52 protein-coding genes and 1 pseudogene (2 of these 53 cut by a window edge) are annotated in these 56,621 nt (G+C 59.4%); 19 read left to right on the top strand and 34 right to left on the bottom strand.

What is annotated here, in order from left to right; genetic code table 11:
• The 3 genes from F1529_RS15220 to F1529_RS15210 form a co-directional block, all read left to right on the top strand.
• Positions 1–341: the 3' portion of a thiol-disulfide oxidoreductase DCC family protein gene (locus tag F1529_RS15220; RefSeq protein ID WP_230457811.1), read on the top strand. Its footprint begins 97 nt before the window's first position; the window shows 341 of its 438 coding nt (coding positions 98–438); the start codon falls outside the window, past its left edge; it ends in the stop codon at positions 339–341.
• Positions 342–344: 3 nt separating this feature from the next.
• Positions 345–722 carry a DoxX-like family protein gene (locus F1529_RS15215; RefSeq protein WP_155137591.1) on the top strand — a complete coding sequence of 126 codons (378 nt, stop codon included), beginning with the start codon at positions 345–347 and terminating at the stop codon, positions 720–722.
• A 94-nt stretch (positions 723–816) separates the two neighbouring features.
• Positions 817–1,119: an antibiotic biosynthesis monooxygenase gene (locus tag F1529_RS15210; RefSeq protein ID WP_155136001.1), complete on the top strand. Its 303-nt coding sequence runs from the start codon at positions 817–819 to the stop codon at positions 1,117–1,119.
• 232 nt (positions 1,120–1,351) lie between these two features.
• Here the strand turns inward: F1529_RS15210 and mscK are convergent, their stop codons facing one another.
• Together mscK and F1529_RS15200 are read right to left on the bottom strand one after the other, a co-directional pair.
• The gene (mscK, locus tag F1529_RS15205; protein ID WP_155135998.1) at positions 1,352–4,711 is read right to left on the bottom strand and encodes a mechanosensitive channel MscK; all 3,360 of its coding nucleotides are present in this window, start codon (positions 4,709–4,711) and stop codon (positions 1,352–1,354) included.
• Positions 4,712–4,823: 112 nt separating this feature from the next.
• Positions 4,824–5,486: a tRNA/rRNA methyltransferase gene (locus F1529_RS15200; RefSeq protein ID WP_155135995.1), complete on the bottom strand. Its 663-nt coding sequence runs from the start codon at positions 5,484–5,486 to the stop codon at positions 4,824–4,826.
• A 217-nt stretch (positions 5,487–5,703) separates the two neighbouring features.
• Here F1529_RS15200 and F1529_RS15195 point away from each other — a divergent pair, with 217 nt between their 5' ends.
• From F1529_RS15195 to F1529_RS15185, 3 genes are all read left to right on the top strand, one after another.
• Positions 5,704–6,735, top strand: a complete 1,032-nt coding sequence (locus F1529_RS15195; RefSeq protein ID WP_155135990.1) for a phospholipase — start codon at positions 5,704–5,706, stop codon at positions 6,733–6,735.
• A 102-nt stretch (positions 6,736–6,837) separates the two neighbouring features.
• Positions 6,838–8,223, top strand: a complete 1,386-nt coding sequence (locus tag F1529_RS15190; protein WP_155135987.1) for a peptidyl-prolyl cis-trans isomerase — start codon at positions 6,838–6,840, stop codon at positions 8,221–8,223.
• Entirely contained in the window at positions 8,223–8,948 is a 726-nt protein-coding gene (locus F1529_RS15185; protein WP_155135984.1) for a hypothetical protein, read from the top strand. Before F1529_RS15190 ends, F1529_RS15185 begins: the two co-directional genes overlap by 1 nt.
• On the opposite strand, the gene F1529_RS15180 is transcribed toward F1529_RS15185, so the two are convergent.
• The 10 genes from F1529_RS15180 to F1529_RS15135 form a co-directional block, all read right to left on the bottom strand.
• On the bottom strand, positions 8,837–9,859 hold the full coding sequence (locus tag F1529_RS15180; protein WP_155135981.1) for a PA2778 family cysteine peptidase: 1,023 nt from the start codon (positions 9,857–9,859) through the stop codon (positions 8,837–8,839). The genes F1529_RS15185 and F1529_RS15180 overlap by 112 nt on opposite strands.
• Positions 9,859–10,254 (bottom strand): PA2779 family protein, encoded by a 396-nt coding sequence (locus F1529_RS15175; protein WP_155135978.1) that lies wholly within the window; start codon positions 10,252–10,254, stop codon positions 9,859–9,861. Before F1529_RS15175 ends, F1529_RS15180 begins: the two co-directional genes overlap by 1 nt.
• 27 nt (positions 10,255–10,281) lie before the next feature.
• Positions 10,282–12,498: a selenide, water dikinase SelD gene (gene selD / locus F1529_RS15170; RefSeq protein ID WP_370457047.1), complete on the bottom strand. Its 2,217-nt coding sequence runs from the start codon at positions 12,496–12,498 to the stop codon at positions 10,282–10,284.
• The gene (locus F1529_RS15165; RefSeq protein WP_155135972.1) at positions 12,495–13,268 is read right to left on the bottom strand and encodes a PhzF family phenazine biosynthesis protein; all 774 of its coding nucleotides are present in this window, start codon (positions 13,266–13,268) and stop codon (positions 12,495–12,497) included. The genes selD and F1529_RS15165 overlap by 4 nt, the downstream gene beginning before the upstream one ends.
• 37 nt (positions 13,269–13,305) lie before the next feature.
• The gene (locus F1529_RS15160) at positions 13,306–14,850 is read right to left on the bottom strand and encodes an ABC transporter permease (protein ID WP_230457810.1); all 1,545 of its coding nucleotides are present in this window, start codon (positions 14,848–14,850) and stop codon (positions 13,306–13,308) included.
• Complete coding sequence (locus F1529_RS15155; protein WP_370457046.1) at positions 14,843–15,499, bottom strand: ATP-binding cassette domain-containing protein; 657 nt, start codon at positions 15,497–15,499, stop codon at positions 14,843–14,845. Before F1529_RS15155 ends, F1529_RS15160 begins: the two co-directional genes overlap by 8 nt.
• Before the next feature lie 21 nt (positions 15,500–15,520).
• Positions 15,521–16,387, bottom strand: a complete 867-nt coding sequence (locus F1529_RS15150) for a putative selenate ABC transporter substrate-binding protein (protein ID WP_155135969.1) — start codon at positions 16,385–16,387, stop codon at positions 15,521–15,523.
• 121 nt (positions 16,388–16,508) lie between these two features.
• Positions 16,509–17,597: a tRNA 2-selenouridine(34) synthase MnmH gene (gene mnmH, locus F1529_RS15145; RefSeq protein WP_155135966.1), complete on the bottom strand. Its 1,089-nt coding sequence runs from the start codon at positions 17,595–17,597 to the stop codon at positions 16,509–16,511.
• 185 nt (positions 17,598–17,782) lie between these two features.
• Complete coding sequence (locus F1529_RS15140; protein WP_007148368.1) at positions 17,783–18,652, bottom strand: MaoC family dehydratase; 870 nt, start codon at positions 18,650–18,652, stop codon at positions 17,783–17,785.
• A gap of 160 nt (positions 18,653–18,812) precedes the next feature.
• Positions 18,813–19,463 (bottom strand): TetR family transcriptional regulator, encoded by a 651-nt coding sequence (locus F1529_RS15135; RefSeq protein WP_007150637.1) that lies wholly within the window; start codon positions 19,461–19,463, stop codon positions 18,813–18,815.
• 185 nt (positions 19,464–19,648) lie between these two features.
• Between F1529_RS15135 and F1529_RS15130 the strand changes: the two genes are divergently transcribed.
• The 3 genes from F1529_RS15130 to F1529_RS15120 all read left to right on the top strand — a co-directional run bounded on the left by F1529_RS15130 (position 19,649) and on the right by F1529_RS15120 (position 23,138).
• Positions 19,649–20,767 (top strand): ferredoxin reductase, encoded by a 1,119-nt coding sequence (locus F1529_RS15130; protein ID WP_230457809.1) that lies wholly within the window; start codon positions 19,649–19,651, stop codon positions 20,765–20,767.
• A 64-nt stretch (positions 20,768–20,831) separates the two neighbouring features.
• Entirely contained in the window at positions 20,832–21,989 is a 1,158-nt protein-coding gene (locus F1529_RS15125) for an acyl-CoA desaturase (protein WP_155135960.1), read from the top strand.
• A 135-nt stretch (positions 21,990–22,124) separates the two neighbouring features.
• The gene (locus F1529_RS15120) at positions 22,125–23,138 is read left to right on the top strand and encodes an AraC family transcriptional regulator (RefSeq protein ID WP_007148364.1); all 1,014 of its coding nucleotides are present in this window, start codon (positions 22,125–22,127) and stop codon (positions 23,136–23,138) included.
• Between the two features lie 79 nt (positions 23,139–23,217).
• Here F1529_RS15120 and F1529_RS15115 read toward each other — a convergent pair whose 3' ends face one another.
• The 3 genes from F1529_RS15115 to F1529_RS15105 form a co-directional block, all read right to left on the bottom strand.
• A complete protein-coding gene (locus F1529_RS15115; RefSeq protein ID WP_155135957.1) occupies positions 23,218–24,543 on the bottom strand; it encodes a Na+/H+ antiporter family protein in 1,326 nt (441 codons plus the stop codon).
• Between the two features lie 217 nt (positions 24,544–24,760).
• Positions 24,761–25,276, bottom strand: a complete 516-nt coding sequence (locus F1529_RS15110) for an FxsA family protein (RefSeq protein WP_155135954.1) — start codon at positions 25,274–25,276, stop codon at positions 24,761–24,763.
• A 55-nt stretch (positions 25,277–25,331) separates the two neighbouring features.
• Positions 25,332–26,246: a LysR family transcriptional regulator gene (locus tag F1529_RS15105; protein ID WP_155135951.1), complete on the bottom strand. Its 915-nt coding sequence runs from the start codon at positions 26,244–26,246 to the stop codon at positions 25,332–25,334.
• An 89-nt stretch (positions 26,247–26,335) separates the two neighbouring features.
• Here F1529_RS15105 and F1529_RS15100 point away from each other — a divergent pair, with 89 nt between their 5' ends.
• Positions 26,336–27,277, top strand: a complete 942-nt coding sequence (locus F1529_RS15100) for a sterol desaturase family protein (RefSeq protein WP_155135948.1) — start codon at positions 26,336–26,338, stop codon at positions 27,275–27,277.
• Positions 27,278–27,524: 247 nt separating this feature from the next.
• Here F1529_RS15100 and F1529_RS15095 read toward each other — a convergent pair whose 3' ends face one another.
• Complete coding sequence (locus F1529_RS15095) at positions 27,525–28,943, bottom strand: 3-oxoacyl-ACP reductase (protein WP_155135945.1); 1,419 nt, start codon at positions 28,941–28,943, stop codon at positions 27,525–27,527.
• A gap of 323 nt (positions 28,944–29,266) precedes the next feature.
• On the opposite strand from F1529_RS15095, the gene F1529_RS15090 reads away from it, so the two are divergent.
• Positions 29,267–30,553, top strand: coding sequence for an acetyl-CoA C-acetyltransferase (locus F1529_RS15090; protein ID WP_155135942.1), 1,287 nt, complete (start codon positions 29,267–29,269; stop codon positions 30,551–30,553).
• 192 nt (positions 30,554–30,745) lie between these two features.
• Here the strand turns inward: F1529_RS15090 and F1529_RS15085 are convergent, their stop codons facing one another.
• On the bottom strand, positions 30,746–31,873 hold the full coding sequence (locus F1529_RS15085; protein ID WP_155135939.1) for a LuxR C-terminal-related transcriptional regulator: 1,128 nt from the start codon (positions 31,871–31,873) through the stop codon (positions 30,746–30,748).
• Between the two features lie 363 nt (positions 31,874–32,236).
• Here F1529_RS15085 and F1529_RS15080 point away from each other — a divergent pair, with 363 nt between their 5' ends.
• Complete coding sequence (locus F1529_RS15080; protein ID WP_155135936.1) at positions 32,237–33,262, top strand: alpha/beta fold hydrolase; 1,026 nt, start codon at positions 32,237–32,239, stop codon at positions 33,260–33,262.
• Between the two features lie 85 nt (positions 33,263–33,347).
• Here the strand turns inward: F1529_RS15080 and F1529_RS17800 are convergent, their stop codons facing one another.
• The 4 genes and pseudogenes from F1529_RS17800 to F1529_RS15065 form a co-directional block, all read right to left on the bottom strand.
• Positions 33,348–33,818, bottom strand: coding sequence for a molybdopterin dinucleotide binding domain-containing protein (locus tag F1529_RS17800; RefSeq protein ID WP_370457073.1), 471 nt, complete (start codon positions 33,816–33,818; stop codon positions 33,348–33,350).
• Between the two features lie 237 nt (positions 33,819–34,055).
• Positions 34,056–34,547: pseudogene (locus tag F1529_RS17795) on the bottom strand (molybdopterin-dependent oxidoreductase); the annotation flags it as partial.
• 15 nt (positions 34,548–34,562) lie between these two features.
• A complete protein-coding gene (locus F1529_RS15070) occupies positions 34,563–35,492 on the bottom strand; it encodes a molybdopterin-dependent oxidoreductase (protein ID WP_155135930.1) in 930 nt (309 codons plus the stop codon).
• Positions 35,493–35,596: 104 nt separating this feature from the next.
• Positions 35,597–36,202: a TetR/AcrR family transcriptional regulator gene (locus tag F1529_RS15065; RefSeq protein ID WP_007150664.1), complete on the bottom strand. Its 606-nt coding sequence runs from the start codon at positions 36,200–36,202 to the stop codon at positions 35,597–35,599.
• Positions 36,203–36,363: 161 nt separating this feature from the next.
• On the opposite strand from F1529_RS15065, the gene F1529_RS15060 reads away from it, so the two are divergent.
• The gene (locus F1529_RS15060; protein ID WP_155135927.1) at positions 36,364–38,382 is read left to right on the top strand and encodes an NADPH-dependent 2,4-dienoyl-CoA reductase; all 2,019 of its coding nucleotides are present in this window, start codon (positions 36,364–36,366) and stop codon (positions 38,380–38,382) included.
• A 149-nt stretch (positions 38,383–38,531) separates the two neighbouring features.
• Here F1529_RS15060 and F1529_RS15055 read toward each other — a convergent pair whose 3' ends face one another.
• Complete coding sequence (locus tag F1529_RS15055; protein WP_370457045.1) at positions 38,532–39,785, bottom strand: NADH:flavin oxidoreductase/NADH oxidase family protein; 1,254 nt, start codon at positions 39,783–39,785, stop codon at positions 38,532–38,534.
• Between the two features lie 87 nt (positions 39,786–39,872).
• On the opposite strand from F1529_RS15055, the gene F1529_RS15050 reads away from it, so the two are divergent.
• Both F1529_RS15050 and F1529_RS15045 read left to right on the top strand, forming a co-directional pair.
• Entirely contained in the window at positions 39,873–40,229 is a 357-nt protein-coding gene (locus F1529_RS15050) for a helix-turn-helix transcriptional regulator (protein ID WP_007150890.1), read from the top strand.
• Between the two features lie 18 nt (positions 40,230–40,247).
• Positions 40,248–40,682, top strand: coding sequence for a hypothetical protein (locus F1529_RS15045; protein ID WP_007148854.1), 435 nt, complete (start codon positions 40,248–40,250; stop codon positions 40,680–40,682).
• A 152-nt stretch (positions 40,683–40,834) separates the two neighbouring features.
• On the opposite strand, the gene F1529_RS15040 is transcribed toward F1529_RS15045, so the two are convergent.
• The 6 genes from F1529_RS15040 to F1529_RS15015 all read right to left on the bottom strand — a co-directional run bounded on the left by F1529_RS15040 (position 40,835) and on the right by F1529_RS15015 (position 48,124).
• Positions 40,835–41,164, bottom strand: a complete 330-nt coding sequence (locus F1529_RS15040; RefSeq protein WP_007149752.1) for a hypothetical protein — start codon at positions 41,162–41,164, stop codon at positions 40,835–40,837.
• Positions 41,165–41,513: 349 nt separating this feature from the next.
• On the bottom strand, positions 41,514–42,719 hold the full coding sequence (locus F1529_RS15035) for an acyl-CoA dehydrogenase family protein (protein ID WP_155135924.1): 1,206 nt from the start codon (positions 42,717–42,719) through the stop codon (positions 41,514–41,516).
• A gap of 14 nt (positions 42,720–42,733) precedes the next feature.
• A complete protein-coding gene (locus F1529_RS15030; protein WP_155135921.1) occupies positions 42,734–44,041 on the bottom strand; it encodes an acyl-CoA dehydrogenase family protein in 1,308 nt (435 codons plus the stop codon).
• A gap of 591 nt (positions 44,042–44,632) precedes the next feature.
• A complete protein-coding gene (locus tag F1529_RS15025) occupies positions 44,633–46,981 on the bottom strand; it encodes a fatty acid cis/trans isomerase (protein ID WP_155135918.1) in 2,349 nt (782 codons plus the stop codon).
• Positions 46,982–47,113: 132 nt separating this feature from the next.
• A complete protein-coding gene (locus F1529_RS15020) occupies positions 47,114–47,566 on the bottom strand; it encodes a DUF3429 domain-containing protein (protein ID WP_370457042.1) in 453 nt (150 codons plus the stop codon).
• 54 nt (positions 47,567–47,620) lie between these two features.
• The gene (locus tag F1529_RS15015) at positions 47,621–48,124 is read right to left on the bottom strand and encodes a DUF1643 domain-containing protein (protein ID WP_155135915.1); all 504 of its coding nucleotides are present in this window, start codon (positions 48,122–48,124) and stop codon (positions 47,621–47,623) included.
• A gap of 63 nt (positions 48,125–48,187) precedes the next feature.
• Here F1529_RS15015 and F1529_RS15010 point away from each other — a divergent pair, with 63 nt between their 5' ends.
• Positions 48,188–48,904 carry a nitroreductase gene (locus tag F1529_RS15010; RefSeq protein WP_155135912.1) on the top strand — a complete coding sequence of 239 codons (717 nt, stop codon included), beginning with the start codon at positions 48,188–48,190 and terminating at the stop codon, positions 48,902–48,904.
• 265 nt (positions 48,905–49,169) lie between these two features.
• Here F1529_RS15010 and F1529_RS15005 read toward each other — a convergent pair whose 3' ends face one another.
• A complete protein-coding gene (locus F1529_RS15005; RefSeq protein WP_155135909.1) occupies positions 49,170–49,640 on the bottom strand; it encodes a hypothetical protein in 471 nt (156 codons plus the stop codon).
• Positions 49,641–49,901: 261 nt separating this feature from the next.
• Positions 49,902–50,417, bottom strand: coding sequence for an Hsp20/alpha crystallin family protein (locus F1529_RS15000; RefSeq protein WP_155135906.1), 516 nt, complete (start codon positions 50,415–50,417; stop codon positions 49,902–49,904).
• Positions 50,418–50,682: 265 nt separating this feature from the next.
• Here F1529_RS15000 and F1529_RS14995 point away from each other — a divergent pair, with 265 nt between their 5' ends.
• Positions 50,683–50,898, top strand: coding sequence for a dodecin (locus F1529_RS14995; RefSeq protein ID WP_007149047.1), 216 nt, complete (start codon positions 50,683–50,685; stop codon positions 50,896–50,898).
• 152 nt (positions 50,899–51,050) lie between these two features.
• Here the strand turns inward: F1529_RS14995 and F1529_RS14990 are convergent, their stop codons facing one another.
• The 4 genes from F1529_RS14990 to F1529_RS14975 form a co-directional block, all read right to left on the bottom strand.
• Complete coding sequence (locus tag F1529_RS14990; protein WP_155135903.1) at positions 51,051–52,706, bottom strand: DEAD/DEAH box helicase; 1,656 nt, start codon at positions 52,704–52,706, stop codon at positions 51,051–51,053.
• Between the two features lie 241 nt (positions 52,707–52,947).
• A complete protein-coding gene (locus F1529_RS14985; protein WP_155135900.1) occupies positions 52,948–53,760 on the bottom strand; it encodes a DUF4198 domain-containing protein in 813 nt (270 codons plus the stop codon).
• Positions 53,761–53,785: 25 nt separating this feature from the next.
• Complete coding sequence (locus F1529_RS14980) at positions 53,786–54,277, bottom strand: DUF2271 domain-containing protein (protein ID WP_155135897.1); 492 nt, start codon at positions 54,275–54,277, stop codon at positions 53,786–53,788.
• Between the two features lie 33 nt (positions 54,278–54,310).
• Positions 54,311–54,916: a PepSY-associated TM helix domain-containing protein gene (locus F1529_RS14975; RefSeq protein ID WP_007151033.1), complete on the bottom strand. Its 606-nt coding sequence runs from the start codon at positions 54,914–54,916 to the stop codon at positions 54,311–54,313.
• Positions 54,917–55,076: 160 nt separating this feature from the next.
• Between F1529_RS14975 and F1529_RS14970 the strand changes: the two genes are divergently transcribed.
• Together F1529_RS14970 and F1529_RS14965 are read left to right on the top strand one after the other, a co-directional pair.
• Positions 55,077–55,793: a response regulator transcription factor gene (locus tag F1529_RS14970; protein WP_007151402.1), complete on the top strand. Its 717-nt coding sequence runs from the start codon at positions 55,077–55,079 to the stop codon at positions 55,791–55,793.
• A protein-coding gene (locus F1529_RS14965) for a sensor histidine kinase (protein WP_155135894.1) crosses the window boundary here: on the top strand, positions 55,793–56,621 show its 5' portion. The gene runs 521 nt beyond the window's last position; only the first 829 of its 1,350 coding nucleotides appear in the window; its start codon is at positions 55,793–55,795; its stop codon lies off the right edge, out of view. Before F1529_RS14970 ends, F1529_RS14965 begins: the two co-directional genes overlap by 1 nt.

The raw sequence follows: 56,621 nt of genomic DNA, 5'->3' as shown, positions 1-56,621 counted from the left end.
TGGTGCGTTTTGATTCTCGTCGTCGATATAAGCTGGCTACTGTGCAGTCTGATGAAGGGCGTGCGATTCTGGCCTGGTGCGGTTTGCCGCTTGAGGAATTTGATACGTTGGTGCTGGTGGAGAAAGGCGCGTTTTATGTGCGTTCTACCGCCATTATTCGGGTGCTTCGGGGTCTTCCTTTTCCGTGGCCACTGGCGGCAGTCGCGCTAATATGCCCGCGTGGCATACGTGACTGGCTGTACGACCGTATGGCGCGCAATCGTTACCGTATTTTTGGCAAATACGATGCCTGCGTGCTGCCTTCGCCGGACCACGCAGACCGTTTTCTGGGGGCGAAGTAGGTGATGACTCTTCAGGTCTGCCGTTTTTCCATCGCCTTTATCTGGCTTTATCAGGGCATTGTACCGAAGCTACTGGGGCCCCATGCGGATGAGCTGCGCATGAATATGGCGCTTGGTCTGAACGAGGCACAGGCGCACCTGCTTTCTTATGTGGGGGGTGGGATGGAAGTGGTGCTCGGGTTGATGGTGTGGGTCTTTTACCGCCAGCGCTGGCCCTATGTCATCACTATTGCGGCCTTGTTCGGGCTGTTCGCTTTCACTCTTTTTGTGGTGCCTGCGTTTACCGTATCTGCATTTAATTCAACTACGGTTAACCTCGCGGTCTGTTCACTGGCGGTCATTGCGCTTGCCGAGCTGCGTGTGATGGAATCCAGAGGCTGACGTGCCCGCTGGCCCTTGGGCGCGGTAATGCAGTGCAGAGGGGCGCGCAGACAGTGCGACAACCGATCACACCAGAAATGACTCCGAGACCACTATGTTTATTGCAATGAACCGCTTCAAGATCAAACCCGGCTGCGAGCAGGACTTTATCGCTATCTGGGAAGGCCGGGATACTTTTCTGCAAGAGGTGCCGGGCTTCAAGAGTTTTAATCTGCTGCAGGGGCCGAGTACCGAGGAGTACACGCTGTTTTCGTCACACGCCACCTGGGAATCCCGTGAAGCGTTTGAAGGCTGGACCAGGTCGGATGCGTTCCGAAAGGCCCACGCCAATGCCGGCGCCCGCAAAGATATTTACCTGGGGCCGCCGCAGCTGGAGTGTTTTGAGGTGGTTCTGTAAGCCCTGATCCCGAACATGGGTATCGCTGGCGGCGTGGAAAAAAGCAGTTAAAAGTTAAAAGTTGAAACGCGAAGCCGGGTCTGTGCCAATTTGCGTCTGGATGCTCCGCGCTCACCCTGCTTACATCGTACAGGGTAGACGCCCATGAGGTTCTAGTACTTACTTTTCAACTTTCAACTTTCAACTTTCAACTCAGCCTGCCATCGCGCCGCCAGCGACGCTCCTGCGGTGGTTAGCGCGGATCGCTGCTTTCATTGGACTCGCCGTCGTTGGCTTCTGGCGGTGGAGTGTTGTCGTCCCCATTACCTTCCTCTTCCGCCGAATGTGTTTCCAGATTCAGCTGATCCCCGTTGCCATTGCGGATGTGGATATCGAGTTGGCTGAAGGCGATTTCCACGTCGTGCTCCCGGCACAGGGCGTCGATGTGGCGGTTCAGCTCGTCGGTGGCGGCCAGGCGGTCGTTGATGTCATCCACGTGGACGCGCAGTTCATGGTCCAGGGTACTGGCACCAAAGCCCATAAACAGTACGACAGGTTCCGGGTCACGCAGTACGCGGCGGTTCTCTTTTGCGGCCTGCAGCAGAATGTCGCGGCATTTCTGCAAATCGGAGCCGTAGGCAAAGCCGACTTTGAGAATGATCCGGGTCACGGTGTCGGAGAGGGACCAGTTGATCAGTCGTTCGGTGACGAACACCTTGTTGGGGACCAGGATTTCCTTGCGGTCGAAATCAATCAAGGTGGTGGCACGGATGCGAATGCGGCTGACGGTGCCATCCAGGTTGTTGATGGTAATCACGTCACCGATGCGAATCGGGCGCTCGAACAGCAGGATGATACCGGAGATAAAGTTGGCAAAGATTTCCTGCAGGCCAAAACCCAGCCCGACGCCCAGTGCCGCCACCAGCCATTGCATCTTGTCCCAGCTCAGGCCCAGCGCGCCAAGCGTCAGCATGATACCGCTGGCGACAATCACGTAGGAGAGCAAGGTGGTGGTGGCGTAGCTGGTGCCCTGGCGCAGATCCATGCGTGACAGCACCAGCACTTCCAGCAGGCCCGGCAGGTTGCTGGCCAACAGGAAGGTCACGGCACCGATGACCAGCGAGGCAATCACGTCGCCAAGGCTGATGGGGGAGGTGGTGGCGGCCTGGCCGGCCCCTTCGGCGGTTTCCCACAGCACGATGTTGTCGGTATAGGCGAAGGCATGCAGTACGTCTGCCCAGACCCAATACACCAGCAGGCCGATCGCGGCCACCAGCGCCAGGCGGATCAGGCGCAGGGACTGCTGGTTGACCTGTTTCAGGTCCAGTTGCGGCTCTTCCACTTCCACAGCTTCGGCGCTGCTGGTGTCTTCTTTCTGTTCGGCTTCGCGCTGTGCCACGGCCCGTTTGTAGGAAAGCCGCTGGGCTGCCACGGCGAGGCCGCGCACGGCGGTGGCATCAAGAACGATCCACAGTGCAATCAGGTAGAGGCTGTAGATCATGTGCCCGGTGAGGCGTACCGAGGTGTAGTAGTAACCCACGCCGGTGAGCACGATCAGGGTGAGCGGGGCAAGAATGCACAGGCCGGTGGCCAGGGTCCTCATGGTGCGGCTGTAATGACGGCCGGGGTAGGACTGCGCCACCCAGGGCAGGCTCACCATGATGGTAATCATGGATGCCATCATGATTACCAGTCCGAGCCGGTCATTACTGAGCTGTGCTGGCCACTGGTCACCAAACGCCACCAGGAAGGTAAGGGGGATGAGCGCCAGGCCGGTTACCAGCAGGCGTCGCCGCATTTGATGGTTGTATTCCATGCTCCAGCGGAAATGGCGCTGGGCGATGCCATTGGTTTTAAGCAGGCGGTAGAGCACTTCGAATACCAGCCATAGCAAGGCAATCTGGGCCACGGCAGCGCCCATGACGCTGGTGAATGTGCCAGGCTGCACCCACAAGCCGGCGGCCAGCAGGCCAAGGAAAAGCGGGACAGGTGCCGCAATCAGAAAGGTGTACAGCAGGCTCAGGGGGGTGTGCGCCTGGCTGTCACGGCGCAGGTACCCTACATCCTTGTTCATTTCGTCGATGCGGGTTTTGAGCTTGCTGCGTACCACCATCAGCAGCGCTGCCGGGATGAGCAGCCCGATCAGCCAGACCCATTTGCGGCTGAACAGATCGCCGGTTCCCTCCCACAGGTCGCCCCAGGGCATGGTTTTAACCTGCTCCATCAGTTCTTTTGGCAGTTTGCCAAGCCATTCAAAACTCAGGGGCTGGTTGCTGGGCATCCAGAAGGTTTGTTCGGAAATGGTGTTGTGCAGGCTGCGGGTAATTTTGCGTAGCTGTTCATGGCTGAGCTGGGTACGAGTGAGGATGGCCAGCTGGCGGCTCAGTTCCTGGTCCAGTTGGTCGTAAATGGCCAGGCGCTCTTCGCGGAGGATGGAAAAGGCCTGCTCCAGTGCCGGGCTCAGGGGTTTGTCAGCCTGGGTCTGTGAGGGCAGGGGGGCGTCATCCAGATCCTGCATGGCCCGTTCGATATCGAACTGGCTGAGGCGCGCGTCAGAAATATCCTTGTCCAGATTCAGTTCGCCCTGATCCTGGGGCAGGCTTTTTTGCTGCTCGTAAAGAATGCGCGACAGCAGCAAGCTGCCATCGAGCATGCGAATCTGGTCGTTGACGGTGGAGGATAGTGAACGTGCCTTGTCCAGTTCGGTCTTGGTGTTGACCGCTTCACGCAGCAGGCTGTTTACACTTTCGCTGGCACCAGCCAGTTGTTCACGCAGGGCCCGGTTCTTGTCCATGGCTTTCTGGACCTGGGGGTGGTCCAGCACGCTTTGCGGGAGATCGGTTTCCGGGGAATTGGCGGTTTCCTCCAGCTGATTCAGGCGGCGCTCATTGATGAGTGGCTGCAGGGCGTCCAGTTTTGCTTCGATGATGAGCTGATGCTGTTTGTCGCTTTGTTGTCTCAGGCGGGCGATGTCCTGCTGCTTGTCGACGATGGCCAGCTCCTGGTTGTAGCGCTCGATGCGCGACTCCAGGGCTTTCATCTCCGTGTTCAGGGTCCCCGTTTGTAATTCGGACAAAGGTTCGCCTTCTTCATCCACGCCCTGATTGAGGCGGGTGCGAATGACGTCCAGCCGGTCCATGGCTTTGCTGATCACGTTCTGGGCCTGTTCCGGCAGGGTCTGGGCACGGGTCAGGTGGCTGTTGGCGTCAGCCAGGTCTTCCTGGTTGGCTTCCAGGGCATCCAGCTCACTGACCAGGGCTTTCACCAGAGCGTCCAGATTTTTGGATGCGTAGTGTTTTTCCCAGTCGGTGTCGCGTTCCTGGCGCAGACGTGTGAGTTCGGCGTTGAGACGTGTACGTTGGCTGGCGGCCTGCCGGGAAAAGGTTTTCAGTTCCTTGATTTTTTCCTGGTTGCTGTCGATCTCCTGACGGAATTTCAGGGTCTCCTTGAGCTGTTTTTTGTCGGGATTGTCCGTGCCGTCAGATTTTTTATCACTGGTTTCCGTGAGCTGCTTTTGCAGGTCGCCAACGCCGGGCAGGGAAAAACTGCCAGGCTGCGCGATGGCGAGAACGGGTAGCAATATCAGCAGTGCGACAGGCAGTCGTCGATCCATAACAACGAGGCTCCAGAAAAGTGTTGTTGTCTTTGTATCACAGGGTCGCGTTTATTGCTTTCCCGGTGGCGTGTGCTGTGTTGAAGAGCGGCTTGTCGGGGCATTTGCGGCGTTACAGTCGCGTGATGCGGCGCAGCAGCTGGCGAACCAGTCCCAGTTCCCGGTCACTGGCCAGGGGCAGCAGTTCGTCCACCCATTGGTGAAGGTTTTCGGTCGGCTGTATCTGTAGTGCCGCCAGAAGCTGATGCAGGGCCTGGCGGGTGTGGCCGAAGGTGGTTGGGTCCGCTTCGGGCTGCACTGTCGCCGGCCGTTTGCGCAATTCCCATGCATAGACCATCACGGCCTGGCCCAGGTTCAGTGACGGTTGTGCCTGCGCCAGCGGGATGCTGCTGGCCAGGTCGCAGCGGGCCACTTCCTCGCCGGTCAGGCCGCTGGCTTCCCGGCCGAAGACGATGGCGACCCGTTGCACGCTGTTTCCCTTGCCAGCGACCAGTTCGGCGCAACGATCCGCATCCACATAACGGTCTTTCTGCAGGCGGTGCCGGGCGGTACAGGCAATGCTCAGGTCCACATCGGCCAGCGCCTGATCCAGGGTGTCCACGATCACGGCCTGCTCCAGCACGTCGTTGCTGTGGTGTGCGACCCACTGGGCGGCGCGCATGTCGCCCGGGTTAACCAGTCGCAAATCTTTGAAACCCATGGTTTTTATGGCGCGGGCAGCGGCGCCGATGTTTTCCCCGCGGGCGGGTTCCACCAGAACAAAAACGATGTCCATGTATTGTCACTTCTTCATGGCAGGGTGTGCAGGTGCCCATTCTATACGAGGGGCGGGCATGGAGAGGAGACGAAAAGGGAAGGCGAGCAGGGCGCGGCCTGTCAGCAAATGTCCATGTTTTGTCCGTCTGAGCCCTTGGGTTGGTATGCCGGGTTGTTTATTGTTTGATCAATAAACACAAAAAGTTACATAACCACAATAACGGGAGGGGACCCCCATGAAGAAGCTCGCACTCACCGGCCTGCTGGCCGCAGCTGTTCTGTCATCGCCTGCCCAGGCGTTTCAGCAAATCACCCACAAACGCATTGCCATTGATGCGGTTAACTACATGAAGGCGCACCCGACGACCACGGAGTACAACCGCCTGAAGAGTTGGGTCAACGCGGCCGGCTACAGCATGGACCAGTTTGCGGAAGTGATTGGGCAGGGTGCCTACGACGTGGACGATTTCCAGGACACCTACCTGTGTGGCGCGGTCACCGGGGACTGCGTGTATGCGCCGGTCTTCAATGCCGGGGCCTCACTGGTGAACTACACCTCCTACTGGCATTTCCAGAACCATACCCGTGGCTCTGATGTTCACGGCAACGACCTGGGTGGTTATAACTACGACCTGCTCACCGTTTGGGGCGATATCGATAACATCGCGGCGACTTGGCTGGTGGGCGACTACATGGACGATGGTAACGGGGGCATGACCGGCTGGTGCTTCTGGAGCTGCGCCGATGACAGCGAGTACAACACCTACGGCGTGACCGAAGCCAACTATCGTCAGGGCAGTACTTCCAGCAAGTCCATGTACGATGACTTCGAGGAAATGCCGTTCCAGCCCATCGATAACCTGGGCCAGTACTGGTACAGCCAGTTCCTCGCCAACCCCACGGCCCAGACCCTGGGTTTCGTGATGCACACCACTGACCTGCTGCAACCGCACCATGTGTGGACGACCTCGGCACTGAACCACAGTGGCTGGGAATCCTGGGTGGCGGATTACTACGACAGCGAGAACCTGAACAACACCGCTTTGGTCGATCAGGCTCTGACGGATTTCACCCCGCTTGCTACCGCCAGCAATGACATTCGCCCCTTGCTGACGCAAGGCGGTGCCATGGCTTACAGCAACGGCGGGATCGTGCTGTCCAGCACCGACCACTCGGACCGGGTGCAGGTGGCTCAGGTGGTGATTCCCCATGCCATCGCCATGGTGGTGCATGTGCTGAATCATGCCGCTGTGAAGGTTAATCCCTGATAAGAAGACGCAACAAGCGGCATGCATCACGCTACACGTAAAAGCACGTGCAGGGAGATGCGTGCCCGCGTTGCACCAATAACAAGATAGAGGAAAACGGCCATGGGATTGCATCGATGGGTGTTGGCCATTGGGTTCGCGGCTGTTGCGTTGGCCGGCTATGCCAGCTGGCAGCGTTGGGGACCGTTGCCCGATAACGTGGCAGCAAGCGTGGATGGCAGCGTGATTCCGGTGGCGACCCTGAATGTGTTTGTGGCTGCCGCACAGCGCAGCGAACCGCAGGTCAGCCGTGAAGCCGTGCTCAAGGGGCTGGTGGAAAACCGGTTGTTGGCGGCCCTGGCCCATGAGCATGACGACGTGGCCGCCCACGGGCATGCCGACACCAGTCGGGTGGGCTACGATGCGCAGACTCGCCACGAACAACAACGCTTCAAACTGATTCGTACGGCTTTTGCCGATGACCTGCGGGTAGCGGTGGAAGAAAGCGGCACGACTGACAGTCTGGATTATCTGACTGAGCCGTTGTTGCTGTCCGAGGACGCGTTGGCTCCGTTGCTGTCGCTGGATCAGGCGTTGTACGCCACCATGACTGAGGCCCAGCAGCAGGCGGCCAGCCAGCTGGTGATTGCCCGTTACCGTTTTGCTGAGGATCAGCCAGAGCAGACGCTGACGCTGTGGGATCTGTATCGCCGGCAGAACATCCAGCTGAAAGTACAGATGCACAACCTCAATACCGGCTTTATCCGTGAAGCGATCAAGCAGCAGCTCACCATGGAGTATGTGTTCTACTGGTTTGATCAACACTCCGGTTTGTCGGCCCGGGCCATTGCGGCAGTGGATGACTGTATTGATGACGCCATGAGCCGCGATGAGCTGCTCCATGACCTGGGGCTGATGCACGATATCCATGACGATAACCCGCAGTTACGGGCTTTGGCGGCTGAAGTGAGCCAGGACCAGATCGCCGCGTATTACCAACAGCACCAGGACGAATTTACCCGTGTGGAGCGTGTTCACGCTTACCACTTGCGCGTGAACAGCCAGGCTGAAGCCGACCGGATTTATGCCGAGCTGCTGGATATCCAAAAAGCGCAGAAAGCCCAGAAAGCGGAAAGCAGGGACCCGGCCAGCGCGTTTGCTGACGCAGTCGCGCGTTATTCCGTTGCGGATGACCGTGAGCAGGGCGGGGCGCTGGGCTGGATTGACCGCGACAGCCGTGAGGATCACTGGACCCAGGCGCTGGCGTTTGTGCAGCCGGTGCAGCGAGTGTCACCGCCGTTCCGTAGCCCGGCCACAGACAGCGCGCCGTACTGGGAGCTACTCTGGGTGGACCAGAAAGAAATGGGCTACCAGCGTGTGGACAGTGAATCGGTGCGCTACCGGGCGGCCCAGGCCATTGCCCGGGAACAGATGCAGCAGCGTTTTCAGACCTTGCTGGCTGATGCCACCGAGGCGGCGGCGTTGCGGGTCAACCACGAGGTGTTGTGATGGCGGTGGGTGAGTGCCGGCCAGGCCAGACGGGGAGCTATCAGCGCCAGCAGGGGTGGTTGCGCCCTGGGTTGCTGGTCGGGTTGCTGATAGCCGCGAGCGCTAGCGCCTATTGGCTGTTGCCCCCGGCACCGGCAGGCAATACAGCGGTGGGTGTTACTGCGGACACGAGCCCTGATGTCGACCCAAAAGTGGACGCCGCAGCGGCGCCGGCAGCCCTGCCGATGATCGATACGGTGGCGGAACGTTCTCTGCCTAGGCCGGAGAAGCGGGCGGATAACGCCCCGTCCGCGGTGCCGACGCCTTCACCTTCACCCCAGGCTGTGGCGGCCCTGCGAGAAAGTATGCGAAACGGCGATCCGCGTACGCCGCCGCTGGTCCGCAATACGGACTTACGGGAACCGCCCAGCGCGGCCGAGCTGGCCGACCCGGCACAGTATCAGCAGTACGAAGCGAGACAGAATCAGGCGGTTCGTGCGTCTTTCGTGGCGGCGGCGAATCGCAAAATGGTGGAGCTGGAAGGGCTGATCGCCAGGGGCAAGGAATTCGGCATCGCCCCTGAACAGCTGGAAGAAGGGATCGCCAAACTGGACAAGCTGCGTGAGCAGCGCGATCAGTTGGTGGCGCAGCATCCTGAGCTTGCGGCTGAAGAGGGGGAAGCAGGAGCAGAGGGCGTTGAGGGAGCAGAAGGAGCAGAAGGCGCCGGCGATACGGCGCAGGACTGAGCGCCCAGTTCGCGGGCGCTGTCCTGAATCTCGCTATCATCCGGTGCCACCGACAAGGCCTGGCAAATACTCTGCCGGGCCTGTTTGCTGTCACCCGCTGCCTTTTGGGCATAGGCCAGGTTGTTCCAGGCGGCGGCCAGTTCCGGCGCATGGCGCACGGCTTGTTCAAACGCAGCCCGCGCCTCTTGCTGCTTGCCCTGCGCCCACAAAGCATTGCCATAACCAAACCACAGCTGTCCGCTTTGCGGGAAGGCTTCCACGGCAGCGGGCCAGAAGGCGGCGCTATTGGGCAGCGGCGAGATGGCCCGGAACAGCGCATCTGGCTCGGCGCTGGCGGGCAACTGGCCGGCTTCCACCAGCGTGAATCCCCACTGATCGGCCCTGGCCCAGGTGCGAATAAAGCGGTTCCAGTGGCTGCTGTCACTTTGCGTTGTTCCGCTGTGCAGCACCACGGTATCGCCCTCATCCCGGTAGCCTGTTACCACAGCGAAGTGCCATTTCGGCCAGCGGGGCAGCGCCAGGTTCTGCATCACCAGCACCGGTCGGTTGGCCTGTAATTCCTGAAACAGGGCGTCAGCGGATTCCACTGGATAGGCCATCAGGCCGCGGCTGCGGGCTGCGGCCCGCAGCTCGATGCCCAGCGACCCTTTGCGCTCCGGCAACCAGACTTCGTCCACCAGTGCGTCGGCGCTGACTTCCTTGCCTGCCCACTGCAGCATCATCGCCAGGGAGGCTGGGCCGCATTGATAAGCGTCCTGGGGGACAAAGGGCACCACCACCTGTTGATCGGTGTGCACGCTGGCGCTTTGCGGTGGGGGAAAACTCTGGCAACCGCCCAGCGTTAGCAGCGCGGTTGCCAGCAGGGCGGCAACCGGTTTTCCGGAAAACATGCCGCGCAATGCCGTCACCATTAATTGACCGGGTCAATCACCGGGAAGACATCGGTAGCGCCGAGCAGATCCAGAATCACCAGTACCAGGATGATGGCCAGTACCACGCCCAGTACGCCCTGACCGGCTGGCAGCTCTTCGGATTTCTGAGCCAGCTGCTGCAGCTCGGAATCGGTGAGGCGGTCCAGTCGCTGACTGACCTGCTCCTGGTTTACGCCGTATTCGCTTAGCGCCTGAGTGGCCACTTTATGATCCATCAGCTGCATGACTTGCTGCTTCATGGCCGCGCGATCCTGTTGCTGAATCACGGTGTCATTACCAATCATGGCGGCTTGTGCGGCGGGGACCATCAGCACTTGCATAAACAGCAATACAAAGGCACTGAAAATACCGGTAACGCGTTTTGACGTGGTCATGAACCATTCTCCTGTGTTCTTGAAGGGTTATACGCTACCAGTGTGACCGCTATTCAACAGGATCGCTGCGTGATCCGGGCGATCTTTTACAAGGACTTTACCGATGTCGGTGGCAGCAATGCCTTCACGATCAAGATGTTGCAGTGCCTGCCCGGCATAGTCGGCGGGCAGACAGAACAATAGCCCCCCGGCGGTTTGCGGGTCGCACAGGGCGGTAAGCAGGGCGTCGTCCACGGGGGCTTGCTGCTGGCAATGCACCAGTATCTGCCGGTTGGCATCGCTGAGGGTGCTGGCCACACCGTGCTGAATCAGCGACAGCGTGCCGGGCAGCAGCGGTACCTTGTGGCAATCCACCGACAGGGTAACGCCACTTTGCTGGCTGATTTCGTAGAGATGGCCGAGCAGCCCGAAGCCGGTGATATCAGTGCAGGCATTCACGGGGACATCCTGCAGGGCCCGTTGCGCCATATGGTTGCTGGTCAGCAGGTGGCGCAGCGTTGTGTCCAGCCAGGGGCCGTGGAATGCGGCACCATTGCTGCTGTTCGCCTGCATCAGGGCCGCCAGTTGCACGCCGCTTCCCAATGGCTTGGTGAGGATCAGCCGGTCGCCGTCGCGGGCGCCGTGTTTGTGCCAGAGCTGTGCCGGATCCGCCTGGCCGTTGACGGTGAAACCCGCGGCCATCTGCGGGCCTTCGATGGTGTGGCCACCGACCAGGGTGCAGCCGGCTGCGTTCAGTTCCCGGACGGCTCCGGCCATCATCCGTTGCAGGTCACGGCCCTGCAGGCGCGGGTGGTGCCAGGGCAGGGTAATGTTGGCCAGGGCGGAGTGGGGCCGGGCATTCATGGCGTACAGATCACTGAGGCTGTGCAGGGCGGCAATGCGCCCGAACAGGTAGGGCTCATCGATAAAGGCGGGAAAGAAATCCAGGCTCTGGACCAGCCGCTGCCCGGCGGGCCAATCGATGATGGCGGCATCATCGGCGGCGTCTACACCGGCTTCAATCCCCGGATTAATGACTGGCTGAAGGCCTGCCAGTGCTTCATGGAGGGCGTCGCTGCCGACCTTGGCGCCGCAGCCGGCGCAGTGCAGGGCGTCGGGGTCCGCGGGGGCGGTGGGCATGGCGGGCAGCTGCTGATCGAACTTGGCCATGAAGGCCCGGTCGATATGGTCCTTCCAGCGCCATACCCAGTGGCCGGCCACAGACAGACTGCCGCCACGACTGGCAATGGCGTCTTTGCCGCCGGCAGATAGCAGCGACAGGAAGCGGGATTGCGGGCGATAGGCAACCAGCGGTTGTCCTTGAATGGCCGCGCGCAGGTTGTCGGCCAGGGTGCGCGCCTGACGAACCGCATAGACCCCGGCCTTGGGCAGTGATGTGGGAAAGGCGGCGCAGTCACCGGCGGCAAAAATGCGCGCGTCGGAGAGCGTTTGCAGGCTTTCCGTGACGCGTACAAAACCCCGTTCGTCGCACTCCAGCCCGCTGTCTTCCAGTATTGGCAGGCCGCGCACTCCCGTGCACCAGAGCACCCACTGGGCGGTTAGCGGCTGATCTCCCATCTGCAGTTGTTGTTGTGCATCACGGTGAACGCGACTGTGGGTATGCAGGGTGACGTTATGGGCTTGCAGCCGCTTGCGCATCTTTTCGCGCACGCTGGCGGGAAAGCCGGGCAGCAATTCCCCTCCGGTGATCAGTTGAATCTCTGCCGGTTGCTGGCGGTTCTGAAAATGGTGGGCCATGGCCAGTGCCATCTCGGTACCGCCGGCCCCGGCACCGACCACCGCCAGTGAGGGCGTTTGCCCGCCGGCGTCGCGGCAGAGTTGTTGCCAGCGGGTATAAAAGCTGGCCACCGGTTTGACCGGCACAACGCTGTCGTGATCGTTGCCGATGGGCGAGAGATCCGGTGTGGCGCCCACGTCCAGGCTCAGCCAGTCGTAGGCCAGCTGGCTGCCATCGCTGAGCTGTAATTGCCGTTTCTGTGGATCAAGCTGTGTGACGCTGGCCTGAACAAACCGGCAGCCGCTGGCCTGGCACAACCGGTACACATCCACATGGGTGTCCTCCAGCGTGTAGTGGCCGGCGATCAGCCCTGGCAACATGCCGGAATAGGCGCTCAGGCTGTCCGGGGACACCAGGGTCAGGCGTACGCCGGGAATCGGTTTCATGGCCAGCATGCGCAGGGCCAGCGCATGGCTGTGGCCGGCGCCGACAAAGACCAGGTCGTATTGAGCGGAAGGGCTTATCACAGTTGCAGGTCGCCTTGCAGGTAGCAGCGTGCGGTGCCGCTAAGCATCACGCGATCGCCTTTTAGCTGGCAGTGCAGTTCACCGCCACGGGCAGAAAGCTGGCGGGCATGGAGGTGTGTCTTGCCGAGTTTATCCGCCCAGTAAGGCACCAGGGTGCAATGGGCCGAGCCGGTGACCGGGTCTTCCTGAACGCCTTTGGCCGGGGCAAAAAAGCGGCTGACAAAATCACAGTCGTCGCCGGGCGCGGAAATCATGACCGCGAAGGTATCCAGCGCCGCGATGGCGGTGAAGTCGGGTTGAAAATTGCGCACCTGATCGGCGCTGTCCACGATGATCAGGGTGTCCCGGGCTTGTAGCACCTCGCGAATGGGCAAATCCAGCGCCCGGAAAAACGGGGTGATGTCAGTGAGCGCGTGGGCCGGCCGTGACGGAAAATCCAGGCTTAATGTCTGCCCGCTGCGAGTCACGAACAAGGGACCGGAGGCGGTGGAAAAGCGCACTCGTTCACCGGGAAAGCCCAGCGCATTGAACACCACCCAGGCGGCGGCCAGGGTGGCGTGGCCGCACAGGTCGACTTCCACCTGAGGGGTAAACCAGCGCAACGCGTAGCCCTGATCGTCGGGTACCAGAAAGGCGGTTTCCGAGAGATTGTTTTCCAGTGCGATGTTCTGCAGCAGGGCGTCATCCAGCCAGTGTGTCAGCGGCACCACCGCGGCCGGGTTGCCGGCAAACAGGGCGTCGGTAAAGGCGTCCACTTGGTACAGTTTCATAGTGCGACTCGTGTTTGCGTTCTTCTGGCGGTGTCGGTCAACCGCTTGCCGGGGCCTTGCTTGCTGAAACACCGTGGCCCGGCTGCAGCCTCAGGCGCTGTCTTAGTGCGCGAGACAGGGCATCCACTCCCAGATTGAGCAACACCGTGGCCAGTATCAACAGGGCGGTTCGGTCAAAGCGGAATTCCGCCACGCTGGAATCAATATAGAAACCCAGGGTGTGAATGCCAAGAATCCCCAGTACCGCCGTTTCGCGCATGATCACCTCCCAGCGATAGAGCAGGAAAGCGAGCAGGTTCGGGCTGATGCGTGGCAAGACCTCCCAGGCGTAGCGGTTGATCCCGGTCGGCGCGTCCGCCCGCAGGCGCAGGGTTTCACTGAAGCGGCCCGTCAGGTGGGCGACGATGGCGCCGGTATGCAGGGCAAGCGCAAAAATGCCGGGCAACATGGAGGGGCCGAGCAGGATCAGGAAAAAGAAGGCGAGAAAAAACTCCGGTGTGGTGCGCAGCACCACCAGCAGGCCATGGCCCAGCGTACGGCTGACCCGGTTACCGAATAACGGTGAGGTAAGGGGAAACAATACCAGCGCCAGTATGCCGGTGAGCAGTAGCGCGGCCAGCCCCAATACGCTGGTCTGCCACAGGCCGGGCCACAGTTGTTGCTGCCAGAGCATGGCAAACCACTGCCACAGTTCCAGCAGGCCACCGCCGTGGCGCAGGGGAGCGGGCACCAGATCCACGGTGACAAAACGCACCAGGGTGGACAGGTTGCCGGTGAAGACCGGTGGTGCCCACACCACGGCGGCGATCAAATACAGGGGAATCAGCGCCGGGCGCAGCCACCAGCGCAGGGTGAAAATCAGCGCGAAAAACAGGTACAGCAACGCCGCGCCCTGATCGTAGACCCCTTCACGAAAGGCGGTTTCCAGATGGAAGCCCAGGGTGGGCAAGCCGATAAAACCGAGAATGGCAGAGGCGCGCAAGGCGCATTCCAGTCGGTAACTGCCGTAGGCCTTGAACGCCTGCCAGACCAGCGGCAGCCGGGCGAAGAAGAAGCGGCTGACGGCGGAGGTGCTGGCGGGCAGGGAATGAGCGGGGGCTGGATCCGACTCCTCCAGAAATTCGCCGAATACCTTGGCAAAGATACCCGCATAGGGAATGGCGATGGCCAGTACCCCGGTGAGCGTGCTCAGGCCGGCAACCTGTAGCAGCAGCAGGCCCCAGAACAGCTCGTGGACGGCACGGATGCTGGCGGCAAAACTGCGTACCGCCCGCGACGACCAGCAGACTGCCATCAAAAAACCGAACAGGGCAGCCAGCGCGGTGCCTTGCCAGGCAAAGGCCAGGGTATTGGCCAGCGCCTGGCCCAGCTGCTCGGTGGCGAAAAAATCCGGGGTCATAAACCCCTTGGCCATGCGCAGCAGTTCCTGGCCAGGGCTGGAGCGGGCGATCTCCATGTCGGCCAGCAACAGTGCCGTCAGGCCGGCCAGGGCGAGACCGCCGGTGGTGCGCCGCCAGCGATTGGCCGTGGTGTTCAGCGGTGGGCTGGCGGGAGGCATGGTAGGGCGTTCACTGCTACGCATCGTCCTGATACAAGGCATCAAGATCGCTGAGGGACAGCGACCGGGTGGCGGCGTCGAGGACGATTTGGCCCTGATTCAGGCCGATGATCCGGTCGCTGCAGGCCAGTGCCAACGCCCGATCATGCAGGGCAATCACGGCACTGTGGTGGCGAGCCAGTGACAGGGTGAGCAAGGCAAGGCCCTGGTGTTCGTCCAGACTGGAGACCGGCTCGTCGGCGAGCAGAACCGGGCGTTGCGTGTAGAGGGCTCGGCCCAGCGCGGTGCGTTGCGCCTGGCCGCCGGAGAGCTGGTCGACACTGGTGAACAGCTTGTCGTGAAGCGACAGGTCGGCGGCCAAAGCGCCCACCTGTTCACGCTCGTGTCGACTGGGAGCAAGCAGGTTGCGCAGATTGGTGAGCGTGCGGTTGCGCGACAGGGCGCCCATGTAGATGTTGTGGAACACGCTTAGCATGGGCACCAGGGCGCCCGCCTGGGGGCACCAGGCACAGACGCTTTCCTGCTGGCTGCGCAGGGCATTGAGAAGGGTGGACTTGCCGGCGCCGGAGGGGCCGAGCAGGGCGACTTTTTCGCCCTGCTCAATGGTCAGCGTCAGGCTGTCGAAGACAACCTGATCGCCATGCCCCAACCGGGCCTGCTGGAAGTGGAACACGCCGGAACTTGCCTGTGGCCGTTAGTCCAACAGGCCGATGGCGCTGGCGGTTTCCTCGATGGGGGCATAGTCCGCATTGGAGGCCGGAATAAATTTTTCCCGGGGGAAAGCCTGCAGCAGTGCCGGATCGTCGATGGACAGCAGGGCTTCGGTAACGCGCTGGCTGAAGCCTTCGCCGAAGCGCTCATCCAGATCGCCGCGCACAGTCCAGTGGTAGTCTGGATAGGTGGGGGTTTCCCAGATCACGCTGACCTTGCTGGTGTCGATTTTGCCTTCCGAAAGCTCGCGCTCCCAGACTTTGAAATTTACCGCGCCAGTGGCATAGGCACCGCTTTGTACCAGGGCGATGGTGCGGCTGTGGTCGCCGGAGAAACCGACTTTCTCGAACAGGTTGTCCGGGGCTTGGTTGAAGGTATCGCGCAGATAAAATTCCGGCATCAGGCGGCCGGAGGTGCTGCCTTTGGAGCCGAAGGTGAATGACGGCTGTGCAATGAAGTCGTCGCCCAGCGTGTCGACGGGCTCAAGCCCGGTGCTGCTGTTGGCAATGAAATAGGATTTGAACGCGGTGTCTTCCTGGCCCTGGGCGATGGCCTGGGAACCGGGAACAAGACGCCGCGCCTGTACGCCGGACAGACCGCCGAACCAGGCCATTTGCACTTCATCGTTGCGGAAGGCAGTCACTGCGGCAGCGTAGGATTTCACCGGCACGTATTGCACCGGCACGCCCAACTGTTCTTCCAGGTAAGCGGCGATGGTACCGAACCGTTTGACCAGCTGGGATTCATCCTGATCCGGAATCGCCGTAAAGGTGAAGGTATCGGTTTTGGGGTCATTACAGGCAGAGAGCAGCAGGGCAGCAGCCAGTGCAGCCAGGAATTTCAAACGCATTGTTGTCTCCGTTCAATAGGGAGGCTTACCGAACTTTATGCGGGAAAACGCACGGATACGATTGCGGGTTCGGCCATACGCAGTCGTGGCAGCAGTATAACGGCTTGCGAGGGGTTTTGCGTTAGCGGTTGTTGAGGAAATCGCTGACTTCGGCGCGGGTGCCCTGGAAGACAATGGTGCCTTCGCGGCGCGACAGCATGTAGTCATACATGGGGTCGTAATAATCGGCGAGCAGGCTGTGAATCCATTCGCGATGCAACTCGGTATCGCCGCAGGCGGTTTGTACGGCCAGGGCTTCCTGGAGTTGCTGGCGAAGCTGTTGATGGCGAATGCCACCCAGGCGGCGGCGAATGCGATCCATGGCTGCCAGCAGTTCATCGCCAAGCTGCTTGAGGGCATTCTGCTCACCGAAGTAGCGGGCATATTCCTGTAACGGCCCGATCACGTAATCTTCCAGGGTGACCTGTACGCGGGCGTCCAGGGATTCCTCAATGACGATGCGTGGCTGTGCCTTGATCTGGTCTTGCAGGGAAAAAGGCAGATGGCAGCGCCCGATCAGCTTGCTTTCGTCTTCCACCAGAATGCGGGCAGGCTGGGCGGCACGTTGTTTTATCAGGGCGATGGCCAGGCTGTTTTCAAAATCAATCTGGCCGGGTTGGCCGCCGGGGCGTCGGCCGAAGGAGGAGCCGCGGTGGTGGGCCAGCCCTTCCAGATCGATGGCGTTGGCCTGTTGTTCAATCACCCGTGTCTTGGCACAGCCGGTACGGCCGCACAGCACTTCCAGTGGCAGGCTGGCGATACAGGCTTCCATTTCATCAATCAGAAATCGGCGCAGCGCCTTGTAACCACCAGTGATCAGTGGTGCATCGATGCCTGCTTCGCGTAGCCAGGCCTGGGTGGTCTGGCTGCGCAGCCCGCCACGGAAGCAATACAGGTAGCCGTTGGGGTTGGCCTGCCACCACTGCTGCCAGGCCCGCATACGCTGTTCCCGTTCCTCGCCGCTGACCAGCTTGTTGCCCAGATCAATCGCCGCCTGCTGGCCCTGCTGCTTGTAGCAGATGCCAATCTGGTGACGTTCGTCATCGTTGATCAGGGCAATATTGGCCGCACCGGGAAAGGCGCCCTTGGCGAATTCCACGGGGGCGCGCACGTCCAGCAGGGGCGTGTCATTCAGAAACAGGGAAAGGTAATCACGGGTATCGTCTCGCATGGGGAGCGAGTTTAGTGCAGTGGCATGCAGCACGCTACAGGCAGCACGCAACAACACGGGCCGACACTGGAAAGCCTGAAACGCCAGAGGCCGCGACCAGACTGTGGGCGCGGCCTCTGACGTTTCGTCCTGCTCGAAAGCCGGACGTGTTGTTGCGTGCAGCGTGATGCCTGTTGCGGCTGCTATTACTCCGCCGGGCGGATCTGGCCGGCCAGGTGGGGTTTGATCCCGTCCTTGGCGAGCAGACGGAAATCGCTGCCGCCGTCGGCCGGCTTGTTCTCGAACTTCACAGTGGCGGGCACGAACATGGGCAATTTGAACTGCACGTCCACGGTGAACGCGTCTTCCGGCAGCTGGTTCTGCAGTTCGGCCAGGCAGCGGGCCTTGGACCACATGCCGTGGGCGATCTGGCGCTTGAAGCCAAACAGCTTGGCGGACAGCGGGTATAGATGAATCGGGTTGCGATCACCGGAGACGGCGCCGTAGCGGCGGCCGATATCCCCCGGCACTTTCCACTCCACCGTGTCGGTGGCCGGTTGCGGCTTGGGTGCGTCTTTCTTCTTGCTGCTGCTACCGCCGCCGCTGCGGAAGAAATTCACGGACTCACTTTCCCAGACTCGCTCGCCACCGGTGCTGACGCTGGTGAAGATGGAAAATTCGTAACCCTTGTCGACTTTCTGCAGGTTGCCCAGAAAGCACTTCACATTCAGCTGCTCGCGTTCTGCAATGGGGCGGTACTGGGTGATGCTGTTGCGTACATGCACCAGGCCCATGGCGGGGAACGGAAAGCCGTCGGTAAGAATCAGGGCCATATGCAGCGGGAAAGCGTGCATGTGCGGATAGGTCACGGGCAGTTTGCCGTCGGCGGCAAACCCGCACACCTTCCGGTAAGCAGTCAGATGCTTTTCATCGAGGGAGACGTCATTCAGTCGCAGGCCCACGTCCGGCAAGGTGGGGTTGCTGCCGGGCTTTACGGTGGCGCGCAATACGGCCTTGGCGAAGTTGATCACCATGGGTGGTGAATTACGCAGTTCGCGGAATTTGACCTCACTCATTACTCAATCCTTTCCCGTTGATTGCGTTGCAGCGTAGGCAACGGTGGCAATGCAAAAGAGTATAGAACAGGGCAGGCGAGTCGCTATTGGCCGTATAGACAGGCGGTCTGGTGAGTTAAGCACAGGGGCGCGGCGCAAGGCCGTAAAGTGTGAAGTGTGTTCAGGAATGGCTCTTGTCCGAGCGCCACATGCCTACGCCGAAGTAAATCAGGCGCAGTTGTTTCTCTGCGGTGATCAGCACTTCTTGCTGGCCGGTCTCATCAATTTCTTCCAGTTCCAGCATTTCCTGTGTCAGCGCGGTGACGTTGTTGACCACCAGCCCGGCCATCATTTGCAGGTCTTCAGCATTAATGTGATTGAGGAAGGGGAAGCGCGCCATGTCCATGGCCAGTTCGTTGGTGAACATGCGGATTTCACGGCGGATGGCATTGCGCATGGTGGGCGTGCCGCTAGCCAGTTCCTTGGAGACGAACAGAAAGTGCGCCCGGTTGTTGCGCACATAGGTGAAGTAGGTCTCCACGGAGCCACGCAGCATGCGCTCGTTGGGCAGTTCCTGCTGACGCACCTGGCGCATCATTTGACGCAGGGTACGGAACGATTCGTCCAGCAGCGTGAGGCCCAGGGCGCTCATGTCCGGGAAATGACGATAGAAGGCTGTGGGCACCACGCCCGCTTTCTTGGTGACTTCCCGCAGACTCAGGGCGGAAAAGGGCGCTTTTTTAACCACCAGCTCCAGCGCGGCCGACATCAGGGCTTCACGGGTCTGGCCCCGTTTGGGCTTGCGAGATCTGCTGGTGCTTTCCGTCGTCATTGGTTTTTGCCTCCAAAATCAGCTGCTTATTCTCTTCTGTGCGGGCTGGTGATGCAACCAATTCCCCCTGAGCCTTTGTAACACCATGATAGGCAAAGACTTTATTTTTTTAGTGAACATGTGTTGACGAGAAAGGGTGTGTTGTGAATAATGCGTACAACTGTTCACTTATAGGGTCTGACCCCATGAACTCGATGACACTGACATCCAACCGTTTTCAGCAAGGTGTTAACCGCCTGCTGCAATCCCGTGTGGCGGAAATTCTGTCTTATCCCCACGGCGTTGACCGTTATCTGGAAGTGTTCAATCCGCTGTGGTCTGTTAACGAGGTGCGCGCCAGGGTAGAAGCCGTACGCTACCTGACCAATGACAGCGTGACCCTGACCCTGCGTCCCAACCACAACTGGGAAGGCTTTATTCCGGGTCAGTTTGTCCAGCTTTCCGTGACCATTGATGGCAAGCGTCAGACGCGCTGCTATTCCCCGGCCAATTCCCTGCACCGTACCGATGGCTGCATCGAATTGACCGCCAAAGTGCACGCTAACGGCTTTGTTTCCCGTCATCTGCGTGAACAGCTGAGTGTTGGCGACGTGGTAATCCTGTCCCAGGCGGATGGCGAGTTTGCCCTGCCGGAAGAACGTCCGGAGCAGGTGCTGTTGATCAGTGGTGGCAGCGGTATCACCCCGGTGATGTCCATGCTGCGCACCCTGTGTGATGAAGGCTTTGCTGGCCCGGTTACCTTTCTGCATTACGCCAATAGCGCCGCCGACATGATCTACGCCAGCGAGCTGGACGAGATCGCGCGGACCCACGACAACGTGACCCTGGTGCGCTGCTTCAACAATGACGGTGAACAGGGCGAGCTGTCGGGCCTGTTTTGCCGTGAACATCTGTTTACCGCTGCGCCAGAATTTGCACAGGCAACCACTTTTCTGTGTGGCCCGCCGCCGATGATGGCCGCGGTGGAGAAAGTCTGGGAAGAAGACGGCTTGGCAGAACGGCTGCACAAGGAGCAGTTCACCCTGGCGGCGCCGCAGATCGAAAGCGACAGCGCTGAAGGCGAAGTGCGCTTCGTACAGAGCGAGAAAATGGCCATCAATAATGGCGCCACCCTGCTGGAGCAGGCCGAGTCCGCCGGGCTGACCCCGGAATCCGGTTGCCGCATGGGTATCTGCCACGCCTGTACCTGCCGCAAGACGGCTGGTGAAGTGCGCGATATCCGCACCGGTGAGATCACCAGTGGTGAAGAAGACATTCAAATTTGCATCAGCGTGCCGGTGGGCACGGTGACGCTAGACATCTAAACGGAATTACCCCAACCGAAGCGTCCCGAGACGAATCTTCAAACCGGGTTTAAGGAGAAAGCACATGAGTATTTTCAGTAACTTGAGCGCCGAACAATTCGAGACCATTGGCCAGGAACTGGACGCCATTCGTAATCGTGAAATGGCGGACCTGGGCGAAGAAGATGCCACCTATATTCGCACCCTGATCAAGCGTCAGCGTCGCCTGGAAATCGCTGGCCGAGGCCTGCTGATGGCAGGCTTCTTGCCGCCGGCATGGCTGGCCGGTGTGGCTTGTCTGTCTGCCTCCAAGATCCTGGACAACATGGAAATCGGCCATAACGTGATGCACGGCCAGTACGACTGGATGGGTGATCCGGCCATTAACTCCAAGGTTTTTGACTGGGACAACACCTGCACCAACACGGCCTGGAAGCAGACCCACAATTTCGAGCACCACACCTTCACCAACGTGCTCGACAAGGACCATGACATTGGTTACGGCATTCTGCGCATGTCGGAAGACCAGGAATGGGAGCCCCGCTTCCTGTTCAACCCGATCCTGGCTGGTGTCCTGGCCGTCTTCTTCCAGCACTTTGTGGCCGTACAGAGTCTCAAGCTGGAGGATTACCTGATCTACAAGACCAAAACCAAGGAAGAGGTGAAGGCTGACTTCAAGCCGACCTGGAAGAAGATGCGCAAGCAATTGGTCAAGGACTATCTACTATTCCCGGCCCTGGCGGGTCCGTTCGCTCCCTTCGTGTTCGCCGGTAACCTGACGGCCAATGTGGCGCGTAACCTGTGGTCTTCCCAGGTGATCTATAACGGTCACTTCCCGGAAGAGGTGGAACAGTTCCCGGAGTCCGTGATTGAGAGCGAGACCCGTGGCCAGTGGTATGTACGCCAGCTGCTGGGCTCTGCCAACTTTGAAGGCAGCCGTCTTATGCACGTGATGAGCGGCAACCTGAGCTTCCAGATCGAGCACCACCTGTTCCCGGACATGCCGGCGCATCGTTACGCGAGAATCGCCCCGGAAGTACGCGCTATTTGTGAAAAACACGGCCTGCCGTACAACACCGGGTCGTTCATGCGGCAGTCGCTGAGCGTCTGGAAACGGATCTTCAAACTGTCCCTGCCCAGCAAAACGGAAGGCGACAGCAAGAAAGGCCCGCTCAATGGTCTGCGAGCCAAAGTGGTGTCCCTTAGCCGTGAACCGCAGTCAGAAAACCGCAAGGCTGCCTGATCGCCCCAGCAGCCTGCTAGGGCGGTTTGATCTCCTGGTTCGGGCCGGTGCTGCGCTGGTTCCGGCCCTGCCATCCTTATGCTACTCTCAGTGATTCTGAGAGTAGCTTTTTTTGTATTGGGGACAAGGCAACGCATGGCAGAAATGACGGATTCCGGTGTGCTGTTACGGATGGCCTACAAGGCCATGGTAAAAGCCGGTATTGATGCCGATGCCGTGTTGGCGGAGGTTGGGCTCGACAAGTCCATTTTGCAGGTCCCTGACCTGCGTACCCCTCATGATGCCCAGGAATGGTTCTGGCAGGCTCTGGAAAAAGTGTCTGGCGATGAACATATCGGGTTGCATCTGGGTGAACATATTCCCGTCTATAAAGGCCAGGTGCTGGAGTACCTGTTCCTTTCCAGTCCGACCTTTGGTGAAGGCCTGAAGCGGGCGCTGGATTATCAGCGCTTGTTGTCCGATGCCGCCCAGGGGGAATTGTTTGAGGAAGGCGATCGGGTTTTCCTCAAGCAAATGATCTGGAGTAACCGTCTCAGTCATCTCAATGAATGCATGATGATGGGCGTGATCAAGTTTTTCCGGTTCGTTACCGATGATGCGTTTGAGCCGGTGGAGGTGCATTTTGGCCACGCCCGCCATGCGGATCAGCTGGAATACGAGCGCCTGTTCGATTGCCCGGTGAAATTCGATATGCCCAGTGTGGGCATGTATTTCGATGCCAAAGTCATGACTCTGCCATCGGCCCATCACGAACCGGAGCTGTTGCACCTGCACGAGCAACTTGCCAGTGAGCAGGTTGCCCGGTTGGAAAAACAGGATTTGGTCGCTCAGGTGAACCGGCTGATTGGTGAATTACTGGAGTCCGGCCACGCCAACCTGGAAGAGGTGGCGGAACGGTTGGGGATCAAGGCGCGCCAGTTGCGCACGCGGCTGGCGGATGCCGGCACTAACTTCAACCAGCTGGTGGCCGACTACCGTTGTCGTCTGGCCAAACGCTTGCTGGCCGGTACCGATGAATCCATTGATGAAATTGTCTATCTCACCGGCTTTTCCGAGCCTTCCACCTTTTACCGTGCATTCAAACGCTGGGTGGGGATGACACCCATTGAATATCGCAAGTTGAAAGCGGAAGAGGACGCGCTGGGCTAAAACATGAGTTGGCTCAAGTGAAATAAAAAAGGCGCCAATGGCGCCTTTTTTATTGCGCTATCGCTTGGGCGTCGCCTGTTTAAAGCACCATGGCCGCCAGCCACCCGGCGGCAATCAGCGGCAAGTTATAGTGCAGGAAGGTAGGGATAACCGTGTCGCGAATATGGTCGTGTTGGCCGTCCGCATTGAGGCCGGCGGTGGGGCCGAGAGTGGAATCTGATGCCGGTGAGCCGGCATCACCGAGGGCAGCGGCGCTGCCCACCAGCGCTGCCGTGGCCAGGGGAGAAAAGCCCAGTGCCAGGCAGAGCGGCACATACAGGGTGGTGATGATGGGAATGGTGGAAAACGATGAGCCGATCCCCAGAGTCACGAACAGGCCGAGTAACAGCAACAGGGCCGCCGCAACCGGTGGGCTTTGCAAGCCACTGGTTACCGCTTCCACCAATACGGGAACCTGGCCGCTGGCATTCACCACAGAGGCGTAACCGTTAGCGGCGATCATGATGAAGCCGATCAGGGACATCATTTTGACCCCCTGGGTGAAGGCATCCTGGGAATCCCGCCAGGGCACCACGCCGCCCGCCGTAAAGACCAGAAAACCCACCAGTGCGCCGAGAATAATCGAGTCGCTGTAAAGCTGCAGGGCCAGCGCCGACGCCAATGCCAGGGCGGCGACGACCACGTTGCGTACCGAGAGAGGGGCGTGCTGTTCTTCACCGGGTAGGTGTACGGGCCGGTAGTCGCGGGGTTTGCGGTAACGGATGATGGCAAGCAACAGGCCAACCACCATGCCCGCAGCGGGCAGTAGCATGGCCAGCGGCAGGGTGTCGTTGGGTAACTCAAGGCCGGCCTTGGCCAGGCTGGGTCCCAGTTGGGTATGCAGGAAAATACTGCCGAAGCCCACTGGCAACACCATGTAAGGGGTGATCAGGCCAAAGGTCAGGATGCAGGCGGCCAGCCGGCGATCCAGGCGCAGCTGGTGCATCACTTCCAGCAAGGGGGGCACCAGAATCGGGATGAAGGCGATATGAATGGGCACCAGATTCTGGCTCATGATCGCGGCTGCCAACAGCACGGTGAGCAGCAGGGTGCGAATGCGGCGAAGCTGGCTCGGCGCCGGCGAGCGGCCAAGTTTTTCGATAATGCGCCCGGCCAGCCATTCGGTGATACCGGAGCGGGCGATGGCCACGGCAAAAGCCCCCAGCAAGGCATAGCTGAGGGCAATGTTGGCACCGTCGCCCAAGCCGTCAGTGAAGGCGGAAAGCGTGCTTTGCAATTCCAGTCCACTGCCCAGTCCGGCCACCAGAGCGGCGCACAGTAGCGCCAGCACCACATTCATGCGGGCAAGGCTGAGGCCCATCAGAATCAATACGGACCAGACAATGGGATTGAATAACGGATTCATGGTGCCTCCACCGGGCGTGCTCTGAGTCTACCGCGAGGCGGCGCAGTCTAGCAGGGGCGACGAGCACTTCCTAACCGGGTATGGGGCGTCTTTGGGCGGTCGGCGGTGTAATCCGGTTTTATCCAGTGAATAGAGTGGAGCGGGGAGTGTTTTCGGTTTCAGGTTGGGGGCAGCTCGCACGGGTGGCGGGCGAGCTGACTGTTAGTGGATACAGACGCTATTGGTCCGTGCGGTGTGATTCACCCTCAATGGTGTCACCGTTGAGGGCCCGGTCATCGTTGCTGCCCGGCCGTTGCTGGAACGGGTTGGTGCCTCCGCCAGGGTAGCTGGAGCGCGTGTAAGCAAACCCGGCTCCTTGCACGGTGGTGAAGCTTTGCAATGAGCCTTTCTGGATGACTTTGTTGGCCATCCAGCGGCGTGAACCGGGTAGTAGCAGGGCAAAACCCACGGTGTCGGTAATAAAGCCGGGGGTGATCAGCAGGGCGCCGCCGAGCAGCAGCATCATGCCTTCCACCATTTCCTGCCCGGGCATTTCACCTTGTTGCATGCGCTGATTCAGGCGTACCCAGGTATCCAGACCCTGGCGGCGGAACAGATAGCTGCCCAGCAAAGCGGTTACCACCGTGGCAACAATGGTGATTGGCCAGCCGATGGCGCCAGCTACCTGTGCCAGCACCAGTACTTCCAGCAGGGCAAAACCGAAAATGAAAAAGAAAACGCGACCAAAACCCATGGAGGTGTCCTGTTTACCGTCAATAGTCAGTATGTGGTCATGATTGGACCTGAATTCAAGGGGCAGGTTCCTGCGCGATGGTGTGCTCCAGTTGCTGGCGAAGCCAGCGGTGGGCCGGGTCGCGTTGCTGGGTCGGGGACCAGATCATGTAGATGGGAACCGGCGGCAGTGCAACGGGGAAGGGCAGTACTTGCAGCTGCATGGTTTCGGCGTACTGCTGAGCGAGCCGGTCGGGGACGGTGGCAATCAGGTCCGAGCCGCCGCAAACCGCCAGCATGCTGGCAAACTGGGTAACCCGGGCCCCGGTGCGCCGCTGCCAACCGGGAGCATTGAGGATTTGATCCAGGGGCAGCTGCCGGTTGCGGTTCGGCAGCACTACATGTTCCGCATCCAGAAATTGCTGTTTGTCGCAGTGCCCCTTGATATGAGGGTGACCCCGCCGGGCGATGACGACCAGTTTTTCTTCAAGCAATACATTGCGCTGCAGGCGGTCGTCATCGGCCACAAAGGCATCCACGGATAAATCCGCCCGGCCCTTGTGAAGCTCGTCGGGCATGTCATCGTCGGCAGCAATGATTTCCAGCACCACATGGGGAGCCTGCTGCCGGAGCGTGGCCAACAGTGGGCCGAGCACCACCATTTCAAAATAGTCCACGCTGAGAATGCGAAAATGACGCTGGCTGGTGGCCGGGTCGAAACGGTTTTCCGGATTCAGGGTGTCGCGCAGGGCGACCAGCTGCGGGCCAAGCTGATCATGTAGCTCCCGGGCTCGGGGGGTCGGTGTCATGCCGTGGTGGGTGCGAACAAACAGGGTGTCGCCGAAGGTGTGGCGCAGGCGCTGCAGGGCAGCGCTGATTGCGGGCTGGCTCATGCCCAGCGATTCCGCGGCACGGGAGAGCTGGCCGGCTTCCATGATGGCATCGAAGACGGGCAACAGATTCAGGTCGATACTGCGTAAATTCAGCTTCATGGATATTACTTATACCAAATATCAATTAGAAAGATAAATACAGTCTGTCTAGTTTGGAGGTGCGCATAACAACAACCGGGAGAATACCCATGGACCAGATACTGACCTTGTCAGTCACCACCTTCATCGTTATCACCGCCATCTGGGAAGTCTTTGCGGGCCGCACCCGCGAAGGAAGAAAGACTCGCCAGGACTGGAAAGTCGCGTTTCTTGCCACTTTCATGATGGTGGCTATTCAGCGCCCGCTGATGCTGCTGTTGATTACTCTGGCGCTGACCGGTCTTTTCCCGGCTAGCGCTGGTTCTCTTGCCTGGCTGCAAAGCGAGTATTTCTGGCCGACCCTGATTGCCTTCTTCTGCATCGAAGAATTCCTGCACGGGTCCTTCCACCTGTTTGCCCACAGTCGCCGCCCGAAGAACAAGGCGCTGCAGTGGGTGCAGGCGTTCTACAAGATGAGCCATCGGCCCCATCACCTGGCTGGCGGCCAGGACAGCAAGGGGCAGCTGTCGGTGACGCAGACCTTTGTGAATGGCTGGGCCTGGTGGTTCATCATGCCTAACTACGCCTTCCAGCTGGTTTGTCTGTATCTGGGCCTGGTGGAAGTCTTTCTTGTGGCGACGGCCTTTAAAGGTTTGTGGGCAGCCCAGACCCATGTGAACTGGAACTGGGATCTGTACTTCCACAATCACAAATGGGCCTGGGTGCGTAAAACCATGTGGGCACTGGCACACGTGATTACCTTTCCCACCCAGCACCATCACCACCACTCCCGTGGCCCGAACTCCGCCAAGAACGTGACGTCCACTTTGGCCATCTACGACTGGCTGGTTTTCGGCACGCTGGCCATCGAGAAAGAGAAACCGAAGATGTATGGCTGGCGCCAGAATGATGATGAAGCCAATAGCGTGTTGAAGCGTTACTTCTATTGGGATGTTCGCAACTTCATGCCCGGTGGTGCGGTAAAAGCCAAGGCCCGAGCTGAAGCGAAGGCAGCCAAAAAAGCACAGAAAGACGTGGCCGAAGCGGCCTGATCAACCTCGACTCCTTGTGCTATCCACCTCGGGAGAGCGTGGAATAGAAAGACCTCGCCGGGTAACCGGCGGGGTCTTTTTTTGTCGCTTTGCGGCTGCACTCTGGCCCCTGGATTCGCACCTCGAGTGGTGCTCCTGCAGCGGCGCTGTAGAAAGCTTGGACTGCAGCCCACAAAAAAGCCGCACCCTGTGGGCGCGGCTTTTTGTTGCTTCTTGCGTGTTGCGTGAAGCGTGAGGGCTTGCGGGTTTAAGCCCCCAACAGCATTTGACCACACACGCGCACTACGTTGCCGGTCAGGCCCTGGGAGGCCGGGCTGGCAAAGAAGGCGATGGTTTCGGCCACGTCCACCGGTTGACCGCCCTGGTTCATGGCGTTCATGCGACGGCCCGCTTCACGGATGGTGAAGGGAATGGCGGCGGTCATCTGGGTTTCGATGAAGCCCGGTGCCACGGCATTGATGGTGATGCCTTGCTCGGCGTATTCATCCTTGAACGCATCGACCATGCCGATTACCGCAGCCTTGGAACAACCGTAGTTGGTCTGGCCCAGGTTGCCGGCAATGCCCGCGATGGAGCTGATGGAAATGATGCTGGCGCCCTTGCCCAAACCGCCGCTGGAGAGCAGGGCTTCGTTAATGCGCAGCTGGCTGGCGATGTTGATGTTCAGCACCATGTCCCAGAATTTTTCCGGCATGTTGCCCAGCATCTTGTCGCGGGTTACCCCGGCGTTGTGGACGACCACGTCATAGCCGCCAATGGCTTTGGCTTTTGCCGCGATGGCTGCCGGTGCTTCGTCGGCGGTGATGTCCATTTCCAGGGTGTCACCACCAATCTGGGCTGCTACCGCGTTTAGGTCGTCGGCCATGGGCGGAATGTCCAGCACGGTGACGGTAGCGCCGTCGCGGGCCAGTACTTCGGCAATGGCGGCACCAATGCCGCGGGAGCCACCGGTAACCAGGGCTTTCTTGCCTGCCAGGGGCTTGTCCCAGTCAAATTTGGCAGCTTTGAAACCGGCTTTGGAAACACGTACTACCTGGCCGGAGACGTAAGCAGATTTTGGTGACAGGAAGAAGTGCAGCGGGGACGCCAGCTGCGCTTCGGCGCCTTCATCCACATAGACCAGCTGGGCGGTGGCGCCTTTCTTGATTTCCTTGCCCACGGAGCGGGTAAAGCCTTCCAGTGCACGCTGGGCAACACGCGCGGCGCCAGCCTGTTTTTCCGGAGTGCGACCGATCACGACAACGCGGGCGCATTTATCCAGCTTGCGAATCACCGGGTGGAAGAAATCCCACAGGGCTTTCAGTTCGTCCGGGCTCTGGATGCCGGTGGCGTCGAATACCAGGCCTTTGAATTTGGCATCGTCATCGCGGCTGGCGGTGTAGTTGTCCGCATCCACGCCGAGCTTGCCGGCTTGCTTCTGCAGGTCAGTGGCGTTGGCGGTATTGGCCAGCACAGCGACCTGCGCGTCCGGCGACCCTTTAAGGGTGCTCAGTACGCTATCGATGCCGGTGGAACCATTGGCGGCACCTACCAGAACGCGGCCCTTGATAAAGGACGCCTGGCCAGGCTGCCAGCGCTCCAGAATAACCGGAATCGGCAAGTTGATTGCGCCGAATAGCGCCTTGCCCATGGGAGAGTTGGCAATCGTCTGATAGGTATCGCTCATGGTCCTGTCCTTTTCCATCGAATGATGAATGTGTCCCTTTACCTTTAGGGTAAGCGGAACGGGTTTAAAGGGGTGCCGCGTAAAGATGGGCAGAAAATACGCCATCTTTCGTAGGGCAGGAAACCTGGCCCTGTCGCACACTGGCGCGTATTGAATCACTGCAGTGTGACGGGTGTATTGACCGGCCCCGGTTGTCAAACAGTCGTTTGAGCCAATGAGGCCGGCACGGTTGGGGGTAGACTGCGCCCTGTCGAGTGAATACCGTGGCCAAATTAGCCACCGTCGTCGTCATTGATGACCGTCCATCTCTAGAGGAAATGATTATGCTGGCAGGTAAAGCCGTTCGTAAGGTCGCCATTATTGGTGGTAACCGTATTCCGTTTGCCCGTTCCAACAGCGCCTACATCGACACCAGCAACCAGGACATGCTTACAGCAGCCCTGGATGGTCTGGTCGATCGCTTCAAGCTGCACGGCGAGAAGATTGACGAAGTGGCCGCTGGCGCCGTTATGAAGCACGCCCGCGATTTCAACCTGGTGCGTGAAGCGGTGCTGGGTTCCAAGCTGGCCCCGGAAACCCCGGCCTATGATCTGCAGCAAGCCTGCGGAACGGGTCTGGAAGCGGCCATTCTGGTGGCCAACAAGATCGCCCTGGGCCAGATCGACTGCGCCATCGCCGGCGGTGTGGACACCACTTCTGATGCGCCGCTGGGTGTGAACGAAGATGCCCGCAAAGTGTTTATGGCGCTGAACCGTGCCAAGACCAATGGTGAGCGCGCCAAGCTGGGCTTGAAACTGCTGAACCCGAAATCCCTGATGCCTGACATCCCGAAAAATGGCGAGCCGCGTACCGGCCTGTCCATGGGTGAGCACCAGGCGATTACGGCTGCAGAGTGGGGCATTCCCCGTGAAGCGCAGGATGAACTGGCATGGCGCTCCCACCAGAACCTGGCCAAGTCCTATGAAGATGGCTGGCAGGATGACTTGGTAACCCCGTTCAACGGGCTCGAGCGCGACAACAACATGCGCGGCGATTCCACCCTGGAAAAACTGGCGACCCTGAAGCCCTGCTTCGGTGGCCCGAACGGCACCATGACCCCGGCCAACTCCACGCCGCTGACGGACGGTGCTTCTACGGTTCTGCTGGCGTCTGAAGAGTGGGCCAAAGAGCGTGGTCTGCCGGTGCTGGCTTACCTGACCATCGGTGAAGCGGCGGCCGTAGACTTCATCGGCAAGAAAGAAGGTTTGTTGATGGCGCCGGCGTACGCGGTGCCCAGCATGCTGGACAAGCTGGACCTGACACTGCAGGACTTCGATTTCTATGAGATCCACGAAGCCTTTGCATCCCAGGTACTGTCGACCCTGAAATCCTGGGAAGACGAGACTTTCTGTAAAGAGCGTCTGGGCCGCAAGAAGGCGCTGGGCAGCATTGATCGCAGCAAGCTGAACGTGAAAGGCTCCTCGCTGGCAGCCGGTCACCCGTTTGCTGCTACCGGTGGCCGTATTATCGCCAACGCTGCCAAGCTGCTGAACGAAAAAGGCTCCGGCCGAGCACTGATCTCCGTGTGCGCAGCAGGCGGCCAGGGTGTGGTAGCGATTCTCGAGAAGTAATCGCACGCCCGCTAATAAAAAAACCGGCCACCTGGCCGGTTTTTTTTATGCCGCTCTGCGGCTGCAGCACGGTTCACGCATCATGCAACACGCGACAACCGCATCGGGTCGTCGCTCCTGCCCTTTCCTCAAGACACGTCTTGGCCTACATCCTCCATGAATCCGTTATCACTGTGCTGGCTGCGGATTTTATTACAGCACCTGCATGGCGCCGGATAGCAGGGTGCGAATGACATCCTGCTGTTTGCTGACGCCCATTTTGCTGTAAATGGCTTTTAGCTGTGAGCGTACCGTATCCACGGATGTGCCATTGTTTTCCGCGATCTGGCCGGGGCTGAGGCCGTTGGTGAGGGCAATGGCCACATTGGATTCTGCCTGGGTCATTTCATAGAGCGCACGCAGGGTTTCTGCGGGGATGTTCAGCGGCGAATCAGGGTCGGAAATATAGAGTGCCACAGAACCGTTAGTGGGCTCACCGCCGTCTGGTGTGTTGCCTTCATTGAGGGTGGCGAGCATGACGGTCAGCGCGTTGTCCCGGTCCGGGTGGTGCAGCCCGATGGCGGTGTTGCGGGTGTTGATCTCTCTGGGGTCGGCTTTGGCCTGTTTCTGAATCAGGCAAGTAAGCCTGGCATCTTCATCCGCGTAGTGGGCTTTAACGCCAGTGCCGGCCAGGGCCAGCGCGTTATGGTGGGTGAGCAGGGCATCGGCGACCGGGTTGCGGTAGGCCACGGTGCCATCCGGTTCGAGAATGATCAGCCCCAGCATAAAACGCGATAACGCACTGTGCAGGGTTTGTTGGCGCGTGCGCAGGCGATGGAATTCGCGGTGAATGCGGATGGCGCGTTTGAAGTGCGGATAGAGGAGCCGCAACTTGGCGATATCTTCGTCGGAAAACGGCTCAGCATTGAATGATCGGTGCAGGCCAATGCCCACGTGCCATTCCTTGTCGTGGTAGATATTCATGCCGGAGATAAAGCCAATATCATTGGGCTTGAGAATCAGCCGGAAATAATAAGGGTGTGCGTCTTTGACTTCCCGGGAGTCGATGATCTGCCGGGCCAGGCCGACAGGTTCGTCGCGCTGCGCCTGGAAGGTGTAATCGTATTTGCCCATGCCAAAGCGGTAGGAGGTCACCACGGCTTTCGGTAAACCGTGATAGCCGATCATGCTCCGGGTGCCGCCTTGGTGATCTTCTATAAAAATGGCGCCGGAGCGGGCATCCATGATTTCTTCGCAGAGCAGGGTCATCACCCGGTTCCAGTGCCCCGGATTGTAGGACGCCTCGTACACTTCCCCGACAAAATCCAGTAATCCGTCCATACAGACAGGTTCCCCTGTACCGCAAACCCGTCCCCCCATGGACAGGTTTGCGGTGTTCTTCGAGTGGCCAGCTCGGCCTGCGTCCTGTCGGTTGAGTGCTGTAAGCCACCGACACCCGGAACGCGAATCGTTATAGGAAGAATATAGCGTATCCCTGCTGGGAAGATAACCGCGTCACATTTCTGTCGAGGTGGGCGCAGGTGATCCGGACCCGGCTCAGGCAGGGAACCTTGGTCTTCAGGTTGCAGCTATGCGTTATGCTTTTTCCGACAGTAATGGAAATACGGCAATCAGCGGGAACTGGACGTAGGAAACGCACTCACAACAGATACGTATTCAAAAACATACCGATCAGGAGGTGCCATGAAGGGGGTAGCCATTCAGCGTCAATGGAGTAAGGGGCTGGGCGTTCTGCTGTGCCTGTTATTGAGTCGTGTGGCGCTGGCAGAACCTGCCGCGCTGGATGCACGGCTCTCGGATTATGCCTACCCTTATCCGGTACAGACGCTGCCAGTCAGCGATCAGCAACAGCGCCTGGAAATGGCGTATATGGATGTGACGCCGGAAAATGCCAATGGCGAAACGGTGCTGTTACTCCACGGCAAGAACTTTTCCGGGGCGTATTGGAAAACCACCATGGAAGCCTTGCTGGAGCAGGGCTATCGCGTGGTGGTGCCGGACCAGATCGGTTTCGGCAAGTCCTCCAAACCGGCCCATTTTCAGTACAGCTTTCAGGTGCTGGCGGATCAAACCCGGCGTTTGCTGGACACGCTCAAGGTGGACAGCGCGACTGTAGTGGGCCACTCCATGGGCGGCATGCTGGCTACCCGCTTTGCCTTGATGTTTCCGCAGCGCAGTGATGCGCTGGTGCTGGTGAATCCGATTGGTTTGGAAGACTGGCGCCCGGTGGTGCCCTGGCAGTCCGTGGATGCCTGGTATGAAGGCGAGCTGAAGAAAACCCCGGAAAAAGTGAAAGCCTATATGACGGCCAGCTATTTCGATGGCCAGTGGAAAGACGATTATGCGCCCTTGCTGACCTTGCAGCAGGGCTGGATTCGCGGGCCGGACTACCCGCGTATTGCCTGGAATTCCGCCCTGGCCTACGACATGATTTATAGCCAGCCGGTGGTGCAGGATTTCCCGCGATTGGCGGTGCCTGCCTTGTTGATTATCGGCACCCGGGACCGCACCGCGCTGGGACGTAACCGGGCACCGGAATCAGAGCGTGCGCAACTGGGGCGCTACGATCAGCTGGGCAAGAAAGCGGCGCAGCGCATACCCGATGCCACTCTGGTTGAACTGGAAGGCATTGGCCATGTGCCTCAGTACGAAGCGTTTGATGCCTACCGTGACGCCTTGCTGGGTTTTCTGAAGGACCACCAGCGCTGATTCAGGCAATGATTGTCTGAGGCATTCCCGGGGAGCGCAGTATCAGCATGCTTTCACTGCCCGGGGTTGCGCTGTTTGGCCCCGGTTAGTGGTTTGCATCGTTATCGGCCACGGTGGTCACCGGCTGAATGGACACCGGCACGCCACTCATGGAGGCCTGATTGCTGAGTTTCTCAAAACTGCCGGGCCCATTGGGCAGTAGCGCGTTGATATTGACCCCCGGGTGTTGTTGCGCCACGCGCATCCCCGGTGTGTGCCGGTTTCCCCAGCCATGCGTCATGGCCACCACCCCTTCTCGCAAACTCTCATCGCTGCGCACTGCCACCTGCACCCGCCCGTATTCATTACTGGCCTCGACGGCGTCGCCGTCGCGAATACCCATGGAGTGAATATCTGCCGGGTGCATGTGCAGCGCATTGCTGGCATGGGCGCCGCGTTTCAGGCCTGGCACATTCTGGTACCAGCTGTTGTGCATGTAGTTGGTGCGCAGGTTGATCAGCCGGAAGGCTGGTGTCGCAGTGGTCAGGGTTTGAAATCGCTGATCGGCCAGGGCCATGGCCTGGGCAAACAGCGGCGGGCAGCAATCGACCCGTTTGTCGTCTGTCTGAATGAAATCCGTATAGAAGCGGCCGATAGACTGAGTGTCCAGTACGGCAGTGCCGCAGGGTTGTTGAGCCAATGTCTCCACACTAAAGCCGGTGCGCGACAGCATGTGGTCGAGCCGGGCGAAGGGCCGTGGCGGGTCCTGTTCCAGCATGGGGGCGTGCCGCCCCATAGCCTGCAACAGATGCGACAGAATCCACCATTCTTCGCGGCGCTGTGCGGCGGGGGGAACCACCGCGTCGGTGTATTGCACATAGGGCTGGTACTGCATGCCCAGGCCGCAGATATTCAGGTCCGGGCGTTCCAGCATGTCCGCGGAGGGTAGCAAGTAATGCGCGTATTCTCCGGTGGCGTTGCGAAACAGGTCGATGACAATCAACAGGTCCAGCTTTTCCAGCGCTTGGCGCCAGCGGGCTTCGCCGCCCACGCTGAGCAGGGGGTTGCCGGCGATGACTACCAGGGCGCGAATCGGGTTGTCATCATCAAGGATCATGTCTGGCAGCAGGTTGCCAGCCAGGGCGCCGCGGATATGGCGCATTTCCCCATGCTGGGAGGGGAAGAATACGTTATCAAGGCGGGCGCGGCCGGCCTTGGCAGCGGGATAGAAGCCTTCGCTGTAGAAATTGCCGCCGAGCTTGTCCAGGTTGCCGGTAACGAAGCTCAGCATCTGCAGTAGCCAATAACAGAGTGTGCCGTGCTAGCCCATGTTGACGCCGGTGGACATGTGCACGGAGGCACGCTCTGCGCCACTGAACGTATCCGCCAGGTCACGAATGGTGTCGGCGCTCAGGCCTGCCACGCTGGCCACGGTATCGGCGCAATAGGGGGCAATGAACGCGCGCAGGGCCTCGATGCGGGTGCCATGTTCACGGATCACGCTCTCATCGAAACGGCCCAGCCTGTCGATCTCATGGAGCAGGGCGGCCATCAGGTAGAGATCCGTGTCGGGAAGGATTTGTATCACTTCTCCGGTTTTGGGGCTGGCGGATTCGATCTGGCGGGGATTGATGTAGAAGACCCGGGCGCCGCGCTGGCAGGCGGTGCGGATCTTGGCCATGGGGTCGGCGATGGAAATAAAGCTCATGTGTGAGACTTTCGGATTTTCGCCGAACATGAGCAGGCAATCGGTGTTCTCGATATCCGGTACCGGGTGCAGGGTGCTGGTGCCGAACACGGCTTCGCCGGCGGCAAACTTGTTGGCACAGTCCTGGGTGCCGGAATTGAAAATGCGCCGGCTGCCCATGGCCATGAAGAAATCGCCAATGGCCTGGCTGCCCAACGCATTGAAGGCCGAGGGGTTGCCAATATAGCCGCCGATGGCGTCCGGGCCGTACTGTTCGTGTATCTGTGACAGGGTGGCGCCGATGTCCGTGACAACGCTGTCCCAGTCCCGGGGTTGCCATTGGCCCTCACCGGGCCGGCGGCTGCCTTGCCGTGCCAGGGGCTGATCGAGGCGATCCGGATCCTGGTGGATGGCCAGGTAGTTAATGCCCTTGTGGCAGGCAAAACCTTTGCTGACAGGGTGGGCCTTGTCCGGCTGCAGGCGGGTGACTTTCCCGTTGGCGATCTGGGCGATCAGTGCACAGGAGGGTTCACAGACCCGGCAAAATGTTGGAATGGATTTCATGGCAGCCTCCCTGACGATTCAGTCAGGCTAGCCAATCGCGCCCGGGCAGGACATGACCGTTCCACTCATTTGTGTCGTCGCGGTCACGGGACCGGCCCGCAGGGTCAGGAGGAAGGCTGTGACAGGGCGGCCATGATCAGGGCAATGGATTGCTCGCTGACGGTCTCGATATCTTCCCGGTTCACGTAAATGCCATCAATCAGCAGGCGGCAAAGGCCGTGGACCGTGGCCCAGCTGGCCTGGGCCACGCGCAGCGAATCCGTTCTGGCTGGCAGGCGACCGGCCAACAGTGTCGCCAGCCGCTCGGCGTAGTGCCGGAAGCTACGGTAGGCGATGGTCTTGAGCTCATCGGTGGGCTCGCCGCCTTTCCAGATGGTACGCCCGAACATCAGTTCATATTGTTCCGGGTTTTCAGTGGCAAAACGCAGGTATTCGCGGACAAAATTCTGAATGCCTTCCTGTGAGCCGGCTTCTTGCAGTTGGCTGTTGATCATCTCGTCCAGTTGCCGGAAAGCCTGGGTGGCCAGGGCGCAGAGCAGGGCGTTCTTGTCACGGAAGTGGTGATAGGGCGCGGTTCGGGAGACGCCAGCCCGCTCGGCCAGCTTGCGTAGGGACAGGCCTTCGATGCCCTGTTCATTGAGCAGGGTATTCGCTTCCTGCAGCAGCGTCGCATGCAGGTCGCCGTGGTGATAGCGCGCGGTCTGTGTCATGAGTCTCCTGCCTTTGCTTGTGCCCTATGCGTGGTGGCGTTGCATGAAGCCGGTTGTGGCTCTGTGATCTTGACACTGTCAAAATAACCGCTTAACTTGACGCTGTCCAGATTAATCAACGCGTAGCCATCTGTGGTGCAGATGCCTTTGGAGACAACACCATGACAGCCAACCGCTATTCCAACCTGCTTTCCCCGCTGGATCTGGGGCATACCCAGATCAAGAACCGGGTGATTATGGGCTCCATGCATACCGGTCTTGAAGACCGTTTCTGGCAGTTCCCCAAGTTGGCGGCCTACTTTGCCGAGCGGGCCCGTGGTGGCGTTGGCTTGATCGTGACCGGTGGTTTCAACCCCAACAAGAAAGCCTGGTTTTACCCCTTTGCCGGGTTGTTCAACAGCCGTTTGGATGTGCGCAACCACCGCAAGGTGACTGATGCGGTGCATCAGGAAGGCGGCAAGATCGCTCTGCAGATTCTCCATGCGGGTCGTTACAGTTATCACCCCTTCTCCCGTTCGGCGTCTGCCATTAAAAGCCCGATCAACCCCTTCAAGCCCAAGGCCATGTCCACCAAGGAAGTGGAGCAGACGGTCAAGGATTTTGCCCATACCGCATGGCTGGCCAAGAAGGCCGGTTACGACGGTGTGGAGATCATGGGGTCCGAAGGCTACCTGATTAACCAGTTTACCGCGTCGTGCACCAACAAGCGCAAAGACAAGTACGGTGGCAGTGCCGAAAACCGCCGCCGTTTCCCGGTGGAAATTGTCCGCGAAGTACGTAAGCGCTGCGGCGACGATTTTATCGTCATGTTCCGTATTTCCGTGGTCGATCTGGTGCCGGATGGGGCCACCCGTGAAGAAGTGCTGGCGCTGGCCCAGGAAGTGGAGGCGGCCGGCGCCAGCCTGCTCAATTCCGGTATCGGCTGGCACGAAGCACGCGTGCCCACCATCGTTACGTCTGTGCCCCGAGCGGCTTTCGTGGAAGCGACCCGCCAGGTAAAAGATGTGGTCTCCATTCCGGTGGTGGCCTCCAACCGTATTAACGACCCGGACGTGGCAGAAGCCATTCTGGTCGCTGGCCAGGCGGACGCGGTCTCCATGGCGCGCCCGTTGCTGGCGGACCCGGATTTCGTCAAGAAAACCGAACAGGGCAAGGCGGATGAGATCAACACCTGTATCGCTTGTAACCAGGCCTGTCTGGATCATACCTTCCAGCTCAAGCGGGCGTCCTGTCTGGTCAATCCCCGTGCCTGCCACGAAACCGAACTGTTGTACCTGAAGACCGCCAAGCCGAAAAAAGTTGCTGTCGTTGGTGCCGGCCCGGCGGGCTTGTCCTGTGCCACGGTGGCGGCAGAGCGAGGCCATGCGGTGACCCTGTTTGATCAGGCGGGGGAAATTGGTGGTCAGTTCAATATGGCCAAAGTGGTGCCGGGTAAAGAAGAGTTCCATAACACCATCCGTTATTTCAGCAAAAAACTGGAAAGCACCGGTGTCACCATGAAGCTGAACACCCGGGTGGAAATTGCTGATCTGGAAGCCGCGGGCTTTGACGAAATTGTTATCGCCACCGGCGTGCTCCCGCGCACCCCGGGCATTCCCGGTGTGGACCACCCCAAGGTGTTGTCTTACGTGGACGTGCTGCGTGGCAACGCCCAGGTGGGCGAGAAAGTGGCGGTCATTGGTGCCGGTGGTATTGGCTTTGATGTGTCCGAGTTTCTGGCCGAACATCCCCGCGAAGGCGAACAGCCATTACCGGAGTGGATGAAAGAGTGGGGCGTGGATATGGCGGGTGACACCCCCGGTGGCCTGGTGAAAGCGGCACCGGAAAAACCGGCTCGCCAGATCACGTTGCTGCAGCGCAAGCCGACGCCGCTGGGTAAGGATCTGGGCAAAACCTCCGGCTGGGTACACCGCGCCACGCTCAAGTCCCGCAACGTGGAAATGCTGAAAAACTGCAGCTACGAAAAAATTGATGATGCGGGCCTGCATATCAAGATTGGTGAAGAAAGCCGGGTGCTTGACGTGGATAACGTGATTCTTTGTGCCGGGCAGGAATCCCTGCGTGAGCTGTACAAGGAAGACGGCAAGAACTTCCACCTGATTGGTGGCGCGGATCTGGCGGCCGAGCTGGATGCCAAACGCGCGATCAAGCAAGGCGCGGAAGTGGCGGCGAAGTTGTAAAGGTGGTTGAAAGTTAAAAGTTGAAAGTTGCAACGCGCCATTGGTGGGTTGGATCTGAAACGTAAGAGGCCGCGCTTATCGTTAAGCGCGGCCTCTTACGTTCTAGGGACAGGCAACACCTGTCTCGCGTTTCAACTTTAAACTTTCAACTAATTATTTGCCCGCAGACGGCGGGTCTTGAAGCTGCCTACACCCATGGTTGCGATAACCTTGAACAGGGCGAGCAGTACGCTCTCGTCCGGCTTTGGGTCTTTGCCTGTGCCCATGCGATGCAGCTGGCGGGAGAACCAGGACACTTCCATCATGGCCATGTTATCGATGGTCTTGATACCGGTTTTACGCGGGGTAACGCGGCTGACAACGCCACTCTGACCCGCCAGGATGGCGTTGGGAAGATCTGGTTCCACGGCCAGGGGGCGGGCGATGCCGATGATATCGGTGGCACCGCTGTCCACGGCTTGCGCCATGGCTTTGGCCGAGCGGAAGCCGCCGGTAACCATCAGCGGAATGGAAACCCGCTTGCGGATTTCGTTGGCGTAATCCAGGAAGTAGGCTTCCCGGTTGGCGGTACTTTCCCGTACGCCCTTGGCACCGGCCATGGCCGGGTTCTCGTAGTTACCACCGGAAATTTCCAGCAGATCGAGACCCTCGCTGGCCAGTGTTTCGGCCACGGTCATGGATTCTTCTTCGCTAAAACCGCCCCGTTGGAAATCGGCGGAATTGAGTTTGATGCTGACAGGGTAATCATCGCCAACGGCCTGACGGATAGCCCGGTAAATTTCCAGCGGGAAACGCATGCGGTTTGCCAGTGAGCCCCCCCATTGATCGGTGCGGCGGTTGTGATGTCCGGAGAGAAACTGGCTGACCAGATAGCCGTGGGCGCCATGAATTTGCACACCGCTGAAACCGGCTTTTTGACAGATGCGGGCGCTGGTGGCGAACCGCTGGATGATCTCCTGAATTTCCTCTTCGCTCAGCGCTCGGGGTGTCTTGAACGCGCTTTTCAGTTCCTTGCCAAAGGGCACGGCTGAAGGGGCAAGCGTGTCACCGCTGGCCAGCATGCGGGGAATCTGTTTGCCGGGATGATTGAGCTGTACCCAGATCGCCCCGCCGCGGGACTTGCCAGCCTCCGCCCAGCGTTTCAGCAATGGCATGTCACGCTCATCGTCCACTACCACGTTGTTCGGCTCGCCGGTGTGGCGTCGGTCGATCATGATATTCCCGGTAATCACCAGGCCAGTGCCGCCCTGGGCCCAGCGACCGTACAGGCGTTCCAGTTTCGGGGTTACATGGTTATCGATGGTGCCGAGTGCTTCGCTCATGGCCGATTTGCCGAAACGGTTGGGCAGGGTGACTTCGCAGGGCAATGCCAGGGTCTGGCCGAGAATATCAGCGTGGTTCACAGTGTCTCCTCCGATGGCGACGAACAGTGGCGACAAGGGATGTCGCAACGATATAGTTTGATGAGGATCAAACTATAAGTTAGTTTTATGACCGTCAAACTATTTTCCCGGGAGGTGCCGGTTTTGGCACAGAAAGACACTGTGACGGCGGAGCAGCTTGCTGCAGCCTTTCGTGCGCTGTCCAACCCTAATCGGTTGCGCATATACCAGGTGATTGTGGATCACTGTCGCCAGCATGGTCAGGCGGATCTGGCCAAGGTGCCTGCCGGCTGTGCGTTTGGGGATTTTATGCAGCGGCTCAATATTGGCGCACCGACGGTGTCTCACCATGTTCGGGAGCTGTCGGAGGCCGGGCTGATTCGTGTGGAGCGTGAAGGGCGCCGCCGGTTCTGCCATGCGGAGCCAATGATGCAGGAACGATTGGCTCATTTTTTTGAAATGTAACGAATACAGGGGCAGGGAATGACAGCGGATCAATGGGCGCTTTGGGGTTGTGGCATCTTCTTTCTCGTCGGCTTGCTGACCGGCGCCTGGAAGTATGTGCAGGTGGCCAATAGTGAGAAAGCCCGGGCGCATTACTATGTGGACATCGCCCACCGTGCCAGCTTGATGTATGCCTTTGCATGCCTGGTGTTGGAGCGCTTTGCCTTGCTCAGCGTTTGGGAAGACTGGGTAAACACCCTGGCGGTGCTGGCCTGTCTGATTTTCTTCGCTCTGGCCATCGGCAGCTATATTCTGCACGGCATGCTTAAAGACACCCGCAACCAACTGCAAAAGCCACATAGCATGGGCACGGCCACGGTACCGCAGGCGGCCATGACGGTATTTATGCTCGCGCTAATCGCGGCGGAAGTCGGTGGCTTCGCCGTGTTGTTCGCGGGCTTTGTGATGAGATGAGAGGGAGCTACGAGCCTGGATAAGGACGTGGGAAAGTCCCCAGAGTTTTCCTTTTCAACGTTTCACTTTGAACTGAACCCCGCGGGCATGGCGGTTACCGTGTGTCACCGTACCCGGCCCGCGTTGCAGCTTGAAGCGTGTTGCGCCTCTTATCAAGTGCAATAACGCCCGTACTGGCTTAGTGCCTTGCTGCTATGCGGGTCCACGGTATCAACCCAGACCTGCATGGAATCCTTGTTGCGATTGTTTTGCAGGTTGCTGAAATCCCCGGCGGTGAATTCGCCGAGCAGGGTATCCCCTTCCTGGGGCGTGATGCCATCCAGCTGTTTGACCAGCACCATGCCCTTGCTGGAGTTCAGCAGCATGTAGTCGCAGCTCTGGCTGATAATCACCGTGGCTTGCTGGTTGGCATGGGCAGCGTTGCCCAACATCATGAATCCAGCCAGACCGGCCCCCATCATGGTGTATTTGAATGCAGACATGTGGCTCCCTTCCTTTTTATTGTCCCACTCCACCTTCTACCTTTCACTTTACTGCCCCGCCGCGGGTGAACCTGTTGTCTAATCGCGGTAAAGCTGTAACCCGGTGTTGTGTTTTTATTGCGTTCCATCTGCCTTCGATACTGGCACACCTGATGGCAGGGCAACATCATCGTTATGTCTCTTTGTGCAGTAGGGAATAAGGCTGAGGTGCTGAGGCGGTGTAGGGCGAATTTGCCTGAACGGCGTTATTCGGTATGGGGCGGCCGTTGTGCGCGATCAGCGATGAAAAAAGCCGCTTCTGATCAGTCAGAAACGGCTTCATTCATTTGTCGGCAAAACGTCTGGAACGTTACTTCAACTCTTTGGAGCTCAGTCCAAGCACACGCCGAGCGATAACCAGTTGCTGAATCTGCTGGGTGCCTTCGAAGATATCCAGAATCTTCGAATCACGGGCCCATTTTTCCAGTAACTCGTCTTCGGTGTAGCCCAGGCTGCCGGCCAGTTCCACACAACGCAGGGTGATGTAATTACCGACCCGGCCGGCCTTGGCCTTGGAGATGGAGGCTTCCAGGGTGTTGGCTTTCTTGTTGTCGGCCATCCAGGCGGCTTTCACTGCCAGCCAGTAGGCGGCTTCCCAGTCAGCTTCCATCTTGTAGATTTCGGCTTCCACCGCAGAGCAGTTGTCCACGGGCTTGCCGTAGTCATAGGTGATGCTGTCTTTGAGCAACGCCTTGATGCGCTCCAGGGACGCCTTGGCGCAACCAATCGCCATGGCGGCCACCAGCGGACGGGTGTTGTCGAAGGTCTCCATGACACCGGCGAAGCCTTTTTTGGTGTCGATTTCCGGGCTGCCCAGCAGGTTTTCTGCCGGTACCCGGCAGTCCACGAAGTTGATGGCGGCGGTGTCGGAGGCGCGGATGCCCAGCTTCTTCTCCAGCCGTGCCAGTTCCATGCCGGGAGTGCCCCAGTCCACCACGAACGACTTGATGGCAGCGCGACCCAGTTTCGGATCCAGGCTGGCCCAGACCACCACGCAGTCGGCTCGTTCGCCGGAAGTGACGAAGATCTTCTCGCCATTGAGAATGTAGTGATCGCCGTCTTCTTTGGCGGTGGTGCGAATGGCAGCGGAGTCGGAGCCACAGCCGGGTTCGGTAATGGCCATGGCGGCCCACTTGCCCTTGAAGCGTTCCAGCTGTTCGTCGTTGGCCACGGCAGCAATGGCAGCGTTACCCAGCCCTTGGCGGGGCATGGCGAGCAGGAAGCCGGTATCGCCGTAACACATTTCCATGGCACCCAGGCAGACGCCCATGTTGGCGCCATTTTTGACGCTGCCGTCGTCCTGCACCTTACCGCTGCCGGTGGTGGCGGCGCCGGCGGAGTTAGCCGGATCGCCTTCGTTGAAGCCATCCAGCACCGAGGCGAGCATATCCAGCTCTTTCGGGTATTCGTGCTCACCGCGATCGTATTTGCGCGACAGCGGGCGGAGGGTGCTTTGGGCTACCTGATAGGCGTTGTTGATCAGGGGTTTGAACTTCTTGGGAATCTCGATATTCATGGTTGTCTCCCTCCTTACAGGTGCAGGCCGCCGAAGGCGACCCCCACAGCACGCAGATCCCGATACCAGCGTTCCACCGGGTACTCTTTGGTAAAGCCATGGCCGCCGAGCAGCTGCACGCCGTCGGTGCCGATTTTCATGGCTTTATCCTTCACCAGCGTGCGGGCCAGGTGAGCTTCGCGCTGGAAGCTTTTGCCCTGTTCGGCACGGCTGGCGGCGCGGTAGGTGAGCATACGCATGGCATCCAGCTCGATGGCCATATCGGCAATCATGAAGGCCACGGACTGGCGATGGCTGATGGGTTCACCAAAAGCGGTGCGCTCGTTGCAGTAGGGGCCAACGTAGTCGAGCACAGCCTGGCTGGTGCCAATGGCCATGGCGCACCAGGCGAGGGTGCCCAGGTCCACGAAAGCGCGATAATCAAAATCGCCATTACCCAGGCGGTTGTCCGCCGGGATGCGTACGTTATCCAGTTTCAACGGGCGCTGACCGCTGGCGCGGATGCCCATGGCGGGATCCTCTCCGGCGGTGAGCCCGTCCGTGCCGCCTTCCACGATAAACACGGCCGGGCCGCTATCGGTTTGCGCGGCAACCAGGAAAATTTCCGCTTCGGCCGCCAGCGGCACCAGAGATTTTTCTCCGTTGAGAACGTAGTCGTTACCGTCCTTGCGGGCAGTGGTGGCCAGCACCATGGGGTCGAACAACGGGCGCGGTTCGCATACCGCAATGGCGGCTTTGGGTGGGTTCTCTTCGGCGAAAGCGCTCAGGTATTTGTCTTGCTGCTGAGCGGTGCCCCACTGGGTCAGGGCATTGGCCACGCCCATGGGGGCGAGAATCGCGACGGCCTGGCCCATGTCGCCACGGGCCAGATCTTCTGCCAGCAGCATGCTGGTGACGGTGGACTTTTCGGTGGCGGCGCCGCCCAGGGATTCCGGTACCGCGAAGAAATTCAGGCCCAGTTCCAGTGCCTGGGCAATCACGTCTTCGCTGGTCCGTTGTGCGGCGTCTGCGTGCTCAGCCTGTTCGCGCAGTACGTTGGTGGCAAAGCCCTGCACGCTGTCGCGGATCATCTGTTGTTCGTCGGTGACACCAAGATCGAACAGGTCACGGGTATGGCCCGGGGCGGTAAGGCGCTCGGGTTTGTTGCCTGAGTTACCGGACTTGAATGCACGGGCGGTGGTGGTCAGTACCTGGAAGCCGCCTTTGGTCAGGCTGTAGGCAAGCCGCTCAACGCTTTTACGCATGCCCATCTTGTCGAGCACCTCCGAGCTGGCCAGGCGGTTAAGCGCGGTCAGCGCATAACCCACTGCATCTTTCGCCATGATGGAACCTCATTGTTATGTCTATGGATTGCATTCGATTATGGAGAGGTGAGCGACGGTCACATTGACCAGTGTGACTGACAGGTCGGGCATAGTAGCAACCGGCCTGGCGCCACAGACCTAGTCATTGGCAGACTTAGAGCGTATGGGAGGTTTATCGCGAATACCCGGCACTTTGCCAAACGCTCGACGCCGGATGCCTGACGCAAAACCCCATAGCCTGAGCGGCTGTCGTTATTGCGGTATCTCTTTTGAAGGGTATTTTAAGAGATAGTCAGGGCCATCATTGAGGGAATAATCGGGTAATGCGCTTTGCACAAAGAGCATGGAGATCAAGGTTTTCAGGTTTTGAATGCGAGCGTCTGTCGTCGGGCATCCGGCGTCCAGCGGCTGCCAGGGCGGGATAATGAGACAAGTTCTGAAGCCGGCTGACCACTCAACTCCGCGATAAATCGAAAAAAGAGGGGGGGAGCTTCTTGATGTTCCGTTCAACTTTCCACGTTGAACTTTCAACCAAACCTCGCGGGCAGGGTGGCTGCGCCATGGCACCTATCCCTCCCGCGTTGCGGTGTGTTACCCGCTGCTAATCTTTTAAAGGTTTTCGTACCGGTTCATATCGAGAATGCCAGCCTGGGTTGGCTCGTGCTCTTCCAGATACTCATCCAGCGCGTGGAAATACTGCCAGAATTCCGGATGAGTACGGCGGATACCGTAGGCGTCGACCAGTTTGGTGAAGTCCTCTTCAGTTTTCACTGCGTTCATTTGGGAGACGAACGCCTGCAGCTGATCATCCTGTACCAGGAACATGAAATTGGGATAGCTCGCCATGACGCCGGGGTACAGGGTCAGTGTATCCAGTGGCGGTTGGTAGCGCAGGGACTCGCCCATCATGAACGCCACGTTGCTATGGGCACGGTTGCGGAACAGGGAGTAGATTTCCTGCTCTCCCTGGCTGCCCTGTACATGCACCATGCTGACTTCCGGCATAAAGTTCACCGCAGGCAGGTTGGCGGCACGGCGTGAAGAAATGGCACTGAGCGTGTGGTCGGCATGCTGTTTCCAGGTGGATACATCAGCACGCTGACAATCCTCGCCGTCACAGCGGTTGATCGGATCTGGACGGGCGTTGAGTTCAGCAAAACGCGTCAGCAGCGTGTTGTTAAATTCGTTCATGGGCGTGCTGGTGTCGAACGGAATATTGGTGGGTAGATCGGTATCCACTGACTCATAGCTGATCGCCAGACGCAGTTGGCCGGTGTTTTGATACCAGTTGGCCAGCACGGTTTGGCGCAGCTCTGCCGGGAGGTAACGAAGCGTGTTTTGTTCTGCGCCGTTGCGGATAAGATCAAAGTAGAGACGGGTCTGCGCCTGATGGGAGACCGATCCGAACACATTGAAATTGACCACAAGGTTGTAATAACTGCGCTCGAACAGTGGATAGTCCATGACCCAGGTGGTCAGCGGCAGGTCACCAATCAGCCCTTTACGCACCGAGGCGTTATCGTGGTGACGGAAGATGGTCAGCAGGGCATTGCGATTATCGCCATCACCATTCCACACGGAATCCCAGCCCGGACCCTGTGGTTCATCGGTTTCGTAAGCCTGTTTGCGGGCTTTCAGATAGTCGTTGCGTTTGCCGCTGTATTTCAGCCATTCCGAACCGAGGGACAGCAGGTCGTCATCCTGGCCGGGCAAGCCGAGCAAGTCGCTGACCTGGGCACGGTAATCTTCATCGGTGATGTAGAGATCCTGATCCGGCTCCTGAAACACGGCCCAGAAATGGTCGCGGATCACATCGGTGGCCACCTGGCCGCGGCAAACCGGGCCACGAATAAAGGTGCGCACAAAATACTCGGCTTCATCCAGCATAAACTGATAGCGGGCACGGGCAGGAATGTCGGAAAAAGTGACGAAGGGATTGGCGCGTTGTTCATAACCATAACCGGGCAGCTCTTTTACTTCCCAGTCGGTGCCGAAAAACTGTTTTCGGGTCCGCGCCAGTTTGTCCTGGGTCAGGCCCAGGGTGATATGGGTTTTGTGCACCAGCGTGCCGCGGACCGGGGCTATGCGGTACCAGAAATTCTCTGGAGGCATTTGATTGGGGCGATCGGTGGCAACCCGTTTGATCGGCTCCCCAGGGGGCGTGCTGGAGCGGTGAAGCTGGAAGAAGTGGGCCGGTTTGCTGTCTTCTCCCTTGTCCAGATACAGGTGAGCCAGGAACAAGTGCTCGTATAACCAGCGAGCCACCAGCTGGTGTTTTGGATCGCTCTGGTTAAGGAAGGCCTCCCAGTCGTCGATCAGCTGTTGCTCTTCGGCGGTGGGGGTGATCACTTCCGGTTTGAAGCTGGCACCGTGCTCCAGCCAGCGGCTGATGGTGGCAAATTCGCTGTCGGTCAAGCCGGCCACGGCCAGTGGCATACCTTCCAAGGGGTGGTCGTCAGCGTAGTCGTCGAATTCATCCGGGGCGGGGCATTCGTTCTGCCGGCTCAGCCCCAGGGCGATATCGTCGGGCAGCTTTTCATTGGGATTGAAGGTGTGCTGCTTGCCCAGTTCGAGCATTTGGTACAACAGGGATGCCTGCATGCCTGAGGTGCTGTCGATGACGGAATAGAAACCCTTGTCACGCCATTGTGCGGTGGTCTGGGCATCCTGGAAAAGCCGGGTGGGGTCGACGGTGTTTTTGCGCCCACCGTTGTAGACCTTTTGTTTGCTGGCACCGCGATCAAGGCCTTCCACAGCTTCCAGTTTCAGTTGGCAGGGGGCATCGTAGCAGCCGTGACAGGCCAGGCATTTGTTCTCAAAAATGGGCCGGATATCGTCGTGATAATTGGGCGATTGGCTGGAAGCAACGGGGCTGAGAGCGGGGGCGGCCTGGGCCGAAAACGAGAACAACATCAATCCAAGTGTCAATGTAATGCGCTGAAGCCAGTGCTGTTTCATATGCCCGAATCTCCCTGTGACGAGCGCACAGTGTAGCGGGGGCAGACTGGCCGGGCCACGGTTACGCCGCCTTGAACGCATGCTGCTTTGTAAAAAAAGGGAAAGTCGTTGCGCTGTCAGGCAGAGGGCCGCTCACAGCATCCAGAACATGGTGGCGGCCCAGCCGATCAATACGGCGATGACGGCCGCGGCGGTGAGCTGGTGGCGCAGGTGTCGGTACCAGGTGGGCAGGGTGTCGTTGAACACCATTTGTTCGGTGCCCCATACATACATGAGCCCGGCGGCGAGCATGGGCAGTGCCAGCTCCAGGGGCAGCAGCAGGGCAAACCAGCCCAGCAGGGCAGGCATCAAACCAAACAACAGGGTGGGGTATTGATTGCTGTCGGCCATCTTGTCCAGGGCGCGGCCCCAGTGAATGGCTCCCAGGAAAGTAATGACAATGGCGGCGTAGGTGGCGAGGGCATGCAGGGCCCAGTTGCCCGTCTCGGCAACCCAGGACAGGCCCGCCAAGCCATAAAAGGGGGTGAGCCCAGCGTAGGACAGCCCTTTGGCACGACGGATGTTCTTTTCCAGACGTGTGCTCACAATGTTAATCCCGACGGGTGTTTTGTGCCTATTATTGCTCGTTCAAGGTGAAGGTCAGGACAAGGCGGCGTAGCCATCCCAGGGTTGGGCAGTGAGATGCTTGGGGAGATACAGTGGATGCGCCGGTTCCCCGGAGCTGTTCAGGCGAATGCAGTGCATGGCGGGCAGTTGTGGTGCCACCTGCAAGGCACGGTCATTGAAGCGACCGTGATTGCCCCAGGCGGCCACGACCAGGTCTGCCTGTCGCGCCAGGCGGCGCAGCCACTGGTCATTCTTCGGGCCCACCGGGTCAGCGGTGGCGAACAAGTCCTGCGGGTAGGTGGCCCGGTAGGCGAACAGATTGGCCACACACAGGCCGGAGTAGCCCCAGTCACGGGCAAAACCCATGCAGCGGCGGATGGTGGGGTCGTCCTGGCGGTGGTCTGCGGTGGAGGGGTTGAGGCCAATCAGCAGCATGAAGTCATCACCGTCACCCCACTGGCGCCACAGGGCATAGCGATACTGGCGACAGCGGGAAAAGTTGGCGCGACGTTGCAGGTTATCGATGGTCTTGGTCATGGCTGCGCATTGTAAGTCTCTGGCACAATAAAGGCTAAGTGGAACTCACAACAGGTTCAGAGTATGGAATTTCAGGATGTGATGGCCCAGCGCCACAGTGTGCGGGCATTTACCGACCAACCGGTGAGCGATGCGTTGCTGAACGGGTTACTGGCACGGGCCAGCGGGGCGCCCAGCTGGTCCAACACCCAGCCCTACCAGATCGCGGTGGCCCGCGGTGAGGTGCTGGAAAGTCTACGTCGCGAATTGCCGGAACGGTTTGATCAACTGATGGCGCTTCAGCGGGCGCCCATGGTGAAAAAGCTCAAGGCGCTGGTGACGAAAAAAGGGATGCCGGATGGCGATTATCGTCCGGTGGAGAAGTACCCGGATGACCTGCAGCCGCGCCGGGTCGCCACCGGCCATGGCTTGTACCAGTTGCTGGGCATTAGGCGGGAAGACAAGCAGGCCCGCCACGAGCAGATGGCGGCGAATTTCCGTTTCTTTGATGCGCCAGTGGCGCTTTTTGTGTTTGTGCACGAAGGCCTGGGGGTCTACAGCGCACTGGATGCGGGGATTTTTTTACAGAGCCTGATGCTGGCCGCCACGGACGAAGGGTTGGGAACCTGTGCCCAGGGGGCGCTGGCGTTATGGCGATCGCCGCTGGAAAAGCACTTTCAGTTGCCCGGTCAGTACAAGCTATTGTGCGGTCTTTCGCTGGGCTATGAAGCACAGGAAACCATTAATCAGTTCCGCCCGGACCGCCAGCCGCTGGAGAGTTTACTGATCCCGGAGAAATAGCATGGAGCGCCTGATAAATGACGCATGACGCCAAAAGCCTGACGGTTGACGCTTAAAATCTAAGGATAAAAGCGGCGGCGACTTCCTGAAAACGTGTTGGTTAGACAGCCGAGCCGTGGTGGCTGGTTTTGGTTTGTCGGGCATCAGGCCTTTGGCGTTCGGCTCTTCGCGATAAATCTTGTCGGTTGACTTTACCCAAGGGCACAGAGAGGCCGAAGGCCGTAAGTCGACACCTCTGTCGGTTTACGGCTGAGCCTAAAGCGACCTACTGTTGTGTAAAGACGCGCAGGATGGGAAAACGGTGGTACCCGAAAAAAACCATCTTGCGCTGTTGCTCTGCGGCGGCGAAAGAGCCTTCCAGGTTGCTGGCGTGGCGGCGGTCGCCGTTGGCGAATTCCGCTACCAGGTAGTCGTCACGCAGAATACGCTGGCCGCCGGCATCGTTTCGCAGGGACACCAACGCCCATCGTTCACCGCTATCACTGCTCAGGCTGCTGGCGTCCAGCAGGATAAAACTGCTGCTGTCCGGTTCCAGCGGGTTATCCCGATCAAAGTTGGCATTGTCGGTAATCGCCAGTGGCGTATCAAAACGCAGAACGGCGCTGTTCTCCGCATGGAGGGGCGCCGTAAAGCCCAGCGCCATGGCGCAGACAGCGCCGGCCAGAAGGTGGTGACGTTGCCGCGTGTTGGCGGCTTTGTGGCCCCCGCTTCTGGGGTTGAGTAAGCGCAGACGCATCGCCGGGTTCTCCGTGGCTTGCCAGTAGAGTTCCTGATTACCCGTGTTGTTTGGTGATGATGCCGTGAAACCCCGGTAATGAGGCTGAATCCATGGGCTGAGTATGGTTCCGGTGCGGGCCGGGCGACCTTCAACATGGTCGACGGATTACTCCGGTCACGGCCTCGCGAGCAGATATGGAGCACGGGCCGTGACGTCAATAGAGACACACCGGTTCTTCGCGTTGTTGCTTGAAGCGTGCAGCCTGTTGCGCCTCCTCAATCAATGAATCTCGATGCGCCGGCTGCCCTGGTGATGGTGCTCGTGGCGAGGGATGCTGAGTGACAGTACTCCGTTGTGGAAGACGGCGTTCATCTGCTCGGCATCCGCATCGGCCGGCAATGTCAGCATGCGCTGGAAGGGCCCGAAACGGCGCTCACTATAATGGTAGCCGTCGCGGTCATTTTCCTGGATGGGGGTTTTGCTGCCGCTGATCAGCAGCATGTTGTTGTCCAGCGTCACATCCAGGTCGGATTTCTCCACGCCGGGTAATTCCGCGGTAATCAGGTAGTGGTCGTCGCGCTCCAGAATATCCAGGTTGGGGCGCAAGGGCGCGTTGGGTTGGGCGTGTGGCGCCGGGGTCGTCCAGGCCATGTCGCCAAGCATCTGTTCGAACCAGTTGTCGAACTCACGTTCCCAGCGCAACAAGGGATGGCCGGGTTGTCGTTGCGGGAGAGGCCGCTCGCGGTTGCCCTCCTGACGAAGCCAGTTCCAGGGTGTCATTTTATGCATATCCATCGCGCGTCCTCCTGTGGGGGTTGGAATAAACGGTTGGACAATGACCAGGTGCTTCACCTCTTGTTATGAGGGAAAGGGGGGCGGCTTTCAATGCCTCGGTTCTATAACCAATGGTGGTTTTTTGATCGACTGGGCAAAATCACCCCCTTGTAATCTGCCGGCTTCGGTGTCACAGATGAAAGAAGAAGGATGAGGGCAGAGCGTTTCCGGTGAGGGATGTTTTGCCGCTCAGAACATGGAACATGTACCGAAAAGGAGAGCAGTCATGTCTGACCATCATGTCTACAAGAAGGTTGAATTAGTCGGGTCGTCTCGCACCACCATTGAAGACGCTATCGAGAATGCGCTGGTCACGGCCAGTGAAAGCCTGGAGCTGATGGACTGGTTCGAGGTAACCGAAACCCGCGGCCATATCGAGAATGGCAAGGTGGGGCATTATCAGGTGACGTTGAAGGTCGGCTTCAGAATTTCCGGATCCTGAAATTGGACGCCGGACGCTAGAAGCCACAAAAAAACCGCACCCTTTCGGGCGCGGTTTTTTTGTAGAGAACCCGGCGCGGAGCTGGGCCTCTCAATCACGAATTAACGACCTTCGTGTTGCAGCGTGTTGCGTGAAGCGTGCTGCGTCTCTTCTTACACCATTTCCAGATCCAGAGCCTGCTGGCAGACCCGCGCGGTGCGGATCACGTGCAGCTGCTTTGGTGACAGATCTTCTGGCAGTTCCACGGTGCTGTGGTCCTGGTGGATCTTGATCGGACCGATCAGACGGCTGGGCAGTTTGGCTTCGTTGGCGATGGCGCCAACAATGTTGCCCGGTTTCACGCCGTGGTCGTGGCCGACCTTGATCCGGTAGCGGCGCATGGTCTTGTCGCTGCGACCCTTGTCGTTCCGGTTACGCGGGTTACGCTCTTCACGACGGCCACCCACGTGGGCGGATTCGCGACGGCGCGGTTCTTTGACCATTTTCGGTTCTTTCAGGATCAGCGGCTCACGCTTGAACATCATGGTGGCCAGGGCGGCAGCCATGTCGTTGTCGCTGATGTCCATGGCGTCACGCAGCTGGTTGACCAGCGCGCGGGCTTCATCAACGTTGGCTCCAGAGGTGAAGCCGGCCAGCTGTTCCTGGAAGCGGGCAATGCGCTTGGCATTCAGGTCATCCACGGACGGCAGCGCCATCTTTTCGATGCTCTGACGGGTGATGCGCTCGATCTGACGCAGCACGTGTTGCTCGCGACGGGCCACAAACAGGATGGCATCACCCTGGCGGCCAGCACGGCCGGTACGACCAATACGGTGCACATAGGCTTCCGGGTCGCCGGGCATGTCGTAGTTCACCACGTGGGTGATCCGTGGCACGTCCAGACCGCGAGCGACCACGTCGGTGGCGATCAGCAGGTCAAAACGCTTGTCTTTCAAACGCTGTACGGTTTTTTCCCGTTGCTGCTGGGGAATATCGCCGTTCAGGGCTTCGGCACGCAGGCCGCGACGGTTCAGCTGCTCGGCCAGTTCCAGAGTGGCCTGCTTGGTGCGCACGAAAACCAGCACCGCATCGTGTTCTTCGGCTTCCAGAATCCGGCATACGGCGTCGAGCTTGTTCAGCCCGGCCACCGGCCAGTAACGCTGGCGGATGGTGGTACCGGTGGTGGCGCCGCCATTGTCGATGCGAACCAGTTTGGGTTGCTTGAGGTGTTGGTCAGCAACCTTGCGAATGACCGGCGGCATGGTGGCCGAGAACAGCGCCAGCTGACAGTCATCGGGAGTACGTTCGAGTACCCATTTCACATCGTCGATGAAGCCCATGCGGAGCATTTCATCGGCTTCATCCAGCACCAGGGCTTTCAGGTTGTTCAGTTTCATGGAGCCGCGTTCCATGTGATCCATGACGCGGCCGGGGGTGCCGACAATAACCTGGGCGCCGCCGCGCAGGCCTTTCAGCTGGGTGCGGTATTCACCGCCGCCGTAAATGGGCAGAACCTGCAGACCTTTGATGTCTTTGGCAAATTCTTCACACGCAGTGGCGACCTGGATAGCCAGCTCGCGGGTAGGGGCCAGGATCAGCATCTGCGGTTCACGCAGGGTCGGATCCAGACGGGCCAAAAGGGGCAATGCAAACGCAGCCGTTTTACCTGTGCCGGTTTGTGCCTGGCCCAGAAGATCGTGTCCATCCAGCAACAGCGGGATGGCTTGCGCCTGAATCGGCGAAGGCTGCTCGAAGCCCTGACGGGCGATCGCAGTGAGCAGAACCTCGGGCAGGCCTAAAGAGGCGAACCCGGAACGGGAATCTGACATGTAGTACCTATGGATTAGGGGGAGGGGCCGAGCGAGGGTCGGCGAGGGCGCGGAGTATACGTAGCTAATGCGCAAATTGCACGTTTTTTCGCCAATCACCAAGGTGAGATGAAAGCGGGCAGCCCGGCTGGCTCAGAGGGTGCAAGCGCGGGAATATGGGCAGGGCTCAGGGCTGAACGGTACGAAATTGGCGGCTTTGGGGTGGCCTCGCCCGGTTGGGCGGGGCCACGTTAGAGTTCGCTTACATGGGCAGTACTTCAACGGTGCCCAAATACTGCAGGTAGCGTTCGGCGGCTTTCGGGTTGCTGACGTTCTTGTCGCCGGTGCCCGCTTCCAGGAAGTAACGGCCAGCGGCGGGCCACTGGATGTTGACGATGCCCTTGTCATCGCTGGTGACAGACCAGTTTTCCTGACTGTCACGGTAGCGGGTGCCGCCGGGAACCAGTTCCACCTTGATGCCGGCAGCCGCTTTGCCGTCCAGCAGCAGTTTCCACTGGGCGGTTTCGCCAGCGTAGAGGTCATTGGGGTGGGTCAGCAGTTCCAGCTCCAGGCCTTTGCCGGTAGGTTTCAGGCCGGTTTTGTTGGGCGCGCCCAGGGTGGCATAGGTTTCCAGACGGTTGAGCACTTCCAGCAGTTTGACGTCAGTGGCGTCTTTGGGCAGCTCTGCCAGCAGCTTGTCCGCGTCTTTGCCCCGGCTGCGCTGGCGTTCGCCATCCACTTTATAGGACACGAAATAGCCGGGCTGGGCCACGCTGATCCGGTAGCTGCCTTCCTGTTCCAGCTGTACGTCAAACACGCTGCGGGTGTGCATCTTGGTGGCGTTGTCCACGGTGGCGGGCTTGCCGTCGGGGCCGGTGACTTGCAGACCGTCGACGGGGTAGGCCCGCTCGAAACCGAAGATCTCATTGGAAATGCTGGCGTCCACGGTAATCCACTGGGGCTCGGACACGGTGGTATGGCTGGGCAGTAGCCACAGCTTGTGGGCCTGGGCGGGCAGGGCGGTGGCCAGCACCAGGGCGGCCAGTGCGGCTTGATGGAAACGGACTCGGATCATGGTGGTGCTCCTTGAGTAGTCGGTGTTATTGAGAGACGGTCAGGGTCACGGTGCCCAGTTCGTCGGTGCCTTTAACTTGTTGTTGCTGCGGTGTTTTTTCGGCTGGCCATCGGAAGGGCAGTTTCACCACTTCGCGGCCCCCCACTTCCCGGGCGGCTTCCACCACCAGGGTGTACTCACCCGCAGGCAGGGATTGCAGGGCGTCCAGTTTGCTGAAATCCACGGTGTGCGTGCCCGGTGAGCGGGTGGCGCCGGTGAGGCCGTCATAGGGGGCGGACTGGCTGCGACCGGTACGTCGCCACCACTGGCGGATATCCTTGAGCCATTTTTCCTGGTCGTCGTACCACAGCCCCAGTGGTTCCAGGGTGCTGCGGTCGGCGTTTTCCACCCAGAAGGCCACATAGGGGGCGTGGTATTCGGCCACGCGCTTGCGCGGGACTTCCACGTCCACCGAAAAGGTATCCGCGAGGGCCTGGCTGGTGAGCAGGGGGAGCAGAGCAAGGTAACGCAAGCGCATGGGAAGGTCCTTTCTTGTCTTAAATGGCGGTGTTTAATGCATGAAAAACACGATCAACAACCAGGGCAGCACCAGCCCGGCCACGGTGACCGGCCAGGTGGCCGGGCGTCGTTTGGCGTGAAGCATCATCAGGCCCAGGCCGGTGAACGCGAAAAGCAGGCTGGCCACGGCAAAAATATCGATAAACCAGATCCACACGGTGCCGGTGTGGCGGCCTTTGTGCAGGTCATTGAAAAAGGCGATCCAGCCCCGGTCTGTGGTTTCTGCGAGTACCGTGCCGTTATTCATATCAATGGCCAGCCAGGCATCGCCGCCGGGGCGAGGCATGGGCAGGTAGATCTCGTCGGCGGCCCATTCCGGCTCTCCGCCGGTGTGCTGCAAATCCATTTTCTGTGCCAGCCATTGCTGGACGGCGGCGGGCAGCTGGCCGTTCTTTTGCTCCGCGAGCGCGGATAACAGTTCGGCGGGTAGCTCACCCTGATGCTCGCGGATGACCGGGTCGGCGCTGATCTGGCTGGCGTGGTTGAGGGTGATTCCGGTCAGGCTGAACAACACCAGGCTGATCAGGCAGATCGCAGAGGTCACCCAGTGCCATTGATGGAGTTGTTTCAGCCAGAAGGCTTTGCGTTTTTTATTCACGGTGGCGTTCGGTCGTTCGCAGCAGAGGGGGAGATGTTAATGAGAATGGTTATGTTTAAATACAGCAATCTTCGTAAAGAATGTAATGACAGGCGGGGTTGAGTGAATTCTATTCAATAAAAAGCTGGCCTGCCTTAATGATAATTCTTATCATTCGTGAATGAATGCCATTGCCCAAATTCCTGCCCGCCTGCTGGTCATCGAAGATGATGCGGTACTAAGCGGCCATCTGCGTGACTACTTTTCCGAGCGTCACTATCTGGTATCCCTGTGCGCGGAGGGCCCGGCGGGGCTGGAGGCGGCAGCCTCCGGTGACTACGATTTGGTGCTGCTGGATATCCTGTTGCCCGGGCTTAATGGGCTGGAGCTGCTCAATGCCCTGCGCCAGCAAAGCCCGGTGCCAGTGATCGTGGTGTCTGCGTTGGGGGATGAGCAGGCCCGTATTCAGGGCCTGATCAATGGGGCGGATGATTATCTCCCGAAGCCGTTCAGCATGGCGGAATTGGCGGTTCGGGCGGATGCGGTGTTGCGGCGGGTGGCGCTGGAACGTGTCCGTCCGGAAGACGAAGGGCTGGAATCCGTGGGCAAGCTGGTGCTGCGCGAGCATGACATGGTGGCGTTTTACCGACACACGGACCTGGGCCTCACCAACACCGAATTCCGGTTGCTTCAGGTGTTGCTGGAGCACCGTGATGCGGTGCTCAGCAAACCTTTCCTCTATCAGGCGGTGTTGCACCGGGGCTGTGGTCGCCATGACCGTAGCCTGGATCTGCACATCAGCCATGTACGCCGCAAATTGCGTGACGTTGGCGCCCCGGAATCCGCGGTGCGAACAGTCTGGGGGCAGGGCTATACCCTGATCACCGACGCTCTGTGATGTTGAAACGTTATTCCCTTCTTTGGCGCCTGGCGCTGGTTCTGGTGATTGTCGCGGTGAGTACCATGGTGGTAGGCACGCGCATTACCGGTGTCCTGCGCGATGATGCCCAGCTGTTGAACGAGCGGGCGATTGCCATTATGCAAGGTTATGCCGCGGCGGCGGAGCAGGCCTGGCTGACCGGCGGCCAGGCGGGAGTGGATCAGTGGCTGGCGGACATGAGGGCGCGTGAAGCGGGTGACATCGCTGTTATCAGTCCCACAGACCAGTCGCTGAGCAGTGTCCCGTTGACCGAGCAGGAACGGGCCGGGTTGCGCTTTCAGCGTGGCGTGGATAGCCGCATGAGTTTTCGCTACGGCAAAAAGATGCCGTACCTGGGCGTGCCGTTTCCCGTCGCGCCGGAACAGGGCAGCCTGCTGATGCAGTTACCTCCCCGTTTGCGCCCGGGCACCTACTGGCCATGGGTCGAAAATCTGCTGCTGGTGGGGATGCCCACGTTGTCTGCGTTACTGCTGGGTGGGCTGTTGTTCTGGCGTGCTCGTGTGCCCTTGAAAGCCCTGCAGGCGCAAGTGTTGGGCTTCAAGGATGATACCCAGGCACGCGTGACTGGCCCGCTGGCAACACGCGGGGATGAGTTCGGGGAGCTGGCCCGCAGTTTCAATCATATGGCGGAACAGGTGTCCGGGATGCTGGAGACCCAGCGGCAACTGCTCAATGACATGTCCCATGAATTGCGCACCCCCTTGAGCCGTTTGTCCGTGGCGCTGGAAAGCCAGATGAGCGAAAACGAATTGCGTCAGCGGGTGGAGCAGGAGCTGCACCACATGC

It is taken from the genome of Alcanivorax sp. VBW004 (assembly GCF_009718865.1).
Lineage (GTDB): Bacteria > Pseudomonadota > Gammaproteobacteria > Pseudomonadales > Alcanivoracaceae > Alcanivorax.
Note: the sequence above shows the minus strand (reverse complement) of the source record. Positions and strands in the feature narration are given on the sequence as shown.

What these genes read in the sequence shown, in the direction of transcription:
- F1529_RS15215 (WP_155137591.1), top strand. Translation starts at nt 345, where the DNA reads ATGACTCTTCAGGTCTGCCGTTTTTCCATCGCCTTTATCTGGCTTTAT.
- F1529_RS15210 (WP_155136001.1), top strand. Translation starts at nt 817, where the DNA reads ATGTTTATTGCAATGAACCGCTTCAAGATCAAACCCGGCTGCGAGCAG.
- mscK (WP_155135998.1), bottom strand. Translation starts at nt 4,711, where the DNA reads ATGGATCGACGACTGCCTGTCGCACTGCTGATATTGCTACCCGTTCTC.
- F1529_RS15200 (WP_155135995.1), bottom strand. Translation starts at nt 5,486, where the DNA reads ATGGACATCGTTTTTGTTCTGGTGGAACCCGCCCGCGGGGAAAACATC.
- F1529_RS15195 (WP_155135990.1), top strand. Translation starts at nt 5,704, where the DNA reads ATGAAGAAGCTCGCACTCACCGGCCTGCTGGCCGCAGCTGTTCTGTCA.
- F1529_RS15190 (WP_155135987.1), top strand. Translation starts at nt 6,838, where the DNA reads ATGGGATTGCATCGATGGGTGTTGGCCATTGGGTTCGCGGCTGTTGCG.
- F1529_RS15185 (WP_155135984.1), top strand. Translation starts at nt 8,223, where the DNA reads ATGGCGGTGGGTGAGTGCCGGCCAGGCCAGACGGGGAGCTATCAGCGC.
- F1529_RS15180 (WP_155135981.1), bottom strand. Translation starts at nt 9,859, where the DNA reads ATGGTGACGGCATTGCGCGGCATGTTTTCCGGAAAACCGGTTGCCGCC.
- F1529_RS15175 (WP_155135978.1), bottom strand. Translation starts at nt 10,254, where the DNA reads ATGACCACGTCAAAACGCGTTACCGGTATTTTCAGTGCCTTTGTATTG.
- F1529_RS15165 (WP_155135972.1), bottom strand. Translation starts at nt 13,268, where the DNA reads ATGAAACTGTACCAAGTGGACGCCTTTACCGACGCCCTGTTTGCCGGC.
- F1529_RS15160 (WP_230457810.1), bottom strand. Translation starts at nt 14,850, where the DNA reads ATGCGTAGCAGTGAACGCCCTACCATGCCTCCCGCCAGCCCACCGCTG.
- F1529_RS15150 (WP_155135969.1), bottom strand. Translation starts at nt 16,387, where the DNA reads ATGCGTTTGAAATTCCTGGCTGCACTGGCTGCTGCCCTGCTGCTCTCT.
- mnmH (WP_155135966.1), bottom strand. Translation starts at nt 17,597, where the DNA reads ATGCGAGACGATACCCGTGATTACCTTTCCCTGTTTCTGAATGACACG.
- F1529_RS15140 (WP_007148368.1), bottom strand. Translation starts at nt 18,652, where the DNA reads ATGAGTGAGGTCAAATTCCGCGAACTGCGTAATTCACCACCCATGGTG.
- F1529_RS15135 (WP_007150637.1), bottom strand. Translation starts at nt 19,463, where the DNA reads ATGACGACGGAAAGCACCAGCAGATCTCGCAAGCCCAAACGGGGCCAG.
- F1529_RS15130 (WP_230457809.1), top strand. Translation starts at nt 19,649, where the DNA reads ATGAACTCGATGACACTGACATCCAACCGTTTTCAGCAAGGTGTTAAC.
- F1529_RS15125 (WP_155135960.1), top strand. Translation starts at nt 20,832, where the DNA reads ATGAGTATTTTCAGTAACTTGAGCGCCGAACAATTCGAGACCATTGGC.
- F1529_RS15120 (WP_007148364.1), top strand. Translation starts at nt 22,125, where the DNA reads ATGGCAGAAATGACGGATTCCGGTGTGCTGTTACGGATGGCCTACAAG.
- F1529_RS15115 (WP_155135957.1), bottom strand. Translation starts at nt 24,543, where the DNA reads ATGAATCCGTTATTCAATCCCATTGTCTGGTCCGTATTGATTCTGATG.
- F1529_RS15110 (WP_155135954.1), bottom strand. Translation starts at nt 25,276, where the DNA reads ATGGGTTTTGGTCGCGTTTTCTTTTTCATTTTCGGTTTTGCCCTGCTG.
- F1529_RS15105 (WP_155135951.1), bottom strand. Translation starts at nt 26,246, where the DNA reads ATGAAGCTGAATTTACGCAGTATCGACCTGAATCTGTTGCCCGTCTTC.
- F1529_RS15100 (WP_155135948.1), top strand. Translation starts at nt 26,336, where the DNA reads ATGGACCAGATACTGACCTTGTCAGTCACCACCTTCATCGTTATCACC.
- F1529_RS15095 (WP_155135945.1), bottom strand. Translation starts at nt 28,943, where the DNA reads ATGAGCGATACCTATCAGACGATTGCCAACTCTCCCATGGGCAAGGCG.
- F1529_RS15090 (WP_155135942.1), top strand. Translation starts at nt 29,267, where the DNA reads ATGCTGGCAGGTAAAGCCGTTCGTAAGGTCGCCATTATTGGTGGTAAC.
- F1529_RS15085 (WP_155135939.1), bottom strand. Translation starts at nt 31,873, where the DNA reads ATGGACGGATTACTGGATTTTGTCGGGGAAGTGTACGAGGCGTCCTAC.
- F1529_RS15080 (WP_155135936.1), top strand. Translation starts at nt 32,237, where the DNA reads ATGAAGGGGGTAGCCATTCAGCGTCAATGGAGTAAGGGGCTGGGCGTT.
- F1529_RS17800 (WP_370457073.1), bottom strand. Translation starts at nt 33,818, where the DNA reads ATGGCCCTGGCCGATCAGCGATTTCAAACCCTGACCACTGCGACACCA.
- F1529_RS15070 (WP_155135930.1), bottom strand. Translation starts at nt 35,492, where the DNA reads ATGAAATCCATTCCAACATTTTGCCGGGTCTGTGAACCCTCCTGTGCA.
- F1529_RS15065 (WP_007150664.1), bottom strand. Translation starts at nt 36,202, where the DNA reads ATGACACAGACCGCGCGCTATCACCACGGCGACCTGCATGCGACGCTG.
- F1529_RS15060 (WP_155135927.1), top strand. Translation starts at nt 36,364, where the DNA reads ATGACAGCCAACCGCTATTCCAACCTGCTTTCCCCGCTGGATCTGGGG.
- F1529_RS15050 (WP_007150890.1), top strand. Translation starts at nt 39,873, where the DNA reads ATGACCGTCAAACTATTTTCCCGGGAGGTGCCGGTTTTGGCACAGAAA.
- F1529_RS15045 (WP_007148854.1), top strand. Translation starts at nt 40,248, where the DNA reads ATGACAGCGGATCAATGGGCGCTTTGGGGTTGTGGCATCTTCTTTCTC.
- F1529_RS15040 (WP_007149752.1), bottom strand. Translation starts at nt 41,164, where the DNA reads ATGTCTGCATTCAAATACACCATGATGGGGGCCGGTCTGGCTGGATTC.
- F1529_RS15035 (WP_155135924.1), bottom strand. Translation starts at nt 42,719, where the DNA reads ATGAATATCGAGATTCCCAAGAAGTTCAAACCCCTGATCAACAACGCC.
- F1529_RS15030 (WP_155135921.1), bottom strand. Translation starts at nt 44,041, where the DNA reads ATGGCGAAAGATGCAGTGGGTTATGCGCTGACCGCGCTTAACCGCCTG.
- F1529_RS15025 (WP_155135918.1), bottom strand. Translation starts at nt 46,981, where the DNA reads ATGAAACAGCACTGGCTTCAGCGCATTACATTGACACTTGGATTGATG.
- F1529_RS15015 (WP_155135915.1), bottom strand. Translation starts at nt 48,124, where the DNA reads ATGACCAAGACCATCGATAACCTGCAACGTCGCGCCAACTTTTCCCGC.
- F1529_RS15010 (WP_155135912.1), top strand. Translation starts at nt 48,188, where the DNA reads ATGGAATTTCAGGATGTGATGGCCCAGCGCCACAGTGTGCGGGCATTT.
- F1529_RS15005 (WP_155135909.1), bottom strand. Translation starts at nt 49,640, where the DNA reads ATGCGTCTGCGCTTACTCAACCCCAGAAGCGGGGGCCACAAAGCCGCC.
- F1529_RS15000 (WP_155135906.1), bottom strand. Translation starts at nt 50,417, where the DNA reads ATGGATATGCATAAAATGACACCCTGGAACTGGCTTCGTCAGGAGGGC.
- F1529_RS14995 (WP_007149047.1), top strand. Translation starts at nt 50,683, where the DNA reads ATGTCTGACCATCATGTCTACAAGAAGGTTGAATTAGTCGGGTCGTCT.
- F1529_RS14990 (WP_155135903.1), bottom strand. Translation starts at nt 52,706, where the DNA reads ATGTCAGATTCCCGTTCCGGGTTCGCCTCTTTAGGCCTGCCCGAGGTT.
- F1529_RS14985 (WP_155135900.1), bottom strand. Translation starts at nt 53,760, where the DNA reads ATGATCCGAGTCCGTTTCCATCAAGCCGCACTGGCCGCCCTGGTGCTG.
- F1529_RS14980 (WP_155135897.1), bottom strand. Translation starts at nt 54,277, where the DNA reads ATGCGCTTGCGTTACCTTGCTCTGCTCCCCCTGCTCACCAGCCAGGCC.
- F1529_RS14970 (WP_007151402.1), top strand. Translation starts at nt 55,077, where the DNA reads ATGAATGCCATTGCCCAAATTCCTGCCCGCCTGCTGGTCATCGAAGAT.